Raw genomic sequence first — 42,040 nt, 5'->3', positions numbered from 1 at the left:
AGCTCAGGTCAAGCGTCTCCTTCAGCCGACGGTAGAAAGTGTGCTTAGGGACGCGGCTGGACAGCTGAAAACAAGTGATTTGCTTTTCGGTATATTCTTTTCTGCCTTGCATACCTTAAGATACAGAAAAGGCCACTTAAATCCCTAAGTAGAGTTGTGCAACAGCCACGCTCCTTCACTTGAGACAGCTCTTTCCACTGCTGATTCAAACGACGAATTACCTCCGCTCTTGTAGAACTGACTAGTGTCGCCTTCTGGACCCGTAATCATGAACATGGTCGCGATTTTTCGATCAATGGCTTTATCAGTCATTATTCTGATTTTATTATTGTGACCAAGCGGGATAAGGTCATTCTAGTCGAAACCAAAGGCGACCACTTCGATAAAACTGTTACGGTAAAAAAACGCTCGGGTAACCTATGGGAAAACAAAGCAGGCAATGACTACCGGTACTACATGTTTTTTGAAACGAAAGATGTTGTAGGTGCCAATACCTTAGCCTATATGGTCAATAAAAACTATTAGTTGTAGGGCGAAGATAACGAAGTAAATCATCGTTGATGGAGGGAATGTGCTACAAGGGGCCGATGAGCATAGCGGGGAGGTAGGCCATGTATAAAAGAAAACAGCCTGATAAATAAAGCAAGTTAAAAGTCGTTTCTACAGATTTACAGGCAAAATTGGGTTTAACGAATTCGTAACCAGCAGTAATATGCCCAAAATCGAGATTTACAGGCGACCGAGGTTGATAATTTAGTGAGTTGTGAGTCAGTTCGTGGATATTTCTATCAAACACGTCACAATAGTCGAGAAGAAATTAGCGGCCAATAGGCTGAATATCAAAACTCTGCAAGCCCCATGGCTGTCGCCAATACCTAAAACCTACTTCTATCTTGCTTTAACAAAGGCACTGTTTTCTACATCGACATTAGATACAACATCGTGTTAAACAATTACTGGAAGGACCTAACCAAATGATGATTGTAAATGGAAGGGAATACGATCCATCAATTAGACAAGCAAACCTACCGAGGCCAACAACCATCAGTGATTGCTGATGCTCTATCTTAATCTAAAAGCAAGATGGAAGTAGGTTTTAGCACGATTTGATGTTTAATGTTCGTTACTTAACCTAGATTATCGAGAAAACTACCCGGCGTATAGTATGATTCTCTACCGCTACCAATAAACTGATAAACGCCGTAAGAATGGCTCTGTAAGAGATTAGGCCTACAAATTGATAGCCCAGGATCAATTATTGGCAGAGAACATCTATATAACATGGCCTTTAAGAAGGAGGATGTGTTTCTTGGAAAAGGGTATGCAATTCAGAAGTATTTTGACTGTTTATCTGTGAAAACCGACGTTTGTAATGCTTTAATGGACGTTGACGAATCGGAAAACGAAAGGGGGCGAAGGCTCCGGCTGTATCTTACTGAAACCTTGCCATACCGCCTAATAAGCGGTATTTTTATAGTGTTCCAATTGCGCGGCACCGACGTGTTACATCGGGCGAATCCATGATGTATTTAGTTGCGACCTGCCCGATAAGGCAGGGTATTGACAACCGGCTGAATCGCGACCTGATTGCCCAGGCGCGGGAGCAGGGATTTGTGTTCTCTGACCCTTTTGCAGATGCTGATATGTGGCGGGGACTAGAAACCGCCGACATTGAAAACCCGGCTCACCAATGTGACCCAGACGAAGCGGATTGGCTGTTCGGTAGAGCCATCGAAGCCACCTTGTTTTTCCTGTATCAACAAACCCGTCGAGTTAGCGGCCAGTGCTCCCAGCTATGAAAGGCAACTATTCTATTTGCCAACCGAGACAGGTGATGAAACCATGTGTCCAGGCAATTTATAATCAAATTGGTCAGGTTGCTTTCTCCCGAATGAAGGCAACAATGTTGAAGCCAGATAACCGCAAGAATGCGTTGCAATGGAAAATGAAAGGCACCCGGTTTACATCGATTCGGGTGGAAGGCCAACAGAACGGATATGCATATCAGGTTAGCTTTTTCATTATCAACCACCAGCAGTTTACCGAAATAGTCATAGAGCAGATAGAAGCACAGGAACTGATTTCTACGATTGAGCGGATAACGGGTTTAGTACTTCATACGTACCTACCGACCTCGCGCATGATGTTGATGAGAACTTCACCCTTAAAAAGTAACGCTCAAGCCTATGGAAGCAGCACAAGCAAATTTATGGAATCGACTAACGGCAGACCCTACTTACGTGGCCTTTCATATGGCCCGAATAGCCCCAGTTTTTGCCATTACCCCGGCTGACCTGATATGCTTGGTTGCAGGAAATGAAAAGCTGATTCGTTTGGCCGCTTGTCGGGTTGATGCGTAGATCGGACAAGCATGGATTGGGCAGGTTAGTCAGCATACGGGTATAGACAGTGAAACAATCGACCTATATCTGGTCCCCATGATTCAAGGCTATTTTGATACAGTAACCATGAATGATTACTAAAACCATTTAACGCCCGACTCCTGACCGGTCGTCCGTTTCGGAGTCGGGCAACTAAGCAATGGTCAACACACAAAACTCTCAGGGGTCAGCCTACTCCGCTCCTACCCCATCCGGCAGAACGCTAGAAGAATTCAGGAATCGGATTTCAGCCATGACCAAAGACAACCAACTGACCGTAGCAGGCAAAGATCTGGTTAAGGGGTACGATTGGAAATTTGCCGGTGAAGAGTACCGCCTGGCTTGGCGCTATTTGTTCAACCGTGCCGGGCAACTTGGTTTGACTTATTGCAAACATTTTAAGCGGTTCTACAAACCACTGCCAACAAAACCAGCCGTTGGTGACCGAGTGCGGTTAACTAGTACTGGAGCTACCGGCATCGTGACCGGTTATAGTCGGTTCAATGTTATGGTCAGTATCGACCAGGAGCAACGCGAAGCAGAAGTTAGTGTCGAGTATCTCGAAAAAATTTAGGCATCAAAAAACGCCTGAGCCAGGAAGCCTCTGCTCTGACTCAGGCGTTTTAACTTTCTGCGAGCTGCACACGCGTTTCACGGGTCTTACCACTCTTTGCGAGCAGCGGAGCCGTATGACCTAATTCTACATCCCGGATAGCCACTGAAGCATGGCCCTCCGTTCACGATGTACGCTAACACGAAAGCACGCACACCATTTACCACTGAAGATACACATCTTTTACACATAGCTTAAAGACGAAAGGGGGGCGAAGGGTCAGGTATAAACTTCTGTATGTCAGCTATATATGTTGTATGTGGGCCAACAGTGTCGTATCTTTATAGTGTTCCCATTGCGCGGCACCGACGTGTTACTTCGGGCGACTATAATGCAAAATGCAAAGGCTTCCGCACAGCGGGGCAGTATGGATTTATACGCCCGCGTTACTGATCTCATCGTTTCTGAACTTGAAAAAGGCTTTATCCCCTGGCGTAAACGGTGGGGTATCCTGCAAGATGGCCGGGTAGAAGTTGCCCAAAATTACGTCACCAAACGCCCATATACAGGCATAAACAGCGTACTGCTAGGGTGCGCAACCTATGAACGCCCGTACTTTCTGACGTTTAAGCAAGCCGCTGAATTGGGTGGTACAATCCGTAAAGGTGCGCGGGGTAATCTGGTTGTTTTCTGGAGCGTTCTGGAAAAGGAAAAGGACGTAACGAACACCAAGGGCGAGACAAAAACCAAAAAGGTTGGCGTTCCGCTTCTCAAGCATTATTTCGTTTTCAATGTGGCCGACGTAGAGGGAGTAACCATTGATTTACCGGAGTTGAAAACGCCTGATGCCCTTGACGAAGTGTATAGCTACAATGCCTGTGATGCCGTATATGCAGGTTATTCAAATGCACCCGAAGTCGTGCATATCGATCCCGCCCGTGCCTATTACAGCCCGTTGCTCGATGTCGTCAATATGCCCCGTCCTACAGCTTTCGATTGCCTGGAAGCTTATTACTGCGTTTTGTTTCATGAACTGATTCACTCGACTGGCCACCGAGACCGCCTAAATCGGGAGGAGTTAGTTCATTCAGATGGGTTTGGTGGGGATCGTTACGCGAAAGAGGAACTGACGGCTGAAATTGGAGCCTGTTATTTAGCCAGCAGCTGCGGCCTTGACCTGGCAGAGCACCGGCTTTTGACTAATGCAGCCGCGTACCTGCAAGTTGAAACAGAATATGCATCTACGGGATGTGCCTGTGGTGGTCTGGTCGGGATCACTGGCCGACCAACAGGTGAACCAGTGTTATCAGGCGGGAGCCTGTTAGGTGGTCATCAAGTCGGCGAATCAAGCGGATCTGGAACGCGTCATTCAACCGTTGTGTGCGTATTAGTTCAGTGCCGTTCAACTCCCGTTCTATGCCCAACAGGCCGATTGTTAAGCCCGGGATGGATATCGTCAGCCAAAAGTGAACAAATGGGGCCGGGCTGCCGGGTGATAACCTGGCAACTCGGCCATTTCGTAGTAGTTGGGCCGTCGCTGATTAACCCGCTGGTAGCTGCTGATTCGGTTCGATCCAGTCGTGACAAATAGCCTCAACCATCATTTTGGTGGCCGGCAGATCCAGGGGCTTTGTGAGGAATGAATGAGCCCCCGCTTCATAGCATTCGTTGATCTCAAAGGCAGACGCCTCACTACTGATCATCACCACGGGAATTTTTGTATAGGCTGGCTGACTTTTCAAGGCCAGCAAGGTTTGATAGCCATCCAGGTCCGGCATGTGCCGATCCAGCAAAATTAAGCCTGGTTTGGTCTGTCCCCGAGCTAATGCCGCTAAGAGAGCCCACCCCCCGGCAAAAAAGCGGACGGGGGCAGTGGGGCAGTGTTGACCAAAGAGCTGCTGGAGGATGAAGCGGTAATCCGCCTGATCATCTACCACGAAAATTAGAGGGGTAGAGGCCATGGAAGTATGGGTTAATTTCCCATTAAACCGGGAAAAGACTCTTTGTTCAAAAGAAGGGCTCTGAAAGTGACTAAAGGGTTCTTGACAGGACATAAGTTGGGATCAGACCGCTGGCTGATCGCTGGCGGTCGCGCATGCTTGGTAGCGCCTACCCAATCAGGCGTCTTCAAAAAACCGATTGAACGAGCCAATCTATGACCATGCTGTCGTCTTAAGTAGGAGCCTTTTATGAAATTCGGGTAGTACTGCCCAAATGGACTGGACAGCCATGGCAGTCGTTTAACCAACTCTTCTTTACCGAGAGAGCGAGGGTATACAAGAGGAAGGAGGTTAGGGGGAACTCACCCACAGGGCCTACGGTGGCTCACGAGGGACACGCCCTATTTAGACGTATCCTCATCCTCCATAACGCGAATAGCCACTCAGCCCCTATGCTTTCCCCTTCCCCTTTTGCAATCGGGCAAATATAGCTGCCCGGTAAGTGTTCTTAGGCACTTGCGCATTTTGCAGCCAAATGACTAAATCCTTTAGAGAAACGCGCCTTGCCATCGACAAGTCTTCTAACCCTCTCATAAGATTCGATAAGCCCCAGGGGTGAAAATCAACAAAGGGAAGTAGCCTCCTAATTGTTCGATTTTCACCCCTTTCGTTAAAAAGGTGTGTGTGCCACGGCTAGTTTACACTCGTTAAACGGGGATGGTCAGGGAGTGTAAAATAAGGAATCTTTTACCTATATTCAGTGGTCTAAAGGGAATGGTTTTTATGGCAGAAATGAATCAGAGATGAATACGAATCAAAACACCCATCCTGCTGCTGATGTGTTGACCGCGGTAGAATCGCTGTCGGACTTGTCAAGAGGCCTTTCTAGTGAGCATATACAACTACTAAAGGAATCTGGCGAGGCGATTAGAAAGCAGCAAGCTAATTTAGCCCGTTTGCAGTCGCTTCGGGACCGGCTCGATCAATGACAAGTTGAGCTTGAACGACTGAAGAGCGAAGCAGAAGAAACCTGAATGATCATGGAGCCTGACCCAAACAAAGAACTGATTGAGCACCTAGCCAATGAGTGGGCATTGATCGAATTGCCCGGTCCTCGTCCCCTGTACGTGGATTGTATGCGGGTTGTTGGTGGCCTACTAGCGGTCACCCAAAGTAGAGAGCGGACCGAGTATCTATTTATGGGGATTCTCCAACAAGCGATTCAATTAGGAAAAACTTACTTCTGGGTTGAGCGGGAAGTAAGGTTTGAACTATTGGCTTGTGAAATGAACCGTTCGGAATTGGCGCGACTCCACCTCAGGCATAGTGAGCCCATAAGCGATCTGTCTTTAGATACGTACAATGAGCGGGTAAATAGATTTCCGTCCGGCCCCCAACCAGAGGAGTATGACTAAGTATCGGGTGGAGGTTTGGGACTGGACAAGAAAAAACTGGATACCTATTAAAGAGTTTATCCAAGACGCTACAAGGGGGCATACCATGAGTTTAGCTCCTTATGAAGGGCTTGACTTGAGGCAGGCACAGGCAAGAGTTGGGGAGCTGGCCAGGACGTATCCCCATCTACGGTTTCGAGTCAATGTTGCACCCGCTTAACTGGTAGGCCAGAGGCAGATTATGGCAAAAGTATTAAAAGCATGACTCAGCATGAGGCCAGGCCAATTATCAAGTCACTGTCTTAGGCGAGAGCGGATGACGAATGTTCCCCGATAGAAATTGCCTATGGTCGTTATGCCCACGTACTTACGAAATTAATCAGCTCGACCAGTAATTTCCAAACCACTGCCGGCCTATTGGCCGCCGTTAGTAACCAGGCCCAGGAGCTCAATATAATTTCTGTAGGAGGGATTTTTGAGACAGTGATTTTCAATAACTGTCCATCGCCATCAGTCGCATACGCCCTGTCAATTACTATAAATAACCGCTTATTTCGATTAAAAAAGAGGCTATGAGAAAGCTCATTATTCCAGTCTATATGACGATGGACGGTATCGTTCAAGCGCCCGGCGACCCGCAGGAAGATCCAACTAACCAATTCAAGTGGGGCGGCTGGATGTTTCACTATTCGGACCCGGTGTTGGATAAAAAATTGGCCGCTTTAGCGGCCGAGCCTTATGATTTGCTCTTGGGCAGGCGTACCTATGAACTATTTGCCGCTTACTGGCCCTACCAGCACCAGAATCCAATGGCCGATCTGTTTAATAAAATTGAAAAATACGTGGTGGCGACCACCGCCATAGATATTTCCTGGGAAAACTCGACGCTCATCAGCCATGATGTAGTCGAGCAAATAAAGAAATTGAAAACACAGGAAAAACCCAACTTACTGGTATGGGGCAGTCGCAAACTCATCCAAACACTCTTCAAACATCACCTGGTGGATGTGTTACAGATCTGGACTTTTCCGCTGACCTTGGGCCATGGCAAGAAACTATTTGAAGAAGGCACGCAACCCCAAAACTGGAAGTTGATTGACAGTGTGGTCTCCACAACGGGAGTGCTTGTGGCGACTTATGTACCGAATGGTGAGGTGGAGCAAGGCTCGTTTTCTGGGGAGATGGTGAGTGAGAAAGAGCAGATTCGGCGTCAGAAACTGCTAAGCGAAGACAGATGATGTGGCCGGAATGGCTGGGCCAGGCAGAAAAGAATGGCCTTGGCGGTGTGTTGGTTGTCAAAACCGCCGAGGGTTGCTCCTGGTCATTGACGGCTAAACGGACCTGTTGGCTGCCGACTAGGTATATCGTAAAACTTCATTGCAGAAGTACATTTGTAGAAGCCCCTTCGTCTCAAAAGGGAGCGTTTAATGAGAAATTTTGCTAAACACTTACAATAGTAAGACTAACTTCCTCAGCTATAACCGTCCAATGAGTACAGAAGCATTCTACAAAAGATAGCCCAACCGAACCTGGCAACGTTGTTGTTGAGCAATCGATTGGAAACGGTGGACGATTAGGCCCCGAAAAACTACAGCGATTCGATTTCCTCTACCAGAAACCCTACACGTATTACCCATAGCGGAGGAAATACGTGTAGGGTTGAGGTTGACAGATTACGGGTTAGTCACTTTTCCAGATTTATTCCAGAATTGTCGGTTTGTTTTGTACTCAAATCCGTTGCCGCATGAAACTATTGCTTATCGAAGACGAACCTGCACTCAGCCAGACCGTCAGTCAGTTCATGCAAAGTCAGGGGCATATTTGTGAAACGGCAACTACCTACCAGCAGGCCGACGAAAAAATAGGCGTGTATGCCTACGACTGTGTGTTGATTGACCTGATGTTGCCGGGGGGAAACGGACTCGCCATTTTGAAGCGCCTTAAACAGGACCACCCGCAAACTGGGGCGATCATCATCTCAGCCAAAGACTCGCTGGACGATAAACTGGCGGGGCTGGATCTGGGAGCCGATGATTACCTGCCCAAGCCGTTTCATCTGGCCGAGCTTAATTCCCGAATCAAATCGATTCTACGCCGTATGAAATTTGAGGGATCGGCGTGTTTGGACGTGGGTCGAATTCGGATCGATACCGAGGCCCGAACCGTGTTTGTCGATGGGTTGCCTATCAGTCTGAATCGGAAGGAATATGACTTACTCCTCCTGTTTGTTACCAACAAAAATCGAGTGATCAAAAAATCGGCACTCGCCGAGCACGTATGGGGGGATCAGGCCGATCAGGTTGACTCCTACGATTTCATCTATTCACAACTAAAGAATCTACGTAAACGATTCAGTCAGGCAGGCTATGAACTGGATATCCAAACCGTGTATGGGATTGGCTACAAATTCTCGCCCGACTGCTGAGTAAATGCCTGCACGCTTATGCGACTTCTTACCCGTAGTACGCTCATCAGCGCCCTGGTTTTTTTTATAGCGCTGATTGGGAGTGGTTTTTACGTCTTCGATCAGGTTAGTCAGGAAGTAAAAGACGAGATCGACGAAGAACTCCAAAATCGAAAGCTGGAAATTCTGGCCAGCATTGCCGCGCAACCAAAAACACCGGTCAGCCAGCCGGGCATTGCCACGGATTTTCAACTGGACACGATCAGTGCCGCTACGTACTCGGCGTTACGGGAACACACGGAGGACAGACCCCTGTATGAATTAGTCGAGGAAGAATACGAGCCGCACCGGCAGTTAATCACCAAATTCAGGCACAAGGGTACGTATTATCGATTACGGATTCACATGTCGCTCCTGGACTTGGAGGATATGGGCGAAGTCATTGCGCTGAGTACCGGCGCGGTCATTGCCAGCCTGCTCGTGCTAAGTTTCATGCTCAACTTGATGCTTCAGCGACGGCTCTGGCGCCCCTTCTACGCCACCTTGTCCCAACTGCGGACCTTTACAATTGATCAGGCTACTACATTGTCCTTACCGGCCAGTTCCGTGCAGGAATTTACGGAGCTTAACCAGACGATTACCTGGTTGACGACACTCAACCAGCGGGCCTATCAGCACCAGAAACAATTCGTCGAGAATGCCTCGCACGAAATCCAGACGCCCCTGGCTATCGCGTTGCACCAGACCGAAGAGCTCATCCAGAGCCCGGCCCTGACAACCGCTGACGCGCAGGCACTGGCCCTACTCAATCAGCAACTGGAACGCTTATCGGCCCTCAACCGAGCGTTGCTGCTGTTGAGCAAAATCGATAATCAGCAATTTGGCGAGATGCAGTCCGTTAACCTGGGCGCATTGATCCGTCAGACCGTGGAGGAGTACGAATTTATGGCTGAGCATAAAGGCTTACACGTTCAGCTACTGACGCTGGACGATATCGATGTATCGGCGAATGATCACCTGATAGCGGTACTCATCCACAACCTGATCCGGAATGCCCTGACGCACACGCCGGCGGGTGGCACCATTATCATTCAAGTAGCCGATCGGTCGTTACAGATTGAGAATACGGCTACCCGCCGGGTTGAGCAGCCCGAGACGCTTTTCGATCGATTTGTCAAGCAGAGCAATACGGCCCAGTCCCTTGGACTGGGCCTGGCTATCGTCAAATCGATCTGCGACAGGTATGGGTTCACGGCCAGCATTACGCAGCCCGAAAACCGATTTCGTATGGCGATTCAGTTCTAAGATTCCAGATTCGTTCCAGAAACGCCCCGGAGCTTTGCCCTAACCAAACGGCAAGCGAGATGAACAAGACGTTATTTTTCTGGATGATCCTGGTGATCAGCTATTCAACCGGTCAGGCTCAATCAACACCGACCCCCGTTCCAGCTAGGGGTGATACCACACCACACCTGGTCAAACCCGCCAAGATTTCGCACGCCGAACCGCTGTATCTGGATTTGGTCCGCGATCTGGGTGCCCGTCAAGGGGAGCGGGAGTGGAACGTCGGTACGCAGCTTAGCCAGCGTGGGGGTAGCACGGCCTGGCATCCGTTCGTCGAGTATGAATTCGCGCCGGTTAATCGGCTGGGTATGGAGGTTGAATTACCATTTCAGCTGACCGTTCCAGCTCCTAATCAGGAAACACCCACGGCCGCTACCTTCCGCTTACATAGTGTGAAGACCTCGGTGCAGTGGACCTACGCGGTCATTGTTCCCTGGCAAACGTCGCTGGCTGTCGGATATACCAATGAACTGACTGTCAATGCGGGCGGGATGCAGGCGGGCAAACCCGTATTCACCGCCGAGGAAGGTCATCCGTTTCTCGTCGCGGCTAAAAAATGGGGGCCACGCTGGCACACGCTGTTCTATACCGCACTGGGCGGGCAACTCCCTCATCAGGGTGCGCTCCGCTCCAGTGGGTATGAGCTAAATTTAGCGCTTCACTACGTCATACCCCGTCATAAGGCGTTTTTGGGCGTCGAACTGTATCAGTATCAAAACGGGCCGCATTGTGATCGTCTGATTCGGCCACAGGTTCGGATCGCCCTAAAAAACAATCTGCTGGTGGGCCTGGTGGGCAACTTACCCCTGAGGGGCTCCGAAGGTCCCAGTTCATTTATCCGGCTTATTTACGAACCCCGTCGACGCTGACTCTGATGTCTATGATAAAACCCGTACTCGTTCCTTGTTAATCACCTTAAACAACTAATCTCATGAAAAAGCAGCTCGTTTTTTTAGGCTGGCTACTGGTTAGCCCATTTGTTCTGTCAGCTCAGGAAATCCCGGCAACGGCTGTTCCAGCCTCCGTTAAACAGGCGCTAAAAGCCAAATTCCCCAGCGCCACCGACATCGACTGGAAGAAAGTGGGTGGTCAGTACAAGGCCTCGTTCGATCTGGGCAAAGTTGACCATGACGCCGTATTTACCGCATCGGGTCAGCTAAGCTCCCACGACTACGACATGGCTTATGCGGATGTACCCGCAGCCGTAAAAGCGGCCGTGAGCAAGCAATTCCCGGCGTATCGTCCGGACGGCGCCGACAAGCAGGAGGCAAACGGCCGGATTACTTACAAGATTGAATTAGACGGAACCCCGGACTTGACGGTGATTCTATCCGCTGACGGTAAAGTACTGCGCAAAATGACGGATACGGATTAGGTATTCTGCTATTCACCCAGACGGTCCGTTTAGCCAATTGACCGGTGGCATCAGCCAACGGAAGGCTGATGCCACCTATTGACGAAATTAGCGTGCTCGGTTGGGCAGTCAGTTGCTTGATCAAGAGTTCTTCGTAACGCGTTAGAATGAGCAGAGCAGGACACATTGCTTTGCGGTATACTAAACCCATAATCGACACAACCTCAGACCATGCTTCCTTATTCAGAAATCGGCCTCCGCTTGGCCCTGGCGGCGCTGTTGGGTGGCGCTGTCGGGCTGGATCGTCAGCGGTTGAACTGGGCCGCCGGCCTACGAACGCAATTGCGGGTCTGCTCGGGAGCTGCTTTGTTTATGATGGTATCGGCCTTTGGCTTCGTTGACATCTTGACGCAGGATCATGTGGCCTTAGACCCATCCCGGATTGCCGCTCAGGTTGTTAGTGGCGTTGGTTTTTTTGGGCAGATACCATCCTTATCCGTCGCCATACCATTCATGGCATCACCACGGCAGCTGGTTTATGGCTGGTAGCCGCCGTGGGGTTAGCGGTGGGGGCGGGCATGTATGTAGCTGCCCTGTTCAACACGGGACTGATTGTCCTTATTTTGGCTGGAATAAAACCCATTGAGCAGCGTCTTTTTTCCAGCCGGGCAAGGAATGATCTGTCAATAACCGTCCAGGATTATGCCTTAACCTTACCGGCAATCGAGTCGATTGTAGGTCAACAGAATATCGAGCCTTTCTTGAGATTTTGTCCGTTAGGATGTTTATCAATTAAAGAACGTATGCAGGTGAACAAACTAACTAGTTATTGCTCATTTAAGGGCCTTCAAATTGACATACAAGTTGGGGCAGGCTCTGAATAACTAGTCAGAGCCTGCTCCAAGGGTGCTACTGACTGTGCTCGACCAAGGCCGAAATGTAGTCCTGCAACGTGATGGCCCCACGGATGGGTGCATCAGGTAGCTCATACCTCTGATCCAACGTGATGGCTGTCATGGCCGCCATCGACTCAGCGGCTGGCCCAGAAAAACCGGTCTGTTGTAAAGTGCTAACCCAGGCCTCACGCGGCGTTTCAATCGCTTTAACCGCTTTGCCCAGCGCATCGGCAAAGGCAGCGGCCACATCGGCCGACGAGTAGCGTTCTGGCCCTTCAACATAGTGTAAGCCGGTTGAAAAAACCGGCTCCTGTAAGAGACGAGCCCCTACTGCCCCCAAATCCTGCGGGGCAGCCATGGGCAACTTAAAATTAGCTGGATACAGCGTGTGGACTTGACCGGCTTGCCGGGCTGTTGCCAGGGCCATATCCCAGTTGCTCATGTAGTAGGCCGCTCGGACAATGCTGGTAGGAATGCCGGTTTGAACTAAACCCTGTTCTAACTCATAGAGCACCCCCAAATCGCCCACCTGGTTGCCAGGCTGCGCCCCATAGGTTGATTCGACCACGATCTTTTCGATGCCGGAATCCGGTAACGCCGCTAGAATCGATTGGACACTTTTGCGTTCTTCCTGGGCCGTGTTAGTCGTAATGGGAGCAGGCGGATTGAGCACGAACAGACGTTTGCCCCGCTGGAAAACCGTCCGTAACTGGTTGGCCTCATGCACGTCCGCTATAGCGACGGTTGCGCCTTTCTGCTGCCACTCTTCCTTTTTCAGGGCATCGTGGGTAATAACAGTGACTTCCTCACCTTGGTCCAATAAGGATTGAGCTACCGCCGATCCAACATGGCCCGTAGCCCCCAGAATGATGTACATAACGTTCTTGAGTTTAACAATTGAGAATGACCAACAGCGACTACTACTGGCTGTCTCGTCAAAAGTAGAGTGGCCCTGCGACAAGGGTGTGTCAGGGGTAGCTAACTTTATTCGCCCAATGTCTCAAAATACTGCTTCAAGGTGAGTGGGTGCGGAGTAAAGGTCTCCGTCAGTACCTCAAGCTGCTCGATGCGGTCAAGCCTAAAAATGCGATAGGCATTACGCAGCCCACACCAGCCCACCAGCAACCAGTTCTCCTGAGTGCTCATCAGCAAAGCGAAGGGTTCCACCGTTCGACAAGTTAATTCGTTCGAAGCGGCCCGGTAGTCGATGCGTACCCGCTGAAAGTTGGTCAGGGCACCCTGTAGAGTTGATAGATGACGGCTTTGGGGTTGGGCGTTGGCATACACCTTCAGGCGAGAAGCCAGAAAATTAGCCTTCTCTTGGGTAGGGCTGCGCAGAACGGCTTTGAGCTTGGTCATCGCCTGGCTGTAAGCCTGCACCAAAGAAGTATCCTGATTGTTCAGCAACAGGTGCTCGACTGTAATCAGCGCATTCGCTTCGGCTTGAGTAAATGCGACAGGGGGCAGTCGGTAGCCATCGACTACCCCATAGCCTTTTCCTTCTTGGGTCAGGATAGGCACACCGGCGCTTTCCAGGGTTTTGATGTCGCGGTAGATGGTGCGGACGCTCACTGAAAATCGGCTAGCCAGTTCAGTGGCTGTAATAAGTTGTTTAGTTTGTAGGATGGTTTGGATAGCCACTAAGCGGGAAAGTCGTTTTGTTTGGGCATCAACCATATTTACTGATCAGTTCAGGAGAGGCTACAATTACGAAACGAAAACTATCGTTTATTGCTGGACTAAATTAATATATAATGTATGCTCGTAGCCTGATACGAGCTTTAAACGAGAATTTTAGTATTATGATGGTTTAATGACTGTCCAATTCAATCAGTCGCATACGACCTGTTGTATAACTGATTTTATGTAAAGAGAAATTTTTAATGTTTGCAACATATCACAAAAGGTAAAAATTCTTAAGAAAGCACAATTTATCTCAGTTCAATAATCCATATGGCTAAAAGCTGATATGCATATACTAATACGTATATCAGCTTGTTTTGCATAAAATCTAATGCTTTGCGAAAGGCAAAATAAGTTGGAGATGTCTGGTTTTGACTACGTTGATCAATGTACCAGTTTTGGAATCTCACCATAATATTCAGTATACCTAGTGAAATACTGAACATCATAAGGTTATAAAAATCTTTTTCAGACATCAAAAATGTCAAAGAAAAGAGTCCACTATGTAAGATTATAAATAGCATGAATATAATTCCATAGGCCAACATAATTTTCAAATTTATAGTAACTGATTGTGTAAGGAGATAGAAGAGAAATACATCGGTTGTTCCAAAAAAGATAGAATATATTGTATTGAATAACATGTTATATAAGTGGCATTATGATTAGTACTACACAATGTAATACAAAAATAGAATCTGTCATACACCCTGTATGACAGATTAGTAGCTTACTGGTAAACCACAAAAAAGCTTAATAAATGAGCAAATTATGAGACACATATTTTAACATCTTTCCAACGCCATCAGTCGCATACGGTTTCCTATTAACTAAATTGTACTTTCTGGGTATTGTGTAAATAACCTTATTTTTTACCTATCAACACAAGATCTCCTTTCACATCCAAGTTGGTCCTAAGGCTGTACAGGGTTTCGTAATTCTTGCTACTATCTTTCAAAAAGATCAATCTAGACGGGTTAAACTCTTCGTCTTCTAAACTCCTGTAATCATATAGATAACATCCACAAGCTTCATCTTTGTACACCTTGGAGATAAAATTGTTTTTTAAAAAAATAACCGTCCTAACAAACTTGATCCTTTCATCAGCTGTAAAACCATCCGCTAAACTAGCTGTATCTAGATCGAAACTGCCGATAGGCCCCATTTTACGGCTATTTATGTAGAAATTCCCCTGTGAATCAAAGAAGTAGTTAATCATCTGATCTTTAATAGGAGGTACCTTGTCCATTAAATAATTCATTGTCCTTAATTTCTTCTCTATCGTTTTGGCCGGCATCTTAAATTTAATTCGATCTCTGATGCTAGGTTCAGAGGTATACCGTTTCATTGTCACAATTACTACAGCCATTAATAAGGTTAAATAAGTACCTAAATTCTTCATTTCTAATAGGAATCAGTCAGTATTCGATAAGTTGTACTCTTTCAACATCTGTTGTACAACTCTTTTTACGGTATGTGAAAAAAGTTAGAAATCGTTAATCTCTTTGATTAGTTATCAATAACTGTTTAGTTATATTTTCCTTACTTAAACTTTGACTTTAGGTTTGGTACTGACATTATTGTTTGTTTTAAACTACTGAATTGATCCGTAGATAAGACACGCTTAGGTAAAATGTTCGCACTTCCTTCTGTTACTCGTAAGAGAACAAAATCACCTACCTCCCTTACTTCAAACAGTTTATTGTAAGTCATGCGAGAGGAGAAACTTTCTCCAGTGAATTGATAACTTGTTTCATCAAAAACATAAGTTGTCCGCTCAGTAATTTGTGCATTCGTCTTCATAAGTTTACTAGCCTGAAATTTGCTGGAAATCTCAGCAATAAATATTATATACAACCCAAATAGCATAAAGAAAATGGCGTAAAAGGAGGGTGTGACACCATAAGCTATATCACTATATAGGATAAATGAATAAAGTATGACCCAAGTAATGCCTATAATTCTGAATGCTTTTATAATAAAACGACTTCTAGAAATCGCTACTAATCCCTTGTAGAGTTCTGATTCTGTGAGCTTAAATGTAATTTCAAACATATATTAGCCTGGTTTTACTGTTGTATAAGTGATGTGGCTACGGTCCCGCACCGGCGGACCGGCCGCAGCGGTTGCAAAAGTCAACAGGATTAGGAAAGCCCCTGCCAAGTAAGCAGGTTTTGCTTGGTAAACAGAGTAAAATCAGCCATTCATCCAACGCAGTCACACCCGTTTCCAACTTTTGCAACAGCCACTGATGTTATGTTTAACTAGACGAAAAGTTAAACAAAACGTGTGTTCTGTTGTACACCTAATATAGGCGCTTTCTAGTGAATTTATCCTTTGTGAAATAGGCTCATTAGTCTCGTGTACGAGCGTTTAGGGAGATTTAATCTATGAAACCGATCGTCTCTTAATTTGGCTTTATAAATGATTACATAACAAAAAAACAGACCAACAAGGTTAGTCTGCTTTCCGCTTCTATCCACACCATGAGGGAATCGATGAATTCCCCCTGATAGGGCAAAGATAGCGACTAAATATTGTAAAGACAGGCTTATCAGACCCTTAGATGCATGACCAGGATCCGCCCTCCCAAATTTTGAGTTAGTCAGGTCCTTTCGTGAACCAGCCCCTCATTTAAACCAGCGTTTGCTGAGACGCTGGTTTTAGGCGGTCAACTGCATCCAATCGCTACGTGCCTTAAATGACCAACACAATACCCTCTTCTAACGCCCGTTCATAATTCGCTTTATTAAACTCGTACAGATTGGGGGAACGATGAGGTCCGATATACCGCTGTTCATCTAACTTATTGAGGAGACCTAAAGCGAATAGCTTCTTGGGGAAATTACGCCTGTCTAACGTTTGGCCCAGCAAGCTTTCGTAGAGAAAATGAATTTCGGGCAGGGTGAACTTGGGGGGCAACAAATTAGCCCCAATGGGTTGATGGTAGAGGTGAAGCCGAACGGTCTCCAACGCTTTAGTCACTACATCATTATGATCAAACAGCAGTTCAGGAACCTGATCAATATCCCACCAACGGTATTCTTCAAAGAACAGATTTGTCCGCACTGAAACCTGCTGATAATCAACGAGCGCATAATAGCCTATTGACATCTGACGGCCCAAAAGCCAGTTATCTTTCTTGATTGAAATGCCCAGCTCATCAAATGGGATGGTTCGCTGTAGATCCTGAATTGTTCGGTTACGCACCCGATACGGGCTATCGCCAAAGGTGTAAAACTGTTGCAGGAATAAATTTTCTATACCCGTCGTCTCTTCGGCGATCCGGTTGGCGGCTTCAGCTATGGGTTCTTCGTGACGAATGGGGCCACCGGGCAACCCCCATTTCTCATGGCCCTTGTAGCGGATCAACAAAATTTTCACTTGTTGCTCATGGTAGCCTAGAATGGCACAATCCAGTGACAAATGAGCCATGTATTGTTGATGTCCATTCAGTATATAGTCAATCGCTGCCTCAATATCAGTCATAAAACAAAAATAAAGGGGATTTGTAAAATTCGTTTTGTCTACCTTCCCCAAATGGTCATTTCCTTTTAAAAAAAAACCTGCCTCTTCGCCAGTATCCCTGCTTGGCTAATCCGTGTTCTTTTCGACACTGACGATGCCACCCAGGCCTGCTTTTTGATTTTGTTCTGCTTCCAGCACCACTGCCACCTGATAGGGTTTATTGATTCCATTGAATACGACCCTGATATCGCTGCTGGTTGTCATTTTTTTGCTCGCCACTAATTGATTGTCTACCCATACATCGGCCTTTCCCGTGACGTTCTTGAGAGTCAATGTGTAACTGGTTTTAGAGGAAGCATCGGTCAGCGTAAAACTAGTTTTAAACAGGCTGAAACGACCATCCGTAAACGAGACGAGCTGTCCCGCTTTCGTGGAAAACCATGAGTTCATATCGTTCTCCGCAATGTCCTGCAGTGGGTTTGGCCGGACATTCGTAAAGGCACTCATTCGCCAGTCGGTGAGTTGATGAATGGACCGGATAACCGGTACTGACGGTACGGGCACCACCTTATTAACCGGAATACGTATCGTATAAGGCTGGAGCCCCACCGAACTGGCCACGATGTCGATAGGGGTCGAATCACCGGTGGATTGAACAATAATCTGCGCCAAACCATTAAATAGGCTTCGTTTATCGCCTTTTTCGGGTTCGTGCGAATTCGGGTCGCCGTTTCCCAATCCGATCAGCTGCCCACCCCCCCGGATTGAAAACGTGACCAGATTCGAAGCCGTGGGTACGTCTCGCCCTTGTTTATCCACTGCTTTTACGGTAATGGGCATGGCATCCTGTCCGTCACCCTTCAGATTGAGCCGATCCGGCACTAACTGTAGTTTGAGTGGCTCATCCGTAGTTTCTACCTGCGTGCGCAGGATCTCTTTTCCCTTCGAGTACCCTACGGCCTCCAATCGTCCCGGAGCAAACGGTACAGACCACGTGTTCATCTCATAGGTATCGACGCGTTGTCCAGATACAAGTTTACCATTTAGTACCAGTTTCAGACTATCGACATTACTCATCACCATCACCTTAATCGGTCTACCGATACTATCCGCTGGCCAGTTCCAGTGCGGCACCAGGTTGAGCACCGGTTTATTCTGTACCCATTGAGCCTGGTGAATATAGAAAGCGGTTTTCGGAAACCCACACAGATCCATGGCGCCAAAGAAAGAACTGACGGACGGCCAATTGTAGGGGGTTGGCTCACCCCGGTAATCAAATCCCGTCCAGACGAAGGCACCGGCCAGGTAAGGACGCTCGGCAATGGCTTTCCAGGCGTTTCGGTGGGTGGCTCCCCACAGCGCCCGCTCGGTATCATAAGCATTCAGAATATTTTTGCCTTTATCCGTGACGTATTCTCCACGTACCTGATAGGCCGACGCGTCTTCGGAACTGGTCAGCTTCATGTGAGGGTTTTCTTTATGGAAGCGATCATAGGCATTCATCTGATAGTTGAAGCCAACCACATCCACCGCTTGGGAGACATTTACCGGGGTAAAAAGACCACCGTTCATCGCGGCCGTAACGGGCCGGGTCGAATCCAGCTCCTTGACTTTCGCGCTCATTCGGCGGACCATCTCGTAGCCTTGCTCGGTGCCCTGCATCGGCTCTTCATTAAAAACCGACCATAGTATGATACTGGGGTGATTCCGATCACGCCGAACCATCCATTGCAGTTGCCGTACGTGTTCCGGGCTGATGTTAAAACTTCGATTTTCATCCATGACCAGCATACCCATCCGGTCGCAGGCATCCAGAAACTCCGCCGAAGGTGGATGGTGCGCACACCGGTAGGCATTTACGCCCATTTCTTTCAATTTTCGGAGCCGGAACTCCCATAAAGCGTCGGGGACAGCCACGCCCACTCCAGCGTGATCCTGGTGGTTACAGACGCCCTGTAGCTTGAGGTGAGTCTCGTTGAGATAGAATCCCGAGTCGGCCTCGAAACGAATGGTTCGAAAGCCACAGGTTGTCGTTAACGAATCAACCAGATTCTTGCCCTGGCGCACGGTTGTTTTAACTCGGTACAGGTGGGGGCTGTCAATCGACCAGATTTTGGGTTTCTGAATGGAAATCGACAACCGGGCAATACTTTGATCCAGGGTAGCCACGCCAAGTTGGGTTTGTGCCGTAGCGACTGTCTTGCCCCTAGCATCCACCAGATCGACGCTCACGCCGACCTGCGCTGGCCCCGACCCCGTGTTGTCCAGGGTCACTTCTACGGGCAGCCTCCACCCGGTAGCTACCTTGACCGGATGAGCGTATACGCCATCGGTCATTACGTGTACTGGTGACCGCTTGACCAGCCAGGTATGTCGGTAGATTCCAGCCCCTTCGTACCACCAGCCTTCCTGAGCATCGGCATCGACCCGTACCACCAGGGTGTTCACTTCATCACCAAACTTGGCCAGCGCGGTGATATCCAGATAGGATGACGTATAGCCATTCCAGTTCCGGTGGATCAATATGCCATTTAACCAGATAGTGGCGTGGGTGGCAATCCCATCAAATTGCAACTCAAGGTACCTTCCTCGATCTGCGGAGTCTACCTTAAACTGACGACGATACCAGCCGATGCCTCGTTTTCGGTAGGATTGGGCTACATTTTCAGTCGGATCAAACGGACTGTCAACGGCCCAGTCATGAGGGAGCGTAACCGCTTGCCAATCTTTATCGCTGAAGTTGGGCGCAGCCGCTCCCAAAGCCCCGGCGGCCTTAGCATTCTGGTAACTCTGCATATGGCCCTTAACCACTGGAAATGGGATGTCTCCTTTGAAAAACCGCCACCCTTTATCCAGGGAAAGCCTTTCTCTGAGCAAGTGATCAGGGGGTGGGGTTTGCCCATCAGCAATCAGGCCGATGCAACCAACTAAAAATGCGATAAATAGGCTTCGATTCATTTAATCAGAAACGTTACGTTAGAGTGAATGGCGGGTGATCAATTGACAGGGGTTCTCCACATGCCGCCGTTGGTTGCTCCGAACCAAGTCGGCCGCCATTCGGCCCATCCGGGCATAGTCTGTCGATAGTGCCGTAATGCCATCCAGTAAAATCTCGTTTAGGGGCAACTCATTGTAAGCGATAATTCCGACCTGTTGACCTGCTTGATACGGGGTGGCTTTTGTCTTCTTCACCACCGTCACCAAGTCCTCCTCCCGTAAACAGATATAGGCATTCCCGGGTTGAATCTCAATGTTAAGCACCTCATGGACCAGCTTTGGCCTGAAACCATATTCGGAACAGAAAGCGAAAAATCCGGTCAGTATGTCCTTCGGATAATCCGTTTCGGGCGGAAAGAGCATGGTCAACGACGCGTATTTCCGCAGCAGCGGCAAGGCTTCTGTCAAGGACTGGATCAAATCTTTTTTAACATTCTGAATGACCGACGAAAATTCACCGGTGATCCCCTCCATCCCCTGATCCAGCAGGATCAATCTGTCTTTGGGTATTTGATTTAATAGACAAGCTGCTTTTTCGGGTTGGTTACCAACAGGCGGAATGATCACGTAATGCCGGTAGCCGCCCAGGTGACTGAGCAACAGGTCCTCGAAGGTGCGGTATTTATTCGTGTAGGTATAGAAATCAACCTGGATCGGATTGTCAGCCGCATCCAGACCTAACTGGTCAATAAAGGCGTCATACAGCACCTTTTTGGACGCGCTGAACTGGTTGAAGAGCAGGAAAACTTTCTGATTCTCTTTAACGGCCGATGAGTTGATATAATAGCCTTTGCCATGCACCCCTCCAATAATTTCCCGTTGCCGAAGATGATCATAGGCCCGCTCAACGGTTCGTTTGCTGACGTCAAGGCGGACACAAAGCTCATACAAGGATGGCAACTTTTCACCCGCTCGGATAACATTGTGTTGAATCCCACTAACGATCGCATTGACGATCTGTAAATGCTTAGGAGTCGGAGAGATAGGGTTGATCGCAAGGGTGGTCAGCACAGTATTGCGTTTTTTTTACGCATTAAAGGTAATGCAAAAAAGTAATTTGTAAAAAATACGCATTACATTTTTTTGTGAGTTTTATACAAAAAAGGACGCAAAAGCCCGCTGAGGCCCTTGAAATGGCCTTTTTCAATATGACGTACATTTTATATGAGTAGCTAACCTGTCCTGATTACGAGACAGTTGGGGACACTTGCTATGCTGTGAATCCTAAACTTTGTAGAAGAAGTTAAATTTTTCACTTTAATATGGCTTAGTTATGCGACCAACTATGTACCTGTTTTCGGTTGCTCTGTCTGCGGGTCTTTGCTGCGGGGTAGACAATCAACCCCTTTGGGCCAGCCCAATGGCTGAACTGAATACGACTACCCAGACTCCGCAGGAGTTGTTGGTTTCTGGGAAAATTACCGATGAGAAGGGTGAAGCATTGCCCGGCGTCAGCATTTTGATCAAGGGAACCAGCCGGGGCACTACGTCAGGCTCCCGGGGAGAGTACCAACTGGCGGTTCCTGATGCAAATGCGGTATTGATTTTCAGTTTCGTCGGTTACACGGCGAAAGAGGTATCCGTTGGAAGTAGCGCTACCCTTAACGTCTCTCTGGCGGCAGACAATAAATCGCTTAATGAAGTGATCGTGACGGGCGTGTTTGACAAACGTAAACGCATGGAAGCTTCCGTGGGTATCACAACCCTATCGGCCAGTCAAATTCAAGGGTTACAGCCTAATAGCGCAGCCGATTTACTGAAGAACGTTCCGGGTGTTTACGTCAATTCGGCTCAGGGCGAAATCCGCAATACGGTCTATTCCAGAGGGGTTGGTGCGGGTTCGGAAGGTTATTTTTATGTGTCGATGCAGGAAGATGGCCTGCCCGTGTCGAACGTGTCCGGTATTAGTCTGGGTCCGGACTATTTTTTGCGCGCCGACGCGACAATCAATCGTCTGGAAGCCGTTCGGGGCGGATCAGCCGCTATTACGGGACCTAATGCACCCGGCGGAATCTTCAACTACGTGTCCAAAACAGGCGGAGGCGTTCTGGCGGGCGAAGTACGGACGAAATACGGACTGGAAGGCAATGCCAATCCCTACTATCGGGCCGACCTGTCGCTGGGTGGTAAGCTAAACAAGAAGGGCGATCTGACGTTTCACATCGGTGGTTTTTACCGCTATAACAACGGCGTTCGCTACGCGGGCTATCCCCTGAACTTTGGAGGTCAGCTAAAAGCAAATGTGGTTAAAACCTACGCGAAAGGTAGCCTGAAACTTTACGGTAAGTTCCTCAACGACCACAATAGCTACCTTGACTTCTTACCGGCCCAAAATTTCGATAAACCGGGTACGGCCCCTGGCATTATAAACACCGACACGTTTGCCGGTCCGGGTAACCAGGTGTTCGATTATAAATATAGCCAGGCTGACCCCGTCCGCCATTTTGATCCGAAAAATCTGATTCATGCGCAGGATCGGGCTATTGGGCTCGACTGGCAGCATGATCTGGGGAATGGCTGGTCGGTCAGCAATAATGGAAAATACACCAGCAAGACGCTCTCCTGGAATTCGGTCTTACCACTAGGTATTCTCTCGGGCAATGAACTGCTGACTTATTACTTTATGCAGTCACTGGGCCGGTTCGGTACCTACAACTTTACCGATTTAACGACGGGTCAGCCTGCCCTAACGACCATGCAACTGCCGAAGCTGGGGCCGAAAAACGAGTTTCTGGGGTTTGATTTTCCCGTCATAAAGGGTCAGCTTCCCAACGCCGTCATTCAGCCTTACCCGGTGCTGGTACAACTGGCCCGGTCGAATGACAACAACCTGAACGAATTTCTTGACCAATTTACGGTCAACAAGCGGGTTGGTAAGATGAATTTCACGGCAGGCCTGTATTACGGTGCTTCGCATATGATCTATCAGGAAAACGTAGCTGGTTTAGGCCTGTCTACAGCCGAAAACCGACCTCATCCGCTGGGCATCAGTATCACCGACTTCGCTGGTACCACCTACCAGGCCACCAATCCACAGGGCCTACTCAACACCGGCGGTTCGTTTAAATCCAGCGACTATCAGCAAAATCAACTCGCGCTTTTCTTTGGTCATAGCTGGCAAATCACCGATAAGCTGAATCTAGATTACGGGTTTCGCTATGATCACACCCGCGTGAAAGGCAGTAGCCTTGGCTCAATTACTGACAGTTCGGCTTCAGCCGGTGGTTACGATAAGAATCCGCTAACCCTTTGGGATAATGCGGTCAATAAAGCATCGGCTCCCTGGTTTACGGACAATACCATCAACACCTTTTCATTCTCCGGTGCCTTAAATTATCAGTTCTCCAGCAACCTGGCCTTATATGGCCGGTTCTCGCAGGGCAACAAGACACCCGACCTCACCTTATACACCAGTTCTTTCTCACAGGATCAGGTCGATAAGCAGATGCTGGATCCTCAACACATCAGTCAGATCGAAGTGGGCCTCAAAGTAAAACAGGATAAGTTCACCGGATTTATTACACCCTTCTACAGCCGGTTGAGTAACCTGGCCTCAAACGCGTATGTAGCGGACAAGAACAATCAGTATTACTATACGCCCAACGTGTATAGCAGTCGGCAAAGCTATGGATTGGAACTGGAGGGTACCTACTCATTAACGCGCCAGTTGAGCATCCGGGCAGTGGCCACCGTGCAGCGAACCCGCTCGATACTGAGCCGTTCCTGGGTAACCGGTGATCCGGGTCCTCAGGATGATCGGGTAGTGGAGGTAATCGGAGGCCGCATCAGCGGTACGCCTGACTTTATGACCACCATAACGCCAACTTACACCGCCGGTAAGTTCAATGCCTTTGTTAACTTCTATTATTTGGGCAAGCGGGCTGCCAACAACCTGGAAACCTTCTACCTGCCTGGTTTTGGTCAGACCGACCTCGGATTAGGGTATCGGCTCACCAAACGGTTGACGCTTAACGGCAACGTCAACAACCTGTTCAATACAGTCGGGGTGATGGACTGGCAGGCACCCGGTGGTTTCCCAAATAGTGGTAATACGGGTGGGTTTACGCCAGCACAACGGGAAGCTAATCCCAATGCGATATTCAGTATCCTGCCGATCCAGCCCCGGTCCTTCTATTTATCAGCTTCCTATCGGTTTTAGAGAGTTATCCAGTTTAGCCGGGCATCTCCTGGTGATCAGATGGCACTGGATCAAGACGGATGTACACTCGGTAAGCTAGCTGTCTCATCACAAAAATTATATATTGTATTTTTTACGCAATACTTTTTTGCTTACCTTTATTGCGTAAAAAATACAATATGAATTTGTCAGTTCATTCTTTACGTATGCTAATGGTCCTAACGAATCTAATTCCCGACTCACTGCGCTGGCTAACGGGAACGCTGCTGTTGAGTGCGCTGGCTACCGGCTTATGGTCGTATGTCGGCCCTACAGATCCACCCCGAGTACTCGTCTTCAGCAAAACCGCTGCCTTTCGGCATTCATCCATTGGAGCGGGCCAGAGAGCACTGGTTCAACTGGGGAAGGCAGGTGGCTTTGCCGTCGATACCACCGAGAATGCCGATCGTTTTAGCGAAGAAAACCTTAAACGCTACCGGGCCGTCATCTTTTTGAGTACAACCGGCGACGTGTTGAATGCCGAGCAGCAAAATGCCTTCGAGCGCTACATCCAGGCGGGTGGAGGCTATCTTGGTATTCATGCCGCTACGGATACCGAATACGACTGGCCTTGGTATAATAGGTTGGCCGGAGCGTGGTTTGCGAATCACCCTATGCCGGACAACGTTCAGAAGGGAACGTTCGTCGTCATGGACAAAACGAATCCGTCAACCAGTTTCCTGCCTGAGCGGTGGGAGCGGGAAGATGAATTTTATGCCTTCAAAAATGTAAGCTCAGACCTGCACGTACTGCTGACAATTGACGAAAAGACCTATCGGGGCGGCACTCACGGCGACAATCACCCCATGGCCTGGTATCAGGAGTTTGAGGGCGGCCGTTCGTTTTACACGGCAGGTGGTCATACCGACGCTACGTTTTCAGAACCTTTGTTTCTAAAACATCTGGGTGCTGGATTGCACTATGTAATGGGGGGCGACTCGCCCAGACCATTAGACTATACCAGGGCAAGAACGAAGCGGTTGCCCGAGGAGAACCGATTTTCAAAAGTTGTGCTGGCCGAAAAGCTCAACGAGCCCATGGAGTTGGCCGTACTGCCCGACAACCGCGTACTGGTGGTGGAGCGCCGTGGCGATGTAAAACTATTCAACCCCTCGACCGGCAAGCTGGGCGTCATTGCTCACATTCCGGTAAACACCAAAGTCACTGATAAAACAGGAAAAGTAGGTGAGGATGAAGGGGGCCTACTGGGCATCGCCAAAGACCCGAATTTCTCCCAGAACCATTGGATCTACCTGTATTACTCGCCCGAAGGCAAAGAAGCTAAGAACAGTGTAGTCCGCTACGAATTAAAGAGCGATGAACTGGTCCTTTCCTCGAAACAAGTTTTACTTGACGTACCTACCCAGCGCGAGATCAGTGGTCATGCGGGCGGTTCGCTGACCTTCGATGGCCAGGGTAATCTGTATATTTCGACCGGCGACAACATCAACCCGCAACAGTCCAGTGGCTATAGTCCAATGGATGAGCGGCCGGGACGTGAGCCCTTCGATGCCCAAATGACCTCGGCCAATACGAATGATCTGCGGGGCAAAATTTTACGCATCCACCCAGAAGCCGATGGCTCCTACACAATTCCAGAAGGCAATCTATTTCCGAAGGGTATTCATGCTACCCGCCCTGAGATTTACACGATGGGGCACCGCAACCCGTTCCGTATCTCAGTCGATCCAAAAACCAACTACCTGTACTGGGGCGATATTGGGCCCGATGCGTCAACCCCCAATGAGCAGCGGGGCCCAGCCGGTCAGGATGAAGTGGGTCAGGCCCGTAAGGCCGGTAACTACGGTTGGCCTTACTTTGTCGGCGACAACAAAGCCTACAACCACTACGACTTTGCCACCAGACAGTCCGGACCGCTTTATGATCCGGCCCAGCCTGTCAATAAGTCGGTCAATAACACGGGGTTACAGCAGTTACCTCCGGCTCAGAAAGCCTTCATCTGGTACCCTTATGCCGAATCCAACGAATTTTCGGGAGTCGGATCGGGGGGACGTTCAGCCATGGCGGGTCCCGTTTACTACCGGGATCAGTTTGGTGCGGCCAAGCGTCCTTTCCCGGACTATTACGACGGTAAACTATTGATTTATGAATGGATGCGGGGCTGGTTGATGGCTGTAACCCTGGATTCGGCCGGTCGATATGCAGGCATGGAGCGCGTGATGCCCAGCTACAAGTTCTCCAATCCCACCGATATGGAGTTTGGACCCGAAGGTGATCTATATATGCTGGAATACGGAAGCGGCTGGTTTACCCGAAACGACGATGCCCGTTTGGTACGAATCGAGTACAACGGGGGAAACCGCAAGCCAATAGTCGAAGTGGCTGCGTCCAAAAAAGGCGGAGCCATTCCCGTCAAAATCCGTCTGTCATCAGCGGGTACTAAAGATTTTGATAACGATGCACTGACTTACGTCTGGACCATAACACCTAAAGCAGGCGGAGCCTCTCGAATAATCAAAGCAGCTAACCCGACCGTTACGTTCGACAAAGCCGGCATTTATACAGCCGTGCTGACCGTAACAGATGAGAAGGGGGGCAGCCGCAGCCGCTCCGTAGAAATCATCGCGGGTAATGATGAGCCAGTACTGACGTTTAACACCCAAAACACCAATAAGTCGTTTTTCTTCCCAGGTCAGCCTTTTGTCTACGATGTGCAGGTAACCGACAAGGAAGATGGGAGTCTGTCTTCGGGGAAAATAAAGCCGGACCAGGTTGCGGTCAACATCGATTATCTGGCACAAGGTCACGATCTGGTCACCATTGCTCAGGGCCACCGCAGCGCCGATGCCACGGCTCAGGTAAGCAAGGGGCTTAGCCTGATCGAGGGCAATGATTGCAAAGCTTGTCATAGTATCGCTAAAAAGTCAGTTGGCCCGGCCTACCAGAAGGTCGCTCTTAAGTACCGGGGAGAAGCCGGAGCCGTTGACCGTCTAACCAAAAAAGTTATATCCGGGGGAAGTGGCGTATGGGGTGAGGTGGCCATGAGTGCCCATCCACAACTGCCGCCCGCCGATGCGCAGGAAATGGTCAGCTACATCCTGAGTCTGGGTGAGAACCAGCAGGCTGCCCCTTCTCTGCCGGTAAAGGGGAGCTATACGATGAGCGTGTCTGCTGGCGACAAGGGAGAAGGCCGGTATTTGGTACGAGCCGCTTACCGCGACCGGGGCCATGGAAACATTCCGCCCATTACGGCCGAGCAAACGCTGGTATTACGGAGTGCCAAAATTCCCGCTGGAGCAGCCGATAAGATTGATGGCGTGCTGAAGTACGGAGCAATTATTATTGCTAACACGAACGGAAGTTATATCGCCTACAACCACATCGACTTGACGGGTATTACCAAGATCAAGTTTACGGCGACGGCTCCCAAGGCCCAGTTGAATGCCGCCGGAGGCAGTATCGAAGTCAGGATAGATAGTCCGGATGGGAAGTTGATTGGCCAAACCTCATTAATTGCCGTTGGGGCTACGACGTCCTCGCCATTAGTCGCCCAGCTATCGCCGGTGATGGGCGCGCACGACGTGTACTTCGTTTTTAAAAATGTCAAAGCACCCCTTGGTCAATCGCTGTTTGTCATTATCGATTCGGAGTTTCAAAACGGTAAGTCAGCGGCTCCACAATCGTCTGCTGGCACGCGATTGTCCCAACAGGTACTGGAAGCCTATACCGGAAAATACAAAATGACCGGATTCTCGATCGACTATGTCGATGTTGTTACTAAAGAAGGCAGGCTATATATGGATTCCGGTGGTATTGAAACTGAACTGACCCCCGGATCGGAAGCAGATCTGTTCAACGGCATTAACAATTCGGTCATCAAATTTATCCGGAGTACAGCTCCCAAGTCTACAACATTGCGGCTTGAGGTTGAAGGAAAGTCCTATTCTGGCAGCAAATAAGTCGATAATCTTAATCAATGTTTCACAATCAATTAATTAACACAATGAAAAAAGTAAGTCTGTTTCTGTTCGTATTGATGCTAAGTGTTTGCCTTAAGGCCACGTCAAAACCAGTACCCCCCACTGATTTTTTTGCCGGTAAATGGGAAGTTCTGATAATTGGTACGCCCAATGGTGACGCTAAAATGACCGCGAATCTGGTGCGGAAAGACGGTAAGCTCACCGGCGAACTGGTCAGTTCAGGGGCCGATGCGCCTAAGGAGCCTATTCCTATCACCAAGATCGAAGAAGGCACCGATAAAGTGCACATCTATTTTACCTCACAAGGCTATGACGTAGACCTTGAGCTGACCAAGGTTGACGATGATCACCTGAAAGGTTCGCTGATGAGTATGTTTGACTCAACCGCAGTACGTCTTAAAAATTAATAAGCAAGACAATAGTAGAACACCATCCCTACTTTTCAACACAACCGAATGGAGAGGGTCCAGTCCAGCTGAATCCACCCGGAGACGGCCGTCTCCATTCGGCTGCTTTATCTACCGACAAGCATGCCGTTGATTTGCCTTCAATGAAAGTCCAAAACAAAGTAGTTGTCTTAGCCGGATAAAAAATAAATGATGCAGAAAATGAGAATAGATGGACTTCTATATCAACGGTTAAAAAAATTAGTAGCAGGATGCCTGTTACTAACAACTGTCAGTAGCTACGCTCAACGTAAAGTCGACATACCCTTTGGCAGAAACCGCTCAATTCCTTTTGATACTAATTGGCTTTTTATAAAAGATTCGGTCGCAAATGCAGAGAAGGCAAATTTCAATGATTCGCACTGGGAAAAAATAGATTTGCCGCATGACTGGAGCATCAACGATTTGCCTAATCAAACCGAAGGCAGCATTGTTGGGCCTTTTGACAAACGCAGCCCGGGTTTTACACAAACTGGGTTTACACGGGGGGGGATTGGCTGGTACAGAAAACGCTTCAAGACCTTAAAAGCCGAACAAAATAAAAAGTTAATCATTCACTTCGACGGCGTCTACATGAACTCCGATGTGTGGCTAAATGGGCATCATCTTGGTAATCATCCCAACGGCTACACCCCCTTTTATTATGACCTAACTCCTTATCTACAACCAGCTGGAAAAGAAAATGTGCTGGCTATTCAAGTGCGAAATGAAGGCAGGAACTCCCGCTGGTATAGTGGTTCCGGCATTTACCGGCATGTTTGGTTAACGGCAACCGAGCCGGTTCATGTTTCACCCTGGGGTATCTATATAACGACACCGGATATTTCGGAAAAGAAAGCGACAGTAACCATTAACGCTTCAGTCAGCAACGAACAGGCCTCTCCACGATCGATTAGGTTGGTAACGACCATTCTTTCGCCAGAAGGAAAAGCAGTTGGTACGGCAGAAGACAAACTAAGCCTTAAGCTAGGTGAGGCTAAAACAAGTGAACAAAACATACTGATCACCAATCCCGCGTTGTGGTCTGTTGATACAGCAAAGCTGTATAAAGCAGTTACCGAAGTTAGGGATGGCCGTACCGTTTTAGACAGAATAGAAACGTCGTTCGGCATTCGCAGCCTTTCTTTCTCGGCTGAAAAGGGATTCCTGCTGAATGGCAAACGGGTGTTGCTGAAAGGGGGTTGTATTCACCACGATAACGGCCCATTAGGTGCCGTGGCCATTGACCGGGCCGAAGAACGCAAGATTGAGCTATTGAAGAAGAACGGCTTCAACGCTATTCGCACCAGCCATAACCCTCCTTCTACACAATTACTGGACGTTTGCGACCGCCTGGGCATGCTGGTCATTGACGAAGCATTTGATATGTGGGAGCGGCCAAAGACTCAAAACGATTATCACCACTTTTTCAAAGACTGGTGGCAACGTGATTTGCAGGCTATGATTTACCGGGACCGCAATCATCCTTCTGTCATCTCCTGGAGTATCGGAAATGAAATAGAGGAACGAGTTGATACCTCAGGCCTGCGTATCACCAAACAACTGGCCGAAGAAGTGCGAAGACTCGACCCGACACGGCCGGTGATCGAAGCGTTGTGCGAATACTGGGAGCCTAAGAACAAGAATAAACAATGGAGCGAAACGACTCCCGCGTATGCTTTATTGGACATCGGCGGCTATAACTACCTGTGGCGATCGTATGAAGAAGACCACCGCCAAGTTCCCAGCCGCATTATGGTCGGAACGGAGACCTTAGCAACCGAGACACTGGAAAACTGGACAATGGCCGAAAAACATCCGTATGTACTGGGTGATTTCGTTTGGACAGCCCTGGACTACCTGGGCGAAGCAGGCGTTGCCAATGCCTCTTACGATAAGGCAACCAAAAGCCGGTTTACGGGATGGCCCTGGTTCAATGCCTGGTGTGGCGATATTGATTTGATCGGGCAGAAAAAGCCGCAGTCCTATTATCGGGATGTTGTCTGGCGCACCCGTCCCATCGCGATGGCTGTGCATGAGCCCATACCCGATGGAATGGTTGAAAACATGAGCCGCTGGGGCTGGCCCCAGGAGTGGCAGAGCTGGACCTGGCCGGGTACCGACGGCAAGTCGTTGCAGGTGCGCGTGTTTTCCCGGGCACCCATGGTACGCCTGTTGTTGAATGGGAAAGTCGTGGGTCAACAAGCAATGGCTGACACCAGCATCACTGCCGTTTTCAACGTGGCTTATCAGCCCGGTACGTTAAAAGCGGTCAATGTCGTAGACGGTAGAGAAACAGATGCTGTTGAACTTAAAACGACCGGTGCTGCCAGACACATTCGTTTAACGGCCGACCGCAACTCGATTAAAGCCAGCCGAAATGATCTGTCTTATGTAACAGTGGAGGTGATCGATGATAATAACCAGGTTGTACCAACGGGTCAAATACCGGTTCAGTTTTCTGTTGATGGAGTCGGCGAAGTAGCCGCTGTGGGTAATGCCAATCCCACCGATGTGGCCAGCTTTCACAAACTCGACAGGAAAACGTTCCATGGCAGATGCCTGGCCATTATTCGTCCCAATGGAAAACCAGGAGTCGTTAAACTTAAGGCTACAGCCGAAGGACTAACAACGGCGGAAATAACAATTACCGCACGTTAGCTTGATGCCAACGGCAACTTTCGAAATCATCGTCTGGAAACCAGTTTCTACGTAGCCTGGCCTGCCATTCCTAGTAACTCATTATTTCCCATGAAAGGCATTCAACTACTCCTTCTTCTTTTCACTGCTGCCCTGTGTACCGCGCAACCGAATGGGTTGCCGCAAACGGGTAAAAACAAAGCATCAAGTTGGTTGCCTTCTTTCGATTTCAAGCTGGCAAATTTTCGGAAGCCGTCGCAATCATTTGCGCCAATGGCCCGTTGGTGGTGGCCCGGCAATGATGTCACCCAGGAGGAATTGAAAAGAGAGATAAATCTCTTTGCAGACCATCAATTTGGCGGGGTAGAAGTGCAGCCATTGAACATCGTGATTCCCATGGACGCCAGGGCCAGACCCAAGGTAACAAGTTGGGACACACCTACCTATTACGAAAATCTAAAAACTGTCATGGAGGAAGCCCGCAGGCGTGGACTGATTGTCGATATGACAAATGGCAGTGGCTGGCCACCCGGTGGCCCGTTTCTACCGGCTGAAGATGGCTTTCTTTCCCTGGATCATGCTGCTGTTACTGTACATGGCGGCAAAAAGCTCTCCATACCACTTCCTCAAGTTAAGAACAGGACAACGGTTCCTTCCCGTTTGCAAGCTGTCGTTGCCTCCAAACTGTCCAATCAAGCGTCTGCCGACACGGGTCAGCTTGTACGACTGGATGAGGCCACCCTCAAAGTAGTGACTCGTTTTGTTCGACAGGATACCCTTCACTGGGATTTTCCCGAAGGAAAGTGGAAAGTAATTGCCTTTTGGGCACTACCCAGTGGTGAGCAAACGGGTATAGCCGCCACGCCGAAACAAGGTCCGGTAGTAGACCATCTGGATTCTACGAAAGTGCTCAACTTATACCGGCATTTATTTGGCTCCAGAACCGAGCTTCAGCCCTATTTCGGTAATCCGATGCGGGCAATTTTTAATGATAGTTATGAGTTTAAAGCCAATCGTCATTATTCACCTGATTTCATTGCTTATTTCAATAAGAAACGAGGCTATGATATCACACCCTATCTACCCGCCAACATGCAGCGGAAGTACAACTTTGTTGGCTACCTCAACCCCCACGCAAAACCCGATTTCATGTTTTCAAACGAGGACTGGCGTCTTCGTTATGACTACGACGTCACGTTAGGCGAACTACTGGGTGAGCACTTCTTCAATTCCAGTAAAAAGTGGATGGAGCCACAAGGTTTGCTGCACCGTACCCAGGCGTATGGCCTGAATATGGACATGATTGCCATGGCGGGCCTTGCCTCCATTCCGGAAACAGAGAGCATGCTTGGCTCAGAGGCTGCCCAAAAGGTGATGACCTCCGGTGCTCTTTTGTATAATAAGCCCGTGATGACAGCCGAATCCGTTGTGTTTGGGAATCGGGCCTATACGACCACCCCCCAGAAAATAAAACTGGCTGTCGACAAGCTATTTGCCACCGGTGTCAATCAGATCATTTATCACGGTATTCCTTACCGGTATAAACCAGAGAAATTAGGTCCTGAAGGGTGGTATCCTTTCTCGTCTCCCTTCATACCGGGCATTAACTTTTCCTCTAATCTTGGAGAGGCTAATATATTCTGGAACGATCAAAAGCAAATAAATGAATATGTAAGCAGGGTACAATATGCGCTTCGTTCAGGAAAATCCCGTGCTGATGTGCTCATTTACTTTCCCTTTCTCAGTATTGAGGAACTGCCGGCAAATCCTGAGGAGATCATGGGTAATGGTCATTTAGCCGATGTTGAAGGCGCGTTACCAACGGGTGGTGAACTTGTAAACACCACTAAGGTGGCGTGGGCAACGAAAGTTTATCCATTGATCAATGAACTGGAAGCGGCTGGTGTCAGCTGGGCATGGGTGAATGATGCGTCGATTCAGGAAGCGAAAATGCAAAAAGATGGCAAGTTCACTATCCGTGGAAACCAATTTTGCGCCCTGATTCTGGCTAATGACTCCACGGTTCACCTCAAGACGGCTGAACAGATCAACCGCTTGGCTAGTGAAGGCATGCGTCTGTTGGTTACGGATGGACGGCCCACTCAACAACCTTCTTTTCTCAACTGGAAGGAAAATGACCGAAAGACGGCGCAACGTATTCAAACGGCACTTAACGCAAAAAATAGCCGGTTTATTGATAACACAACTGAGCTCCGTACCTGGATTAGCGCCCTACCTCAACTGATTAAATTTAAGCAACCTTATACGTTTACGCGCCAGTCTCAGCGGGAAATGAGTGATGGTAGCCGGATTCATTTTATCTGGAATAAAAGTGCAGACTGGCACACCCTGAGCGTTACCCTGGACAAAAAATATAAGGGTAGTTTTTGGCTGGATGCAACAACAGGAACCGTAACAAAGAACAGGGGTTCGGAAGCTTCCTATCAGTTACCCCCTTATAGTTCCGTTCTTCTGTTTGCATCAGGCAAAATCCCGGCTAACGATAGTTTGGTTTCCCCCTCAACGGCGCTTGTCGATCCAACTCAATCGGTACTCTCACTGACTAAATGGACCATCAAGGTTGATAGTGTATTCGTACAAGATACTTCCTTGTTTGACTGGAAAAAGGACGACCGGTTGAGATTTTCCTCGACCAGCGGGATTTATACGTCCACTTTTCAATGGAAACAAACCGATGCTGACAACCATTTCTTTTTGGATTTAGGAAAGGTATGTTTTACCGCTGAAGTGTACATCAACAATGCATTTGTGGGCAAACAAATAGTGGCGCCCTACCTGCTTGACATTACGAAATTCCTGAAGTCTGGGGATAATAAAATTGAAGTCCGGGTAACGCCTGGTCAACTCAATAACTTCATCGGCAAAGCTAGGAATGGCGATGTTCGATATCGCCAATTTAAAGGAAAAGAAGATCAAGCTATGTCGGCGGGTTTGATAGGCCCTGTATTGATCAGGCCGGAGAGCACGGCAAAATTCTAATGTAGTCTGATCAAAACCTCTCGCTCATGCCGTGTTAGACAGAAACAGGCCATTTTAACCAGTACACTCGATACAATGAATTTTACGACATCAATTTGAAGGGAGTTGAAGAACCCGGAGAATTGACATCATGGCAGGCCCATCTTCCCACTTGTCTGATACGATTAAGTTAATCATAATGAAATAGCGACATCAATTGCCCCGACTAACACCTTAAACTTAAAACAAAGGTTAAGCAAAACATTAATTGATTACGTTAAAAAATGAAAAATAGAAGATTTTTATTCGCCCTGTTTAGTTGTCTGTTGTGTTACCATTTCGCCCTTCAGGCGGCACCTCCTTCTCTTCTTGGAAAATGGTACGGACTTAAAGACGGAAGTCCGGTTACCGTTGAGTTTAGAAAGGACCAAACGGTGTCTGTCCACGCTGAAGCTTTTTCAAGCCTTTCATTTACCGGTCAGTATAAAGTCGATTCAACCGTCAGTCCACTAGCGATGGACCTTGTTACGCCAAGTGGTATGGCTTGCGCGGCAATCGTCCGGTTTACCAAGTTAGGGGAGATGGAGTTCTTCGGTTTTTTTGGTGCGCCTGGGCAAGTTCAGCGTCCCGCAACCATTGACCCAAACCCTAAACGACCGGAAGCCTTGTACTTAAAGCTAAGCCGTGATGCAACAATCATGGCCAGAAAACCGACTGTAGTGTCCAATCCTAAAACCGCGCAACTGGCTTTCCAGCGAAACAAGCGTTTGGGAAGAGGTCTAAATTTAAATGGTCTTCTGGATAACAATTCCGGAAGCCTGCATTTGTACCCGACAGCCGATCAACCGATCAAACCGGAATACATCAACATGATTGCCAAGGCAGGCTTTACTAGCGTTCGCCTTCCTATCACTTGGTCTGTTCATAGTGCCAAAACAGCACCCTATACCATAGAGCCTGCTTTCTTTAGCCGAGTGGATAGTATGGTCAACCAGTGCCTGCAGAATGGTTTAGCCGTATCCATTGACCTGCATTATTATCCGTATTTGAATATGACCGAAGCCGACAAAAGCATCAGTTTTGAGGATAATATCAACCGGTTTTATTCGCTCTGGGAACAAATAGCCGCCCATTATAAAAACTATCCGCCCGAACTGTACTTTGACGTCTTAAATGAACCCAACACCGAAATGGGGGCGAAACTATGGAATGAGTTGATCGCTAAATCCGTTAAGCTCATTCGGAAAACTAATCCAGACAGAACGATCCTTATTGCTACGCCCAACCTCGGCCAATCTTGGACAGTCGGATTATTGGAGTTGCCCAAGGACGACTGGAATCTCATCGTACAAGTTCATTATTACCTGCCCCATCTATTCACTCACCAGGGATTGGCTTATGCCGGCGCAGCGGCCAGTAAAGGAACGCAGTGGACTGGAACGCCGGCAGAGAAAAAGCCTTTGGAAAGCGATTTCAATTTTTTGGCCAAATGGAGTAAAACAAACACCAGACCGATTAATATTGGCGAAATCGGCGTGAACGAATATGCGGATATGGCGTCTCGTGCCCGGTATCTCCAGTTTATTCGAGAGTTAGCCGATAAAAACAACTTTAGTTTTCATGTATGGGGTTTTCGCGAGATTTTTCGCGTTTTCGATGAAGAAAGCGGCCAATGGCATCAACCCGTGCTGGACGCTTTGGTACCAGCCAAGCAGCCGCTCAAATAGAATTGGATTACACGACAATGATAGGTTAACAATCGGATAAAAAGAGACTAAAGTAACCCAGCAGTTGATTGACGGCTCAAGGCCGCCCGATTCTCAATCGCTTAGCGATCCAATACCAGGAGTACACCTTTAAGCTTTTTCAATACATGCGTACTTGTTTGACTACTCGTTTTTGGGGAAGCCTTTTGCTGCTACTGGCTAGCTTTCCGTATCTGGCGCAAGCGCAGAAAGCCCCTAACATCATTGTCATTCTGGCCGATGACTTAGGGTATGGTGATTTGGGATGCTATGGTCACCCAACGATTTCAACACCTAACCTGGATCGAATGGCCAAAGAAGGCATGCGCTTCACCGAGTTTTATGCGGGAGCCGCCGTTTGTACACCCAGTCGGGCGGCTTTTCTGACGGGTCGGCTCCCCGCCCGCACAGGGGTGTATGGGAAAGGCGATGTATTTCGTCTGAATTCAGCCAGTGGGTTGCCCCTGAGCGAAGTCACGATCGCCGAGATGCTCAAGGCCAGCGGGTATGCCACCGGATTGATTGGTAAGTGGCACTTAGGGCATCTAGCCGAGTTTTTGCCAACCCGGCAGGGCTTCGACTACTGGTTCGGAACGCCCTATTCCAATGATATGGGCAAAGTCTTTACAACCGGTAATGCGAGGCCATGGGGCAATCCGCCCGGCCCTCGGCCCAATGCGCCCTTGTTACCCTTGTATAAGAACGAGACAATCATTGAGGAGGAACCGGATCAACACTTTCTGACCAAACGATACACCGCTGAGGTCATTCAATTCATCAAACGAAGCAAGGATAAACCGTTTTTGATGTATTATGCCAGCAACTTCCCCCATACACCCCTGTATGCTTCGCCCGATTTTGAGGGAAAAAGTCCACGCGGTTTATACGGTGACGTGGTGGCTGAGTTAGACTGGAGTGTGGGACAAATCCTGAAAACACTCAAGGAGCTAAAATTAGACCAGAACACGCTGGTTGTGTTCACCAGTGATAACGGTCCCTGGCTTGTGCACAAGGATCATAGTGGTTCGGCGGGACTGCTCTATGAAGGGAAAAATTCGACCTACGAAGGGGGGATGCGCGTTCCGGGCATTGCCTGGTGGCCGGGTAAAATTAAAGCGAATGTGACCACGACTGCCTTAATGAGCAATATGGACCTGCTGCCAACGATTGCTGCCGTGGCCAAGGTAAGCTTGCCAAAAGACCGGATCCTGGATGGCATTGATCAGTCCAGTGTCTTGTTCGGTCAAAAAGTAAAGGTTCGGGACATGTTGCCCTATTACATTAATGAGCAGGTTTACGCCATCCGGAAAGGGGCCTGGAAAGCCCATTTCATCACGCACGCATCCTATTCACCAGCGGCACCAGATGTACATCCTATTCCATTGCTCTACAATATTGATAATGACCCCAGCGAAAAATACGACCTGGCCAAAGACTACCCCGACATTGTAGCCGACCTGACCCGAGAATACGAAAAGCAGAAAACGGCCTTTGTGCTTCCCCCTTCGGAAATCGAAAAAGTTCTGCCCAGCCCGCCAAAGCAGAATTGACCAAGGTACACGGATTGAACGATAAAGCCCTAATTCAATCGAATTAGGGCTTTATCGTTTCTGAAATATCGTTTTGCCAGCGTAAACTAACGCAGAAACTAGTCAGTGTAATCCTGCTACTAAGCGTAAGGCTGATGATGTCCTTTATAAAACAGCCCCTTTATCCACTCTAGTCAACCCAATATTCTCTAGATAACCTACTGGAACGTGTCTCTTGGACGGAGCATTTGCTAAACATTCTATCTGTTGTACTTTAAGCCAGGTACAGATTGTACGTTCTTACATTTGCTGGATACAGCGCGTAAATCACAATGGCTAAAGAGGTACTTTATCTGAAAATTGCGTCGATCTTAGAAAACCAGATCCTTTCCCAGACCTTAAGAATAGGCGATAAACTGCCGTCGATCCGCTCAATCCAAAAGATATATGGGGTGAGTTTGAACACGGCCATTCAGGCCTTTACCGAGCTCGAAAGCAAGTCGCTGATCGAATCGAGGCCCAAGTCCGGCTACTTTGTCAGTAAGATCGCTCAACGAAAACTCGCGCTTCCATCCGTTAGTCAGCTCCAACAGCCTCAGCCGGGAAAAAACACCGATGACCTGATTAGTCGCGTCTACAACGTACTTCGGGATAAGCGCATCCGACAATTCTCACTGGGCATTCCTGATAAAAGGCTCCTGCCCATTGCCAAACTCAATAAAGGGCTAATCAAAGCCATGAGACAACTAGACGGTAATGGTACTGAATTCGAACCCGTTGAGGGCAGCCAGAATCTAAAAAGGAATGTGGCCAAGTGGTCACTGGTGTTTGAGGGCCAATTGACCGAAGACGATATTATAACCACGACAGGAACAACCAATGCCATCTATCAGTGCCTGCTGGCAACGACTAAGCCGGGCGATACGATGGCCACTGAAAGCCCGGTCTATTTTGGCCTGTTGCAACTGGCAAAATCGATGGGTTTACACGTGATCGAGCTGCCAACACATCCCACCACTGGTATTGAGATCGATGCCTTAAAGAAAGCCATCCCTAAGATTACCGTCTGCTGCCTGACGGCCAACTTTAGCAATCCCCTGGGGAGCCTGATGCCCGATGCCCATAAGAAGGAAGTCGTCGAACTGCTGACGCATCACCATATTCCCCTGATTGATGATGATCTGTTCGGGAACCTGTTTTTCAGCGGAACAAGGCCAAAGCCCTGCAAGGCCTTTGACCAGGCGGGTATGGTTATGTGGTGCGGGGGCGTGTCTAAAACACTGGCACCAGGGTATCGGGTCGGGTGGGTGGCCCCCGGCAAGTTCAAGGAGCAACTAGTCCGCCAGAAGTTAGTACAGACCGTTACCCTGCCCTCGTTGTTTCAGGAGGTGATTGCCGATTTTATGGAACATGGCGGCTATGATCACCATTTACGGACGTTGCGCCATACCCTGCATACCAACTGCCTCAAATTTCAGCAGGCCATCGAAGATTATTTTCCCGATACGACCAAGATAGCCCAGCCCCAAGGTGGCTTTTTCCTGTGGCTTGAACTCGACAAACGGGTCGATACAACCGAGCTGTACGAAACGGCCCTGAAGCATAACTTAAGTTTCGCCCCCGGAAGTATGTTCTCTCAGAACAGCAATTTCAACAACTGCATGCGCCTGAATTTTGCCATGCCCTGGGACGACTCGGTCGAAGGGGATATTAAACGATTAGGTACGCTGGTAAAGCGAGTCCGGTAGATCTGTACCCATAAAAAAACACAAAACTATATCTATTATCATCGAATGGCGCCTTGTTATTTTGCAGGAAAAGCAAGGTAACGCACTCATGTTGTGTCAATTCTCGGGGCTCTTGACCGCCGGTCACGCTACCGGGCGTGACCGGGCATGAACCAGGTATACGTCTTATTCACCCGTTAGACCCCGTTTTTTATGCACCCTGTCTCTGAGTTCATTTTTGGTCAAGCGGAGGCTTCGCCCCGCGATAGGGCTGAGTTTGACACGACAAACCATCCCTCGCCCGTTCCAGCCGACCAACGGCGGCAACTGCGGCAAGACCCCGGTTTTGGTCGGGTCAAAACCGACCATATGGTTACGATTCGTTATTCCGCTCAGCAGGGATGGCACGCAGCCCGGCTCGAACCCCGCGCCGATTTTACACTCGATCCGACCGCGATGGTATTCCATCAGGCCCAGGAGATTTTTGAGGGCATGAAGGCCTATCGGTTGGCCGACGGAGGAGCCGCCCTGTTTCGGCCTACGCTCAACGCCCGTCGGTTCGCCAATTCGGCCCGTCGGATGGCTATGCCCCCGCTGCCCGAGGCTCTATTTGTCGAGTCCGTTCGCCGGTTGGTTCGCCTTGAAGAGGACTGGATTCCGAACGCTGATGGAGCTGCCTTGTACATCCGGCCCTTCATGCTGGCCACCGAACCGATACTCAGCGTCCGTCCCTCGGCAGAATACCTCTTCTGTGTGGTTGCCACGCCCGTGGGCTCCTATTTTAGTGACAGCACATCGGCCCTCCGGCTCTGGGTCTCGGATACGTATTGCCGGGCGGCTCCCGGTGGAACGGGTGAGGCCAAATGTGGAGGTAACTATGCGGCTGGTCTGGCAGCCCAGGCCGAAGCGATCGGGCAGGGATGCGACCAGGTTGTGTTTTTGGATGCCGTCGAACGGCAATGGATTGAAGAACTGGGTGGCATGAACCTCTTCTTTGTGTTCGATGACGGAACGCTGTTAACCCCGCCCCTTACGGGTACCATCCTGCCCGGTGTAACCCGGGACTCGTTACTCATCCTGGCCCGCCAGATGGGCCTTAGCGTCCGGGAAGCGCCGTACTCGATTGATCAGTGGCAGGCTGATGCCCAAAGCGGCCGACTGCGTGAAGCCTTCGCTTGTGGCACGGCCGCTGTGGTTATTCCCATTGGCAGCGTTAAGGGAAAACGGCACAACTTCACCATTGGTGAGGAAGGCGAGGCTAGCCTGACGGTTCAGCTTAAAAGTGCGCTGGTTGGTATCCAGCGTGGTATTGCTCCTGACGCGAACGGCTGGCTGGATCGAGTCGTTTAACTCCGTCAAGGCGGGTGTACGTTCCTGGTTGAACGTTCAATGAATACAACACCGCTTTTCATTAAAGTTGGAATGTTCCCTTGGGCTATGAGAAAGCCCCCATCTAAACTCGTCCGTAAAATAAGCCCACATTGAAGCCCAAGCATCTTCTGTTAGCCCTGATTACCGTCCTGATCTGGGGCGTCAATTTTATTGCCATCCATGTGGGACTGAAAGGATTCCCGCCTATGCTATTGTGTTCGATCCGGTTTGCGCTGGCTGCTTTTCCGTGGGTTTTCTTTCTGCCCCGGCCTAAGGCATCACTCAAGTTGATTGCGGGCTATGGCATCTTCACCTTTGCCATCCAGTTTGGCCTGCTCTTTGGGGGCGTTTATCTGGGTCTACCGGCTGGACTTTCCTCCCTGGTGATTCAGGTTCAGATTTTTTTCTCGATGGGTTTAGCCGCGCTGTTCTTCCGGGACATACCGAGTTTGTGGAAAATTACCGGCGCGCTGATCTCGTTTATTGGTATCGGCATCGTGGCTGGCCACGTAAGTGGAGCGACGACCTTCACGGGCCTTCTCTTGACGCTACTCTCGGCTTTTTCCTGGTCCGTTGGCAATATGTTTACCAAAAAGGTGGCGGCTCAGTCATCCCTAGCTTTGGTGGTTTGGGGGAGCTTGATCGCCACGCCGGTCATGAGCGTTTTATCGTATATTTTTGAAGGGCCAGCGGTGATCGGTGCCTCTTTTCAACACGTGTCGATGGATACGGGCCTGGCCGTTTTATACATCGTTTATCTATCTACCTTTGTGGGCTATGGGATTTGGGGCTTTTTGCTCAATACCTATCCAACAGCCGTGATTGCGCCTTTCACCTTGCTGGTGCCTGTTATTGGCCTTCTGAGTGCCGCTTTTTTTCTAGGGGAAGAGTTACCGGTATGGAAGCTGCAGGCGTGTTTATTTATTATGGCCGGTCTTCTGTTCAATCTACTTGAACCCCAAATTCGAGGATTATGGCTCAGGCGACGGATTAGGTGAACGTCCTCTTTATGAACATCACACTAGCTACCGTTTCATAAAGGAGCCTTTTCTGATACAATCCGAGAAGCTCACTGAACTGATGAAATTTAAT

The 42,040-nt window shown here is 48.9% G+C and carries 28 protein-coding genes and 1 pseudogene; 21 read left to right on the top strand and 8 right to left on the bottom strand.

All coding sequences use genetic code 11. The annotated features are described in order from the left end of the window. Window positions 1-330 precede the first annotated feature (330 nt). The 5 genes from ACYVK4_RS27030 to ACYVK4_RS27010 all read left to right on the top strand — a co-directional run bounded on the left by ACYVK4_RS27030 (window position 331) and on the right by ACYVK4_RS27010 (window position 4,525). Window positions 331-525 (top strand): hypothetical protein, encoded by a 195-nt coding sequence (locus tag ACYVK4_RS27030; protein ID WP_461130694.1) that lies wholly within the window; start codon window positions 331-333, stop codon window positions 523-525. A 995-nt stretch (window positions 526-1,520) separates the two neighbouring features. Further along, on the top strand, window positions 1,521-1,799 hold the full coding sequence (locus ACYVK4_RS27025; RefSeq protein WP_461130693.1) for a hypothetical protein: 279 nt from the start codon (window positions 1,521-1,523) through the stop codon (window positions 1,797-1,799). Beyond that, entirely contained in the window at window positions 1,796-2,293 is a 498-nt protein-coding gene (locus ACYVK4_RS27020; RefSeq protein ID WP_461130692.1) for a hypothetical protein, read from the top strand. Before ACYVK4_RS27025 ends, ACYVK4_RS27020 begins: the two co-directional genes overlap by 4 nt. Window positions 2,294-2,541: 248 nt before the next feature. Then, window positions 2,542-2,955 carry a Smr/MutS family protein gene (locus tag ACYVK4_RS27015; RefSeq protein ID WP_461130691.1) on the top strand — a complete coding sequence of 138 codons (414 nt, stop codon included), beginning with the start codon at window positions 2,542-2,544 and terminating at the stop codon, window positions 2,953-2,955. Window positions 2,956-3,325: 370 nt separating this feature from the next. Next, window positions 3,326-4,525, top strand: coding sequence for an ArdC family protein (locus tag ACYVK4_RS27010; protein ID WP_461130690.1), 1,200 nt, complete (start codon window positions 3,326-3,328; stop codon window positions 4,523-4,525). Here the strand turns inward: ACYVK4_RS27010 and ACYVK4_RS27005 are convergent. Next, window positions 4,476-4,895 carry a response regulator gene (locus tag ACYVK4_RS27005; RefSeq protein WP_461130689.1) on the bottom strand — a complete coding sequence of 140 codons (420 nt, stop codon included), beginning with the start codon at window positions 4,893-4,895 and terminating at the stop codon, window positions 4,476-4,478. The genes ACYVK4_RS27010 and ACYVK4_RS27005 overlap by 50 nt on opposite strands. A 1,945-nt stretch (window positions 4,896-6,840) precedes the next feature. On the opposite strand from ACYVK4_RS27005, the gene ACYVK4_RS27000 reads away from it, so the two are divergent. The 6 genes and pseudogenes from ACYVK4_RS27000 (at window position 6,841) to ACYVK4_RS26975 (ending at window position 12,254) form a co-directional block, all read left to right on the top strand. Then, window positions 6,841-7,506, top strand: a complete 666-nt coding sequence (locus ACYVK4_RS27000) for a dihydrofolate reductase family protein (protein WP_461130688.1) — start codon at window positions 6,841-6,843, stop codon at window positions 7,504-7,506. A 506-nt stretch (window positions 7,507-8,012) separates the two neighbouring features. Beyond that, entirely contained in the window at window positions 8,013-8,693 is a 681-nt protein-coding gene (locus tag ACYVK4_RS26995; protein ID WP_461130687.1) for a response regulator transcription factor, read from the top strand. Between the two features lie 18 nt (window positions 8,694-8,711). After that, window positions 8,712-9,977, top strand: coding sequence for a sensor histidine kinase (locus ACYVK4_RS26990; protein WP_461130686.1), 1,266 nt, complete (start codon window positions 8,712-8,714; stop codon window positions 9,975-9,977). A 59-nt stretch (window positions 9,978-10,036) separates the two neighbouring features. Further along, window positions 10,037-10,885, top strand: a complete 849-nt coding sequence (locus tag ACYVK4_RS26985; protein ID WP_461130685.1) for an HAEPLYID family protein — start codon at window positions 10,037-10,039, stop codon at window positions 10,883-10,885. Window positions 10,886-10,947: 62 nt separating this feature from the next. Next, complete coding sequence (locus ACYVK4_RS26980) at window positions 10,948-11,391, top strand: PepSY-like domain-containing protein (RefSeq protein ID WP_461130684.1); 444 nt, start codon at window positions 10,948-10,950, stop codon at window positions 11,389-11,391. 210 nt (window positions 11,392-11,601) lie between these two features. Further along, window positions 11,602-12,254 (top strand): annotated as a pseudogene (locus ACYVK4_RS26975) (MgtC/SapB family protein). A gap of 25 nt (window positions 12,255-12,279) precedes the next feature. Here the strand turns inward: ACYVK4_RS26975 and ACYVK4_RS26970 are convergent. The 7 genes from ACYVK4_RS26970 to ACYVK4_RS26940 all read right to left on the bottom strand — a co-directional run bounded on the left by ACYVK4_RS26970 (window position 12,280) and on the right by ACYVK4_RS26940 (window position 21,425). Further along, a complete protein-coding gene (locus tag ACYVK4_RS26970; protein ID WP_461130683.1) occupies window positions 12,280-13,143 on the bottom strand; it encodes an NmrA family NAD(P)-binding protein in 864 nt (287 codons plus the stop codon). Window positions 13,144-13,250: 107 nt separating this feature from the next. After that, entirely contained in the window at window positions 13,251-13,943 is a 693-nt protein-coding gene (locus ACYVK4_RS26965) for a helix-turn-helix transcriptional regulator (protein ID WP_461130682.1), read from the bottom strand. Between the two features lie 871 nt (window positions 13,944-14,814). Next, entirely contained in the window at window positions 14,815-15,351 is a 537-nt protein-coding gene (locus tag ACYVK4_RS26960) for a hypothetical protein (RefSeq protein WP_461130681.1), read from the bottom strand. 140 nt (window positions 15,352-15,491) lie between these two features. Continuing rightward, the gene (locus ACYVK4_RS26955; RefSeq protein ID WP_461130680.1) at window positions 15,492-16,004 is read right to left on the bottom strand and encodes a YcxB family protein; all 513 of its coding nucleotides are present in this window, start codon (window positions 16,002-16,004) and stop codon (window positions 15,492-15,494) included. 642 nt (window positions 16,005-16,646) lie between these two features. Next, window positions 16,647-17,438, bottom strand: coding sequence for an NUDIX hydrolase (locus ACYVK4_RS26950; protein WP_461130679.1), 792 nt, complete (start codon window positions 17,436-17,438; stop codon window positions 16,647-16,649). 105 nt (window positions 17,439-17,543) lie between these two features. Then, window positions 17,544-20,375 (bottom strand): beta-galactosidase GalA, encoded by a 2,832-nt coding sequence (gene galA / locus ACYVK4_RS26945; RefSeq protein WP_461130678.1) that lies wholly within the window; start codon window positions 20,373-20,375, stop codon window positions 17,544-17,546. Between the two features lie 18 nt (window positions 20,376-20,393). After that, complete coding sequence (locus ACYVK4_RS26940) at window positions 20,394-21,425, bottom strand: GntR family transcriptional regulator (protein ID WP_461130677.1); 1,032 nt, start codon at window positions 21,423-21,425, stop codon at window positions 20,394-20,396. A gap of 262 nt (window positions 21,426-21,687) precedes the next feature. Between ACYVK4_RS26940 and ACYVK4_RS26935 the strand changes: the two genes are divergently transcribed. The 10 genes from ACYVK4_RS26935 to ACYVK4_RS26890 all read left to right on the top strand — a co-directional run bounded on the left by ACYVK4_RS26935 (window position 21,688) and on the right by ACYVK4_RS26890 (window position 41,946). Next, the gene (locus ACYVK4_RS26935) at window positions 21,688-24,573 is read left to right on the top strand and encodes a TonB-dependent receptor (protein ID WP_461130676.1); all 2,886 of its coding nucleotides are present in this window, start codon (window positions 21,688-21,690) and stop codon (window positions 24,571-24,573) included. A gap of 185 nt (window positions 24,574-24,758) precedes the next feature. Then, the gene (locus ACYVK4_RS26930) at window positions 24,759-28,511 is read left to right on the top strand and encodes a ThuA domain-containing protein (protein WP_461130675.1); all 3,753 of its coding nucleotides are present in this window, start codon (window positions 24,759-24,761) and stop codon (window positions 28,509-28,511) included. 44 nt (window positions 28,512-28,555) lie between these two features. After that, complete coding sequence (locus ACYVK4_RS26925) at window positions 28,556-28,939, top strand: hypothetical protein (RefSeq protein ID WP_461130674.1); 384 nt, start codon at window positions 28,556-28,558, stop codon at window positions 28,937-28,939. A 189-nt stretch (window positions 28,940-29,128) separates the two neighbouring features. Then, the gene (locus tag ACYVK4_RS26920) at window positions 29,129-31,618 is read left to right on the top strand and encodes a glycoside hydrolase family 2 TIM barrel-domain containing protein (protein ID WP_461130673.1); all 2,490 of its coding nucleotides are present in this window, start codon (window positions 29,129-29,131) and stop codon (window positions 31,616-31,618) included. 90 nt (window positions 31,619-31,708) lie between these two features. Continuing rightward, complete coding sequence (locus ACYVK4_RS26915; protein WP_461130672.1) at window positions 31,709-34,597, top strand: glycosyl hydrolase; 2,889 nt, start codon at window positions 31,709-31,711, stop codon at window positions 34,595-34,597. A 263-nt stretch (window positions 34,598-34,860) separates the two neighbouring features. Then, entirely contained in the window at window positions 34,861-36,303 is a 1,443-nt protein-coding gene (locus ACYVK4_RS26910) for a glycoside hydrolase family 5 protein (RefSeq protein WP_461130671.1), read from the top strand. 158 nt (window positions 36,304-36,461) lie between these two features. Beyond that, window positions 36,462-37,871: a sulfatase family protein gene (locus tag ACYVK4_RS26905; RefSeq protein ID WP_461130670.1), complete on the top strand. Its 1,410-nt coding sequence runs from the start codon at window positions 36,462-36,464 to the stop codon at window positions 37,869-37,871. 311 nt (window positions 37,872-38,182) lie between these two features. Beyond that, window positions 38,183-39,598, top strand: a complete 1,416-nt coding sequence (locus tag ACYVK4_RS26900) for an aminotransferase-like domain-containing protein (RefSeq protein ID WP_461130669.1) — start codon at window positions 38,183-38,185, stop codon at window positions 39,596-39,598. Window positions 39,599-39,790: 192 nt separating this feature from the next. Continuing rightward, entirely contained in the window at window positions 39,791-40,927 is a 1,137-nt protein-coding gene (locus ACYVK4_RS26895) for a branched-chain amino acid aminotransferase (RefSeq protein ID WP_461130668.1), read from the top strand. A gap of 131 nt (window positions 40,928-41,058) precedes the next feature. Continuing rightward, window positions 41,059-41,946 (top strand): EamA family transporter, encoded by an 888-nt coding sequence (locus ACYVK4_RS26890; protein ID WP_461130667.1) that lies wholly within the window; start codon window positions 41,059-41,061, stop codon window positions 41,944-41,946. Window positions 41,947-42,040 lie beyond the last annotated feature (94 nt).

The sequence above is a fragment of the Spirosoma aerophilum genome (assembly GCF_054782495.1).
The sequence above is the reverse complement of the archived record's forward strand: the minus strand, read 5'-3'. Positions and strand labels throughout refer to the sequence as shown.

Coding starts and splice junctions, on each gene's coding strand:
- ACYVK4_RS27025 (WP_461130693.1), top strand. CDS start 1,521: ATGATGTATTTAGTTGCGACCTGCCCGATAAGGCAGGGTATTGACAAC.
- ACYVK4_RS27020 (WP_461130692.1), top strand. CDS start 1,796: ATGAAAGGCAACTATTCTATTTGCCAACCGAGACAGGTGATGAAACCA.
- ACYVK4_RS27015 (WP_461130691.1), top strand. CDS start 2,542: ATGGTCAACACACAAAACTCTCAGGGGTCAGCCTACTCCGCTCCTACC.
- ACYVK4_RS27010 (WP_461130690.1), top strand. CDS start 3,326: ATGCAAAATGCAAAGGCTTCCGCACAGCGGGGCAGTATGGATTTATAC.
- ACYVK4_RS27005 (WP_461130689.1), bottom strand. CDS start 4,895: ATGGCCTCTACCCCTCTAATTTTCGTGGTAGATGATCAGGCGGATTAC.
- ACYVK4_RS27000 (WP_461130688.1), top strand. CDS start 6,841: ATGAGAAAGCTCATTATTCCAGTCTATATGACGATGGACGGTATCGTT.
- ACYVK4_RS26995 (WP_461130687.1), top strand. CDS start 8,013: ATGAAACTATTGCTTATCGAAGACGAACCTGCACTCAGCCAGACCGTC.
- ACYVK4_RS26990 (WP_461130686.1), top strand. CDS start 8,712: ATGCGACTTCTTACCCGTAGTACGCTCATCAGCGCCCTGGTTTTTTTT.
- ACYVK4_RS26985 (WP_461130685.1), top strand. CDS start 10,037: ATGAACAAGACGTTATTTTTCTGGATGATCCTGGTGATCAGCTATTCA.
- ACYVK4_RS26980 (WP_461130684.1), top strand. CDS start 10,948: ATGAAAAAGCAGCTCGTTTTTTTAGGCTGGCTACTGGTTAGCCCATTT.
- ACYVK4_RS26970 (WP_461130683.1), bottom strand. CDS start 13,143: ATGTACATCATTCTGGGGGCTACGGGCCATGTTGGATCGGCGGTAGCT.
- ACYVK4_RS26965 (WP_461130682.1), bottom strand. CDS start 13,943: ATGGTTGATGCCCAAACAAAACGACTTTCCCGCTTAGTGGCTATCCAA.
- ACYVK4_RS26960 (WP_461130681.1), bottom strand. CDS start 15,351: ATGAAGAATTTAGGTACTTATTTAACCTTATTAATGGCTGTAGTAATT.
- ACYVK4_RS26955 (WP_461130680.1), bottom strand. CDS start 16,004: ATGTTTGAAATTACATTTAAGCTCACAGAATCAGAACTCTACAAGGGA.
- ACYVK4_RS26950 (WP_461130679.1), bottom strand. CDS start 17,438: ATGACTGATATTGAGGCAGCGATTGACTATATACTGAATGGACATCAA.
- galA (WP_461130678.1), bottom strand. CDS start 20,375: ATGAATCGAAGCCTATTTATCGCATTTTTAGTTGGTTGCATCGGCCTG.
- ACYVK4_RS26935 (WP_461130676.1), top strand. CDS start 21,688: ATGCGACCAACTATGTACCTGTTTTCGGTTGCTCTGTCTGCGGGTCTT.
- ACYVK4_RS26930 (WP_461130675.1), top strand. CDS start 24,759: ATGCTAATGGTCCTAACGAATCTAATTCCCGACTCACTGCGCTGGCTA.
- ACYVK4_RS26925 (WP_461130674.1), top strand. CDS start 28,556: ATGAAAAAAGTAAGTCTGTTTCTGTTCGTATTGATGCTAAGTGTTTGC.
- ACYVK4_RS26920 (WP_461130673.1), top strand. CDS start 29,129: ATGATGCAGAAAATGAGAATAGATGGACTTCTATATCAACGGTTAAAA.
- ACYVK4_RS26915 (WP_461130672.1), top strand. CDS start 31,709: ATGAAAGGCATTCAACTACTCCTTCTTCTTTTCACTGCTGCCCTGTGT.
- ACYVK4_RS26910 (WP_461130671.1), top strand. CDS start 34,861: ATGAAAAATAGAAGATTTTTATTCGCCCTGTTTAGTTGTCTGTTGTGT.
- ACYVK4_RS26900 (WP_461130669.1), top strand. CDS start 38,183: ATGGCTAAAGAGGTACTTTATCTGAAAATTGCGTCGATCTTAGAAAAC.
- ACYVK4_RS26895 (WP_461130668.1), top strand. CDS start 39,791: ATGCACCCTGTCTCTGAGTTCATTTTTGGTCAAGCGGAGGCTTCGCCC.